At 71.4% G+C, this 56,845-nt stretch carries 52 protein-coding genes; 17 read left to right on the plus strand and 35 right to left on the minus strand.

Going from position 1 to position 56,845, the window contains the following annotated elements; all coding sequences use genetic code 11:
- Positions 1-194 precede the first annotated feature (194 nt).
- From ABZU69_RS10060 to ABZU69_RS10110, 11 genes are all read right to left on the minus strand, one after another.
- On the minus strand, positions 195-797 hold the full coding sequence (locus tag ABZU69_RS10060) for an urea carboxylase-associated family protein (protein ID WP_354964030.1): 603 nt from the start codon (positions 795-797) through the stop codon (positions 195-197).
- On the minus strand, positions 797-1,741 hold the full coding sequence (gene gntA, locus ABZU69_RS10065) for a guanitoxin biosynthesis heme-dependent pre-guanitoxin N-hydroxylase GntA (protein ID WP_354964031.1): 945 nt from the start codon (positions 1,739-1,741) through the stop codon (positions 797-799). Before gntA ends, ABZU69_RS10060 begins: the two co-directional genes overlap by 1 nt.
- 517 nt (positions 1,742-2,258) lie before the next feature.
- Positions 2,259-4,079, minus strand: a complete 1,821-nt coding sequence (locus tag ABZU69_RS10070) for an ABC transporter ATP-binding protein (protein ID WP_354964032.1) — start codon at positions 4,077-4,079, stop codon at positions 2,259-2,261.
- Positions 4,073-5,260 carry a glycosyltransferase family 4 protein gene (locus ABZU69_RS10075; RefSeq protein WP_354964033.1) on the minus strand — a complete coding sequence of 396 codons (1,188 nt, stop codon included), beginning with the start codon at positions 5,258-5,260 and terminating at the stop codon, positions 4,073-4,075. The genes ABZU69_RS10070 and ABZU69_RS10075 overlap by 7 nt, the downstream gene beginning before the upstream one ends.
- A complete protein-coding gene (locus ABZU69_RS10080) occupies positions 5,257-7,263 on the minus strand; it encodes a heparinase II/III family protein (RefSeq protein WP_354964034.1) in 2,007 nt (668 codons plus the stop codon). The genes ABZU69_RS10075 and ABZU69_RS10080 overlap by 4 nt, the downstream gene beginning before the upstream one ends.
- A 114-nt stretch (positions 7,264-7,377) precedes the next feature.
- Positions 7,378-8,640 carry a nucleotide sugar dehydrogenase gene (locus tag ABZU69_RS10085; protein ID WP_354964035.1) on the minus strand — a complete coding sequence of 421 codons (1,263 nt, stop codon included), beginning with the start codon at positions 8,638-8,640 and terminating at the stop codon, positions 7,378-7,380.
- Positions 8,641-8,798: 158 nt separating this feature from the next.
- Complete coding sequence (locus ABZU69_RS10090; protein ID WP_354964036.1) at positions 8,799-9,461, minus strand: sugar transferase; 663 nt, start codon at positions 9,459-9,461, stop codon at positions 8,799-8,801.
- Between the two features lie 178 nt (positions 9,462-9,639).
- Positions 9,640-10,764, minus strand: coding sequence for a hypothetical protein (locus ABZU69_RS10095; RefSeq protein WP_354964037.1), 1,125 nt, complete (start codon positions 10,762-10,764; stop codon positions 9,640-9,642).
- Positions 10,761-10,886 carry a hypothetical protein gene (locus ABZU69_RS10100; protein WP_354964038.1) on the minus strand — a complete coding sequence of 42 codons (126 nt, stop codon included), beginning with the start codon at positions 10,884-10,886 and terminating at the stop codon, positions 10,761-10,763. Before ABZU69_RS10100 ends, ABZU69_RS10095 begins: the two co-directional genes overlap by 4 nt.
- A gap of 354 nt (positions 10,887-11,240) precedes the next feature.
- Complete coding sequence (locus tag ABZU69_RS10105; RefSeq protein ID WP_354964039.1) at positions 11,241-12,326, minus strand: GNAT family N-acetyltransferase; 1,086 nt, start codon at positions 12,324-12,326, stop codon at positions 11,241-11,243.
- Positions 12,323-13,480 carry an aminotransferase class I/II-fold pyridoxal phosphate-dependent enzyme gene (locus ABZU69_RS10110; protein ID WP_354964040.1) on the minus strand — a complete coding sequence of 386 codons (1,158 nt, stop codon included), beginning with the start codon at positions 13,478-13,480 and terminating at the stop codon, positions 12,323-12,325. Before ABZU69_RS10110 ends, ABZU69_RS10105 begins: the two co-directional genes overlap by 4 nt.
- 301 nt (positions 13,481-13,781) lie before the next feature.
- On the opposite strand from ABZU69_RS10110, the gene ABZU69_RS10115 reads away from it, so the two are divergent.
- Complete coding sequence (locus tag ABZU69_RS10115; RefSeq protein WP_354964041.1) at positions 13,782-14,153, plus strand: hypothetical protein; 372 nt, start codon at positions 13,782-13,784, stop codon at positions 14,151-14,153.
- A 24-nt stretch (positions 14,154-14,177) separates the two neighbouring features.
- Positions 14,178-14,825, plus strand: a complete 648-nt coding sequence (locus ABZU69_RS10120; RefSeq protein ID WP_354964042.1) for a DUF389 domain-containing protein — start codon at positions 14,178-14,180, stop codon at positions 14,823-14,825.
- Here the strand turns inward: ABZU69_RS10120 and ABZU69_RS10125 are convergent.
- Complete coding sequence (locus tag ABZU69_RS10125) at positions 14,737-15,168, minus strand: hypothetical protein (RefSeq protein WP_354964043.1); 432 nt, start codon at positions 15,166-15,168, stop codon at positions 14,737-14,739. The genes ABZU69_RS10120 and ABZU69_RS10125 overlap by 89 nt on opposite strands.
- A 230-nt stretch (positions 15,169-15,398) precedes the next feature.
- On the opposite strand from ABZU69_RS10125, the gene ABZU69_RS10130 reads away from it, so the two are divergent.
- Positions 15,399-16,373 (plus strand): LCP family protein, encoded by a 975-nt coding sequence (locus ABZU69_RS10130; protein ID WP_354964044.1) that lies wholly within the window; start codon positions 15,399-15,401, stop codon positions 16,371-16,373.
- A 120-nt stretch (positions 16,374-16,493) separates the two neighbouring features.
- Here the strand turns inward: ABZU69_RS10130 and ABZU69_RS10135 are convergent, their stop codons facing one another.
- Positions 16,494-18,224 (minus strand): Tex family protein, encoded by a 1,731-nt coding sequence (locus ABZU69_RS10135; RefSeq protein ID WP_354964327.1) that lies wholly within the window; start codon positions 18,222-18,224, stop codon positions 16,494-16,496.
- Between the two features lie 36 nt (positions 18,225-18,260).
- Here ABZU69_RS10135 and ABZU69_RS10140 point away from each other — a divergent pair, with 36 nt between their 5' ends.
- Positions 18,261-18,929 carry a DUF389 domain-containing protein gene (locus tag ABZU69_RS10140; protein ID WP_354964045.1) on the plus strand — a complete coding sequence of 223 codons (669 nt, stop codon included), beginning with the start codon at positions 18,261-18,263 and terminating at the stop codon, positions 18,927-18,929.
- Here the strand turns inward: ABZU69_RS10140 and ABZU69_RS10145 are convergent.
- The 3 genes from ABZU69_RS10145 to ABZU69_RS10155 form a co-directional block, all read right to left on the minus strand.
- Positions 18,859-19,326, minus strand: coding sequence for a hypothetical protein (locus ABZU69_RS10145; RefSeq protein WP_354964046.1), 468 nt, complete (start codon positions 19,324-19,326; stop codon positions 18,859-18,861). The genes ABZU69_RS10140 and ABZU69_RS10145 overlap by 71 nt on opposite strands.
- A 34-nt stretch (positions 19,327-19,360) precedes the next feature.
- Complete coding sequence (locus ABZU69_RS10150; protein WP_354964328.1) at positions 19,361-20,245, minus strand: aminoglycoside phosphotransferase family protein; 885 nt, start codon at positions 20,243-20,245, stop codon at positions 19,361-19,363.
- Positions 20,246-20,610: 365 nt separating this feature from the next.
- Complete coding sequence (locus ABZU69_RS10155) at positions 20,611-23,127, minus strand: Tex family protein (protein WP_354964047.1); 2,517 nt, start codon at positions 23,125-23,127, stop codon at positions 20,611-20,613.
- A 171-nt stretch (positions 23,128-23,298) separates the two neighbouring features.
- On the opposite strand from ABZU69_RS10155, the gene dgt reads away from it, so the two are divergent.
- Complete coding sequence (gene dgt, locus ABZU69_RS10160; protein WP_354964048.1) at positions 23,299-24,810, plus strand: dGTP triphosphohydrolase; 1,512 nt, start codon at positions 23,299-23,301, stop codon at positions 24,808-24,810.
- Here the strand turns inward: dgt and ABZU69_RS10165 are convergent.
- The 7 genes from ABZU69_RS10165 to ABZU69_RS10195 form a co-directional block, all read right to left on the minus strand.
- The gene (locus tag ABZU69_RS10165) at positions 24,807-25,955 is read right to left on the minus strand and encodes an MBL fold metallo-hydrolase (protein ID WP_354964049.1); all 1,149 of its coding nucleotides are present in this window, start codon (positions 25,953-25,955) and stop codon (positions 24,807-24,809) included. The genes dgt and ABZU69_RS10165 overlap by 4 nt on opposite strands.
- Positions 25,956-26,068: 113 nt before the next feature.
- On the minus strand, positions 26,069-27,079 hold the full coding sequence (locus ABZU69_RS10170) for a serine hydrolase (RefSeq protein ID WP_354964050.1): 1,011 nt from the start codon (positions 27,077-27,079) through the stop codon (positions 26,069-26,071).
- Positions 27,080-27,164: 85 nt separating this feature from the next.
- On the minus strand, positions 27,165-28,094 hold the full coding sequence (locus tag ABZU69_RS10175) for an SDR family NAD(P)-dependent oxidoreductase (RefSeq protein ID WP_354964051.1): 930 nt from the start codon (positions 28,092-28,094) through the stop codon (positions 27,165-27,167).
- Positions 28,091-29,275, minus strand: a complete 1,185-nt coding sequence (locus ABZU69_RS10180; RefSeq protein ID WP_354964052.1) for a zinc-dependent alcohol dehydrogenase — start codon at positions 29,273-29,275, stop codon at positions 28,091-28,093. The genes ABZU69_RS10175 and ABZU69_RS10180 overlap by 4 nt, the downstream gene beginning before the upstream one ends.
- A 318-nt stretch (positions 29,276-29,593) precedes the next feature.
- Entirely contained in the window at positions 29,594-30,358 is a 765-nt protein-coding gene (locus tag ABZU69_RS10185) for a succinate dehydrogenase/fumarate reductase iron-sulfur subunit (protein WP_354964053.1), read from the minus strand.
- A complete protein-coding gene (locus ABZU69_RS10190) occupies positions 30,355-32,292 on the minus strand; it encodes a fumarate reductase/succinate dehydrogenase flavoprotein subunit (RefSeq protein ID WP_354964054.1) in 1,938 nt (645 codons plus the stop codon). Before ABZU69_RS10190 ends, ABZU69_RS10185 begins: the two co-directional genes overlap by 4 nt.
- 1 nt (position 32,293) lies before the next feature.
- Positions 32,294-32,983, minus strand: coding sequence for a succinate dehydrogenase cytochrome b subunit (locus ABZU69_RS10195; RefSeq protein WP_354964055.1), 690 nt, complete (start codon positions 32,981-32,983; stop codon positions 32,294-32,296).
- Between the two features lie 77 nt (positions 32,984-33,060).
- Between ABZU69_RS10195 and ABZU69_RS10200 the strand changes: the two genes are divergently transcribed.
- Positions 33,061-33,990: a LysR family transcriptional regulator gene (locus ABZU69_RS10200; protein WP_354964056.1), complete on the plus strand. Its 930-nt coding sequence runs from the start codon at positions 33,061-33,063 to the stop codon at positions 33,988-33,990.
- Positions 33,991-33,996: 6 nt separating this feature from the next.
- Here the strand turns inward: ABZU69_RS10200 and hrpA are convergent, their stop codons facing one another.
- Positions 33,997-38,073, minus strand: a complete 4,077-nt coding sequence (hrpA, locus tag ABZU69_RS10205) for an ATP-dependent RNA helicase HrpA (RefSeq protein WP_354964057.1) — start codon at positions 38,071-38,073, stop codon at positions 33,997-33,999.
- Between the two features lie 119 nt (positions 38,074-38,192).
- On the opposite strand from hrpA, the gene ABZU69_RS10210 reads away from it, so the two are divergent.
- The gene (locus ABZU69_RS10210) at positions 38,193-38,648 is read left to right on the plus strand and encodes a cytidine deaminase (RefSeq protein ID WP_354964058.1); all 456 of its coding nucleotides are present in this window, start codon (positions 38,193-38,195) and stop codon (positions 38,646-38,648) included.
- A 21-nt stretch (positions 38,649-38,669) separates the two neighbouring features.
- Here ABZU69_RS10210 and ABZU69_RS10215 read toward each other — a convergent pair whose 3' ends face one another.
- The gene (locus ABZU69_RS10215) at positions 38,670-39,029 is read right to left on the minus strand and encodes a YciI family protein (RefSeq protein ID WP_354964059.1); all 360 of its coding nucleotides are present in this window, start codon (positions 39,027-39,029) and stop codon (positions 38,670-38,672) included.
- A 140-nt stretch (positions 39,030-39,169) separates the two neighbouring features.
- On the opposite strand from ABZU69_RS10215, the gene ABZU69_RS10220 reads away from it, so the two are divergent.
- The 4 genes from ABZU69_RS10220 to ABZU69_RS10235 are packed head-to-tail and all read left to right on the plus strand — an operon-like array spanning position 39,170 to position 43,149.
- Entirely contained in the window at positions 39,170-40,216 is a 1,047-nt protein-coding gene (locus ABZU69_RS10220) for an iron ABC transporter permease (RefSeq protein ID WP_354964060.1), read from the plus strand.
- On the plus strand, positions 40,213-41,319 hold the full coding sequence (locus ABZU69_RS10225; RefSeq protein WP_354964061.1) for an iron ABC transporter permease: 1,107 nt from the start codon (positions 40,213-40,215) through the stop codon (positions 41,317-41,319). The genes ABZU69_RS10220 and ABZU69_RS10225 overlap by 4 nt, the downstream gene beginning before the upstream one ends.
- A gap of 16 nt (positions 41,320-41,335) precedes the next feature.
- On the plus strand, positions 41,336-42,202 hold the full coding sequence (locus ABZU69_RS10230) for an ABC transporter ATP-binding protein (protein WP_354964062.1): 867 nt from the start codon (positions 41,336-41,338) through the stop codon (positions 42,200-42,202).
- Positions 42,202-43,149, plus strand: coding sequence for an iron-siderophore ABC transporter substrate-binding protein (locus ABZU69_RS10235; RefSeq protein WP_354964063.1), 948 nt, complete (start codon positions 42,202-42,204; stop codon positions 43,147-43,149). Before ABZU69_RS10230 ends, ABZU69_RS10235 begins: the two co-directional genes overlap by 1 nt.
- Before the next feature lie 113 nt (positions 43,150-43,262).
- On the opposite strand, the gene ABZU69_RS10240 is transcribed toward ABZU69_RS10235, so the two are convergent.
- The 4 genes from ABZU69_RS10240 to ABZU69_RS10255 form a co-directional block, all read right to left on the minus strand.
- Positions 43,263-44,000 carry a hypothetical protein gene (locus ABZU69_RS10240; RefSeq protein ID WP_354964064.1) on the minus strand — a complete coding sequence of 246 codons (738 nt, stop codon included), beginning with the start codon at positions 43,998-44,000 and terminating at the stop codon, positions 43,263-43,265.
- Positions 43,976-44,170, minus strand: a complete 195-nt coding sequence (locus tag ABZU69_RS10245; protein WP_354964065.1) for a hypothetical protein — start codon at positions 44,168-44,170, stop codon at positions 43,976-43,978. The genes ABZU69_RS10240 and ABZU69_RS10245 overlap by 25 nt, the downstream gene beginning before the upstream one ends.
- A gap of 196 nt (positions 44,171-44,366) precedes the next feature.
- Positions 44,367-45,011, minus strand: coding sequence for a hypothetical protein (locus ABZU69_RS10250; RefSeq protein ID WP_354964066.1), 645 nt, complete (start codon positions 45,009-45,011; stop codon positions 44,367-44,369).
- 124 nt (positions 45,012-45,135) lie between these two features.
- Positions 45,136-45,714, minus strand: coding sequence for a TetR/AcrR family transcriptional regulator (locus tag ABZU69_RS10255; protein WP_354964067.1), 579 nt, complete (start codon positions 45,712-45,714; stop codon positions 45,136-45,138).
- Positions 45,715-45,829: 115 nt separating this feature from the next.
- On the opposite strand from ABZU69_RS10255, the gene ABZU69_RS10260 reads away from it, so the two are divergent.
- Complete coding sequence (locus ABZU69_RS10260) at positions 45,830-46,549, plus strand: MBL fold metallo-hydrolase (RefSeq protein WP_354964068.1); 720 nt, start codon at positions 45,830-45,832, stop codon at positions 46,547-46,549.
- A gap of 64 nt (positions 46,550-46,613) precedes the next feature.
- Here ABZU69_RS10260 and ABZU69_RS10265 read toward each other — a convergent pair whose 3' ends face one another.
- Together ABZU69_RS10265 and trmB are read right to left on the minus strand one after the other, a co-directional pair.
- Positions 46,614-49,127, minus strand: coding sequence for a DUF3516 domain-containing protein (locus tag ABZU69_RS10265; RefSeq protein WP_354964069.1), 2,514 nt, complete (start codon positions 49,125-49,127; stop codon positions 46,614-46,616).
- A 59-nt stretch (positions 49,128-49,186) separates the two neighbouring features.
- Positions 49,187-49,885, minus strand: a complete 699-nt coding sequence (gene trmB / locus ABZU69_RS10270; protein WP_354964070.1) for a tRNA (guanosine(46)-N7)-methyltransferase TrmB — start codon at positions 49,883-49,885, stop codon at positions 49,187-49,189.
- Positions 49,886-50,015: 130 nt separating this feature from the next.
- Here trmB and ABZU69_RS10275 point away from each other — a divergent pair, with 130 nt between their 5' ends.
- Both ABZU69_RS10275 and ABZU69_RS10280 read left to right on the plus strand, forming a co-directional pair.
- On the plus strand, positions 50,016-50,636 hold the full coding sequence (locus ABZU69_RS10275; RefSeq protein ID WP_354964329.1) for a hypothetical protein: 621 nt from the start codon (positions 50,016-50,018) through the stop codon (positions 50,634-50,636).
- Positions 50,637-50,643: 7 nt separating this feature from the next.
- The gene (locus tag ABZU69_RS10280) at positions 50,644-51,366 is read left to right on the plus strand and encodes a class F sortase (RefSeq protein ID WP_354964071.1); all 723 of its coding nucleotides are present in this window, start codon (positions 50,644-50,646) and stop codon (positions 51,364-51,366) included.
- Positions 51,367-51,483: 117 nt separating this feature from the next.
- Here ABZU69_RS10280 and ABZU69_RS10285 read toward each other — a convergent pair whose 3' ends face one another.
- From ABZU69_RS10285 to ABZU69_RS10295, 3 genes are read right to left on the minus strand one after another with little or no spacing between them, the layout of a single operon-like run.
- Positions 51,484-51,801 carry an antibiotic biosynthesis monooxygenase gene (locus ABZU69_RS10285; protein ID WP_354964072.1) on the minus strand — a complete coding sequence of 106 codons (318 nt, stop codon included), beginning with the start codon at positions 51,799-51,801 and terminating at the stop codon, positions 51,484-51,486.
- A gap of 19 nt (positions 51,802-51,820) precedes the next feature.
- Positions 51,821-52,618 (minus strand): exodeoxyribonuclease III, encoded by a 798-nt coding sequence (locus tag ABZU69_RS10290; RefSeq protein WP_354964073.1) that lies wholly within the window; start codon positions 52,616-52,618, stop codon positions 51,821-51,823.
- 37 nt (positions 52,619-52,655) lie between these two features.
- The gene (locus ABZU69_RS10295) at positions 52,656-53,576 is read right to left on the minus strand and encodes a PAC2 family protein (protein WP_354964074.1); all 921 of its coding nucleotides are present in this window, start codon (positions 53,574-53,576) and stop codon (positions 52,656-52,658) included.
- Positions 53,577-53,995: 419 nt separating this feature from the next.
- Here ABZU69_RS10295 and ABZU69_RS10300 point away from each other — a divergent pair, with 419 nt between their 5' ends.
- The 3 genes from ABZU69_RS10300 (at position 53,996) to ABZU69_RS10310 (ending at position 55,881) form a co-directional block, all read left to right on the plus strand.
- Positions 53,996-54,844 (plus strand): peptidase M23, encoded by an 849-nt coding sequence (locus tag ABZU69_RS10300; RefSeq protein ID WP_354964075.1) that lies wholly within the window; start codon positions 53,996-53,998, stop codon positions 54,842-54,844.
- Between the two features lie 106 nt (positions 54,845-54,950).
- Positions 54,951-55,097 (plus strand): hypothetical protein, encoded by a 147-nt coding sequence (locus ABZU69_RS10305; protein WP_354964076.1) that lies wholly within the window; start codon positions 54,951-54,953, stop codon positions 55,095-55,097.
- Between the two features lie 37 nt (positions 55,098-55,134).
- Positions 55,135-55,881 (plus strand): EcsC family protein, encoded by a 747-nt coding sequence (locus tag ABZU69_RS10310; RefSeq protein ID WP_354964077.1) that lies wholly within the window; start codon positions 55,135-55,137, stop codon positions 55,879-55,881.
- A 28-nt stretch (positions 55,882-55,909) separates the two neighbouring features.
- Here ABZU69_RS10310 and ABZU69_RS10315 read toward each other — a convergent pair whose 3' ends face one another.
- Positions 55,910-56,761 carry a GDSL-type esterase/lipase family protein gene (locus tag ABZU69_RS10315; protein WP_354964078.1) on the minus strand — a complete coding sequence of 284 codons (852 nt, stop codon included), beginning with the start codon at positions 56,759-56,761 and terminating at the stop codon, positions 55,910-55,912.
- Positions 56,762-56,845: the final 84 nt, after the last annotated feature.

The following is a 56,845-nucleotide window of genomic DNA, read 5'->3' on the forward strand; positions in this document are numbered from 1 at the left end:
CGCCACGTGCTGTACGAGTTCCCTGGGCACGTCGAGCCTGGCAGAATAGGCGATCACGTGGAGCCCTCTCGAAGACTGGATTCTGTCGCAAGAACCTGTCTATCGATGGCTCCACGTCCATATCCAACACCGTCCGGTATGGACGTTACGCCCGTGTCATCCCCACTCGGCCGCCGAACCTTGCTGAGATCACCTCAGTGCTCCAATGTGAAATCTATAGGCTTCAGGGTTCCGTTGTTGGAGTTCTCGGCCGAGCATGCCGTCAGTGCCACAATGAGATCGGACTCGGCGCGCAGAAGGATGTGATCCCCCGGTCGACTCATCGGGGGCCCGAGCAGCATCTTCCCAGTACTGCAATCGTAGACCACATTCATGAAGATGTTGAAGCTCACGCCGATGTGGTCAACGGCCACCTCGTACGGAGCCAAGGCGTCAGCGATGTTCTGTTGGCAGCTCGGGTGATAGCCCTCATGGTCGGGATAGAGGAGGTCGAAGGTCTGCTGAGAGCAGGGAGTGAGGGTGAAGTCGTGCCTGCCCACAGTGTCTTCGATGATCCGTAGCATTGGCTGGCTGCGATTGCTGTAGAGCACGTCACCGGTGGTTAGCCATAGCTTCCCGGCGTAGTCCAGGCTGCGGCCGGACGAGAGGTGCTCCGCTCGATCATAGGCCGATACGGCGTACAGGTCGCTGACCTGTTCTCCGTTCGGATCGGTGACGCGGAGATATGCCCCGGCCGGTAGCTCAAACGCTTTGCCGGTCTGGGGCGCGAGACGCTGGATGGTGGTGGTATCCGTCATCAGTCTGCTCCTTTCCGATAAGAGACGTCGCCGGTGCTCGTGGCGGGTGCAGCGAGGGGACATTGCCAGTCGGCTTCGACCTCGCGCCCCGCGTACTGTCGCGCTTCAGAGGCCTCGCCGAAATGCATGAGCATGGGATTGGGGCGGCCCTGCAGACGTCCGTCCTTGGCGCGAATAGTCCGGCTGACCCGATCCATCTGCCCCCGTTGTCGCAGGGCGTCGAACTGTGCGTGTAGGTTGAAGACCAGCGTGGGGAATGGAGCGATCCGCGCGATGCGGGATGCCTTTGGATGCATGCCGACCACAAAGAAAGCCTGACCGGAGACGCTGAAGGAAAACCGTGGGTCGTCCGGATCCATCGACACCGTCGGATCCCATGACCACTTTCGCCTGTCCCACTCGTGAACGAAACTCAAGTGACGCCACAGCAAGCGTTCGAAGTCGCCCTCATCGTCGACCGTCGGACTTTCATACATCGAGATGAACGTTACAAAAGGCTTCTGAGGCGCGCGACGGATCTCGTGGCTCTGCACGAACCACTCGAGGTCCCTGGCAAGGCAACGGGCCGATTCTTTTGCCCCCAACTCGTCATAGACGGCGAAGGCGTAGTTGTCGGCGCGCATCACTGATGCTCCCATCACGCACGGGTACGCGCTGCTCAGGACCGCGGCTCGAAACTTGTCATGAAGCAGTCGGGTGCGTGGGTGGGCGGGGCGGCCGTCGATGACCCTGCACAACCGGCGCCCTTGGACGGTGAACACGCCGTGAGCCACAGCTACCGCATCCGTAGGTGGAACCTCTGCCTCCACCCATCCGGCGCGCGGCTCCGCTATCGCCGTGCGCTGCGTCGGCGCCTCCACGCTGTGTGCACCGAGAAGGGGCTGCTCGCCCTCGAGTCGATCGAAGCGCCAGTCGCTCGCCGACTGGTAACGGGCGTCCGTCACGACCTACCGTTCCAGGTAGCCGTCGGTGTGCCGCTGACCGAGCCTGTCTCGGAAAGGTCGGTCGCCAACGCATTCTGGAGGGCGATGTCTGACCATCGATCACCGCCGCCATTGATATTCCCAACCGCTCCGAACCAGTCCATCTTGCACACAGACGCTCCCTTTGAATCTGATCATGAACGCTCATCTGATTCATAGCTATGAAAACTCGGCCAGGCCCATCCTAGAAAGCGTCGGCGGACTTCAAGGCTGACTGGCAGAAATTGCGCGGACGGATGTTGCTGCGACAGGCGAAGGCGTTGGCCGGCTGCCAGGACGATCGCCGCGCAGGCGGTTCCGGACGATTCGGCAGCCAAACCCCCGGGCGGGCGGGACGCCCAGCGCAGGGTGAGGTGATCTCAGTGAGAGGTCCGCGCCGGATCTGATCGACACGGGCATACCGGGAACTGGCGCGCCACCTCGGCCGGCACCGCAGGAAACTTGACCCAAGTGTGAAGAACCTAGCGACCAGAGATCGTTAGGCGCCCTCCTTCACAGATCGACGGGAATAGTCGATTGTGAGATCCGGCGGATCCGGTTGGCCCGCCGGTCGCGCGCTGGGGCCACGGGCGTTGGTGACGCGTCCCCGGTCGAGGACCACGCGGGTGTCGCACCGCTGGACCGTGCTCAACCGGTGCGCGATGACCAATACGGTGATCTTGCCGTACAGCTTCTCGATGGTCTCGACGATCTGCCTTTCCGTCTCGGTGTCGAGCGCGGCCGTGGCCTCATCGAGGACCAGCACGTCCGGGTGCAGGTACAAGGCGCGCGCGATCCCGATGCGTTGCCGCTGCCCGCCCGAGAGCCGGACGCCGTGCTCGCCGAGCATGCTGCCGAAGCCGTCGGGCATCGCGAGTACGGTGTCGAGCAGTTGCGCCTGCGCGATGGCGCGCTCGACGGCAACGTCGTCGATCTCGTCGTCGTCGAGCCCGAGCGCGACGTTGCGGCGTACCGTGTCATCGATGATCACCGTTTCCTGCGGGACGTACCCGATCCGGGCGCGCCAGCCGTGCACCAGCTCGGGGGTGATTCTCACGCCGTCGATGTAGATGCCGCCACAGGTGGGTTGCAGCAGTCCCAGCAGGACATCCACCAGGGTCGTCTTCCCCGATCCGGACGGGCCGACGATGCCGACGGACTCGCCGATCCCGACGGTGAGATTGATCGAGTCGAGCGCAGGGGTGGGTGCGGCCGGGTACCGGTAGGTCAGGTCGCGAAACTCGATGCACCGCTCGAAGGTGACCGGCTGCGGGTCGTGCTCCGCCGATCTCGTGATGTCGTTGCCCGCCGCGGCGAGATCCTTCTCCACCTGCTCGAGGCTTCCCACGCCCACGCGAACCAGGTTGGCCATCGCGAGGACGCGTTGCACCGACGGCAGGAGCCGCATCGACCCGGCGAGGATGACCCCGACGGACGCGAGTACGTCCGCGTCGCCCAGGATCGCCGTGCCGGCGGCCGCCGCCATGACGAGCAGCACCACGGACTCCAGGTAGTACCGCGACAGGTTGGAGATGAAGAACAGCCCGCGAAGCGCATAGGTGTGCTCGCTGCGTGCCGTCTCGAACCGCCGCACCACGGCGCCGCGCCGGCCCAGAGTGGTCAGCACCTTCACCGCCCGTAGGCCCTCCTGGATGATGCGCTGATCACGCGACATCAGCCGCTCGTCGTCGACCCCCATGCGCCGCGCCCACTTGCGGACCAGGAACAGGTACGTCCCCATCGCGCCGCCGAGCGCGCCGATCGACACGAGCGCCGTCACCGGTTCCAGGACCAGCAGCGCCATGGCCAGGCCGAGGATCAGGAACGCGTCGATGATGATCGTGGTACCGGGAAGCAGGACGCGCGATGTCAGGTAGCGGACCGACATGATGACGGTGCGCATCAGGTCGGCCGAGTGGCGTTGCAGGTGGAACTCGTAGCTGGTGCCCATGAACGTGCGGAAGAGCCTGGCCGACAGGGTCGCCTCGGCGCGGGCCAGCAGCCCGGCCTGCCACCACGCGAGCGCGCAAGCCGCGATACCGCGCGAGACGAGCAGCGTGACGGCGACGCCGCCCACCGTCGCCACGAAGTCGGTGAGTCCGTGCGGGTGCGCGGCGCGGCGGGCCAGCCCCACCAGGGTGTCCGGTCCGGCCTCGTGCAGGAGCTGCGGTGCCGCGAGCACCTGCACGACCGCGGCCAGCGCCAGGAAGCCGGCCAGTTCGAGCAGGGTCACCGCGAGCGCGACCGGAATGCCCAGGACCAGCCCGCGCCGGGTACCTGGGTCGAGCAACCTGGCGGCGCGCCAGACGATGCTCAGCACGACGCCCCCCCTGCGCGCTGGACCAGTGGGGCGAGGAGTTGCCCGAGGGCGCGGGACATCGCCGTACGCGACTGGTTTTCCCGTATCCACCGCCGGCCGGCCGCGCCCATCTTCGTCAACTCCTCGCTGCTCGCCTGGTACATCTGGCTGAGACCGTGGGCAAGGTTGCCCGGGGCGGTCAGGTACCCGGCGCCGGCCCCCATGACGAGGTCGCCGACCGTGCCCGGGCTGTTGGTGACGATCGGCAATCCGGCGGCCATGTAGTCGAACACCTTGTTGGGGCTGACCCCGACGCGGAACAGTTCGACGTCAGCGAGTACGTGCAGGCCGATGTCTGCCGCGTGGAGAATGTCGGGGATCTCGGTCTTCGGTACCGGATCGAGGAAGCGCACGTTGCGGATGCCATGTGCCGCCACCTGCAAGCGCGGCTTCTCCACACCTGACCCCACCAGCACGACGTCGAGGTCAGGTACCGCCTTGGCCGCGTCCAAGAGCAGGTCGAGCCCGTTGGCCGGACCGTGCGCTCCCGCGTAGATGGCGGTGCGGCGGGTGAATCCGTACCGCCGCCGCAGCTCGTCGCGATCGGCGCTGGGCACGAAGTCCTCCGGGTCGGCCGCGTTGGGGATGAAGGCGATCTTCTCCGGCGCGGCGCCCTTGCCCTCGACCGCCGCCCGCACGCCCGGCGCCATGACGACCACGCGGTGGGCGCGCCGATACAGGAACCGCTCCACGCGCTCCAGCGCACGGTACGTCAGCGATGTTTCCGCAAGCCTTCCCATGTCGACGAGCACGCGCGGCCACAGGTCCCGGATCTCCAGGACGAACGGCACGCGCCGGACCGCCGCCACGATCCAGCCGGACACGCCGGCCAGCAGGTGCGGCGAGGACGCGTACACGACATCGAGGCGGGGTTGCCGCAGGCCCGCCGCCGTAGCCGTTACCGCGTAGCTGGCCCAGTTGACCACCCGGCCCAGACCGTTGCCCCGGTACGGCGTCACGGCGACCGGATGGAATCCTGGCTCCGCCCGCTGCGGCAGCCCGGTCACCATGTTGCGGCGGCCCGCGATGACCACGTATGACCACCCGGGTAGCCGGCTGAACAGCTCGACATGCCGGGTACCGCCCGGATAGCCCCGGGGCACGGCGAAGTGGTTGAAGACGAGGACCCTGTGTTCCGTCATTGCGGCGCTCGCACGTGATGGACTTCTCCCGACGCGATGTGGGTGACGACGAGGCATGCGCCGGCGCGATCCCAGTTCACCTCGAACCGGAGACCGTCGAGCGCGGTCGGTTCGGCCCGGGACCCGGGTACCTTGCCGAGCCCCCAGACCCCGGTGTCGGCCCCGCTTTCGACCGTGATCCACGTCGCCGGTTCCCAGTGCCCGTAGGTGCGGCCGTACCAGCCTGCGAACGGTGCCGGCTGCCCGCGCACGGCCGTGTAGCCGTCCAGCCCGAACATGTCGACGGCGCACTCGCCCGCGACGAGCGAGTTGCCTTCTGCCGTGACGTCGGGGTGCAGGGGCACGGTCAGCGACCAGGATGCTGCGGTACCCAGCGGGTCGGCGAACTCGACCACGGCGACATAAGTGTCGGCCACAACGACGGCGCGCCCGACACGCACGGGCCGTGGGCCGCGCGCGTACGCGTCGTGCCAGCCGAAGACGACGGTGCGATCCGGCAGCAATAGCGGGGGTGCCAGGTATCCGCGCGCGGTGTTGAGCCAGCGGAACGCGCGATGCGGCACGAGTTGGTCGCGCCCGTCCGGCCGGCGTACCGGATGGGCCGCGGAGGTACGCAGCCCGTTCCGTATCTCCAGCGGACCGTTGTACGCACCGGTGCCGGGGTCGGCGATCAGCCACCTGCCGCCGTACTTGATCCATACCGAGGTCAGGTCGGCGTGCCCGTGCGAGGGCCCGCTGTCCACTTTGAACCATACGTGCCACGGCCCGCGCTCGACGCGGACGATGCCTCCGGAGGTAGTCGCCGCCGGCCGGGTGTAGGTGATCGGTGCGGCCGCCCCAGGCGCGGCCTCCTTCGGCGGCACCGGCGCGTACCACGCCAGTTCGTCGAAGTCGGCGTACCACCGCGGTGGCACCCGCTCGCCGCACAGCACCAGGCCGAGCGCGACCGACCCGGCCACGTCGAGCGGGTCGCCGGATGACGCGAGCACGCGCCCCTCGTCCCAGTCGCCGTACTGCGGCACGTCGCCGTCGAACACGCCAAGCCGAGCCAGGTGCAGGCCGGCCGCGTGAAGGTCACGTTGCACGTCGGCCGGCGCGCCGCCAAGCATCACCCGCACGATGAGCATCTCGAGGACGAAGCGGTGGTACGACAGCGAATCCTCGATCATCCGGCCGTCGGGGGCGAAGTGCCGGCGCTGCTGGGCCGCGAACATCTTCTCGCCGGTGCGCGCCCACCACGCCGCGCGCCGCTCGGTGGGAAACATGCGCGACAGCACGATCAACCCGAGCGCGTCGCCGAGCAGGTGGTTGTTGCGCATGCTGCTCAACGTGTACGGCAGCTCGACCACCAGGTGCCGGGCGCTGGCCAGCAGCAGCCGCTCCATGGCGGTCACGACGTCGCGGGGGAGCCGCTCGCCGGCCAGCGCCAGGATCTGGTTCCAGGCGATCGCGCGCAGGGCAAGTTCGAGGCTCGAGTACCAGTTCACGCCCTGCTCCGGCGGTGACTGCTCGCACCAGGACCGCAGCAGGCCGGCGAGCCCGTCCAGCCACGGTCCGCCGGGGTCGAGGCGGGCGGCGCGCGCCAGGACGACGAGGTCACGGTGGCGTGCCGCCTCCCAGACGTGCTTGACGTCCGACAGCCGCGCCTCGGAACGGATATCGATCCTCCACCACGGCTCGCGCGCCGGCCATGGTCGCCCCGTCAGCGGGTCGGTGCACCACGGCGCCGATACGCCGGTCGCCACCCGGCGCCCAAAGACGCGTAGCCCCTGTCGCAGCACACGCCGGGCGTCGTCGAGGCACCGTTGCCTCGCCTCGTCGCTGATGGGCAGCGTGTTGGTCAGCGGCACCGGCGTGGCTGGGTGGTGCCCGTGCGTCCCGCCCCGAAACAGGACGGCATGGAATCCGCCGCGCTTCGATATCTCGTACGCCGCGCGCAGCGGCGCCGACAGGCCCAGGGCGCGCGTGTCCGCGGCGATCGTGCGCAGACTGGTGTTTCCCATCGACTTTCCCCCCGGTTACCGTTATTTGTCCGTCCGGATGCGGCCTGCCGGTCAGTGGCGGCCCGAGCGTGGCTGGTTTGGCGGTCCAAGCCTCCGCGCGCCGGTGCGCCGCGGTCAGAGCCGCTCGACGTTGTCGCCTCGGCAGCGATCGCGGGCGTCGAAGACGTAGCGCGCGCAGCGCACGACCAGCTCGTAGTCGAGGCTGTCGTGGTCAGTGACCACCACCGTCGCGTCCGCGGCCCGCAGTTCGCGTTCGGTGAGGTCCACCACCGCGACGCCGTCGGGGATGTGGTGCGGTTCGGCGTACGGCTCGACGGCGCGTACCCGGGCGCCGAGCAACTGGAGCCGGCGGGTGATCTCGATGGCCGGGGAGTCGCGCATGTCGCCGGTGTTCTTCTTGTACGCCAGACCGAGCACCAGCAGCTGGGACCCGTTGACGGCCCGGCCCTGCCGGTTGAGCCCAGTCATGATCCGTTGGACGACGTGCTCGGGCATTTCGTGGTTGATGTCGTTGGCCAGTTCCACGAACCGGAACTGCCGGCCGAGGGTCCGTTTCACCTGCCAGGACAGGTAGCAGGGGTCGATCGGCAGGCAGTGCCCGCCGACGCCCGGGCCCGGCCGAAACGACATGAAGCCGAACGGCTTGGTCGCTGCGGCGTCGATCGCCTGCCACACGTCGACGCCGAGTTCGTGCGACAGCACCGCCAGCTCGTTGATCAGGGCGATGTTGACCTGCCGGAACGTGTTCTCGATCAGCTTGGTGAGTTCCGCCACCCGGGTCGAGTCGACCGGGACGGTCCGCTGGACGATCCGCTGGTAGAACGCGTCCACCTGGCGCAACGCCGCGGCGTCCATTCCGGACACCACCTTCGGGGTGTTGTCCAGCCGCCACGTCGGATTGCCCGGATCGATGCGTTCCGGGCTGTATCCCAGGTGGAAGTCGCCCGGGCTCTGCAACCCGCTGGCCGTCTCTAGCAGCGGGCGGAGCAGTTCCTCGGTGGTGCCCGGGTAGGTGGTCGACTCCAGGATCACCGTGCACCCGCGGCTGACGTGCGGGCCGAGTCTGACACCGGCCTGTTCGATGTAACTGACATCGGGGGTTCCGTCGCGCAGCGGTGTGGGGACGGTGATGACGCAGACGTCGAAGCCGGCGGCGTCCGCGTACTCGGTGGTGGGGTGGTAGCGACCCGTGTCCAAGGCCCGGCCGAGCCGGACGGCGGGGATGTCCTCGACGAACGATTCGCCCGAGGTGAGCCGCTTGACGCGACTCTCGTCGAGGTCGATGCCGACTACATCGAACCCGGCCTCCACCCCCCTCATCGCCAGCGGGAGACCGACGTACCCCTGGCCAACGACGACCAGCTTCTCAACCCCCATTTTTGCCCCTCCAACCAGCACGGTCTGCACCAATAGGGAGCTTACGCCCATTAGTGCCGACAGATCCCAATAACCGTTAGAAATAGGATATTCAGTGTGAAGGGGGTCTGGGTCTGCCGTGCGTGCGGCTGCAGAAGGTGCACTGGCGGCACTTGGCTTCACCAGCTCGCGTCACGTGAGGTGCCGCCACGGCTGGCGTCTGCCAGCGACTGTGCGGTGCCGAAGAACTCGGGGGCCGTTGCGTGGCCGTCAGCCGTGATGCCGTCGCGACGCGCGACCTTGACCACCGTCTCCATCAGGATGCGCAGATCGAGGCGGAGACACCGCCCGTCGACGTACTGCACGTCGTAGGCGAACTTCTCCTCCCAGCTCAGGGCGTTGCGACCGCGGACCTGGGCCAGGCCGGTTACGCCAGGACGCACCTCGTGGCGGCGCGCCTGCTCCGGCGTGTACCGCTCGAGGTACTGCACCAGGAGGGGACGCGGTCCCACCAGACTCATGTCCCCCCGCAGGACATTCCACAGCGTCGGCAGCTCGTCCAAGCTGGTCAGGCGCAGCCACCTGCCGAGACGGGTCAGTCGCTCGCCGTCACTAACCCGACCTCGACCTGGCGGGCGCATCGTCCGGAACTTCCGCAGCTCGAACAATGCGCCGTAGCGTCCTGGCCTGCTCTGCCGGAAGAGCACGGGGCGGCCCATCACCAGCGCAACCGCGACGCTCACGGCCAGCAGGACCGGTGACAGGACCAGCAGCGCGAGACTGGCGACGAAGATGTCGAGTACCCGCCTGAGGCGGTCGTACGGATGGCGTTCAGTGGCCACGGTGGTGCTCCCCACAAATCAGTCGTCGCGTCAGCAATGTGGTCTGTTGGTGTCCGGGCATGGCGACGAGGAAGCCGCTCGTCCGGTTTCCGGCGGCGATATTTGCCCTCTTCATCGGGCCTCGCGCTGCACCGGCGAAACATCGTCCGCATCGGACGGAGTCCGCCCGGTCGGCCACTCAGCGTCGCGTCGTCTTTCCTGGTGACACGGGCGTCGGCTGGTCATCTGGCGGCATTGTGACGGGGTTGGGGACGGCGACCGCGGATCCGACGTATGGCTTTGACGGATATCGATGGCACAGCTCGCGCAGGATGGCCGCCACCTGCCGCATGTCGCTGCTGCTCCACCGTAGGTCGGTGTGCAGGTGGAGCATCCGGCGGGAGAAGTCCAACTGGTGCGGTGGGGTGTCTTCTGGGGTGAGACTCCAGAGCACCGCCGGGTAGACGCTCCTGGCGATCAGCCCGTGCCGGATGGCTTCGCGCCGCTCGGGCGAGTCGAACTCCAGCACCACGCCGAAGGTGCGGGTGTGGGCCATTACGCCGGGAAGATCCCGCAGGCCCGACGTGAGCTCTGCGGCGTTGACCATCCGGTGGCGGCGCAACTCCTGCGCAGGAAGGACGCGCAGCGCCTCGCGGGAGAAGTCGGAGATCCCGCTGACCGTGGTCGAGCGCAACGCCGCGTCGCCGGCCGCGTAGAGCGGGAGGTACTGCTCCTTGTGCAGCGGTGAGCCTTCCAGGTAGGCCGCCTTCAGGCACATCGCGGACAGGATCCGGCTGACCGTCGCGAGGTGGCCCTCGGTCGGCGGCACGGCGGGCGGCAGCGCGCGCCCGTTGCCCGACCAGAGCACCCCTCCGTCGGGCAGCGGCAGGGTCTTGTGCAGCGAGGCAACGACGTAGTCAGCCCGGGTCTGGTCGAGCCAGGGCGCGACCGGGTCGTGAGTCACGTCGATGATCAAGGTTGCCGGAGTCGACGGCAGTATGGGGGGCTCGCCGAAGTACGAAACGGTGATCACCGCATCCGCGGGCCCGGCCTCGGGCCGCGGGTGGGGACCCATCGGTCCGGCGTCGTATCGGCGCACGGGGAGCAGATCGACAATACATTGCACCACTGAGGGGCTGTAGTAGGCCGGGACGTGTACCGCCTGCCACCCGTACTCCCGCCGGCCGAACTCGATGAGGGCCCTCAGTGCCTGCCGCCCCGATCCGAAGTACCGGACCTGCTCGGGCGGTTCGTCCCGACCGAGGCCACGCGGCAGCATCAGCGGGAACGCGGACCCCACCTCCCAGCGGTCGCCCCCTCTCATGTGGCCGGCCCGGAGGTTGCCAGGACGTCCTGCGTGCTGGTGGCGATGGCCGGGCTGAGCAGCAGCAGCGCGGATGCCAGCACCACATTCCTCGGTCTCTGTTCCTGGGCGGCCGGAACCACACCACTCTCCTTTCGCGGTAGCTGGGCGGAGCTCGACGCCCGGAATGCCGTCCGCGATGCGCCGGCGACCACGTAGTCACCGTGAGGCGCCAAGCCGACGGGGAACTCGTCCGCAAGCTGCAATGCATTGCATCGGTGGTCAGCCCCAGATCGGACCGGTAGTTATGGCTGACGGGGTTAATGCCATCCTATCGCCCCATCCAGGGCAAATGTTCCTAATACTCTCAAATCGAACTAACCCGGCGACCGCCCGGGAGGGTTTGCCGAGGCACCTCGACATCGGCCTGTTCGGACCGACGGGGGCGCGCCGTGGCGGCCCATTCGCAGCCGCGGCCGGGCCTCGGGGAGCGTGGGTCAGGCCGGTACGGACGGCAGGCCCTGGCGGTACCCGGGGAAGAAACCGGGATCCGGTTGCCAACCAGCGAGCCGGCGCCGCCCCTGCGTCTGGTGCGCGTCGACCAGTTGGGCGTACGTCTGCTCGTCGAACACTCTGGTGCCGACCGAGTAAGGCACCAGGCCGTCGGGGGCGAAGGCTCGCTTGTAGCGGAAGATGCCGTCGTCGGGCGCATAGCCGCCGCCGAGTACCAAGTGCCTCTTCCCGTGCTCCTGTCCCCACCGGAAGACCTCGACCTTCAGCAAGTCGTTCGGGCGCAGGTCGAATGCGGACCGCTCGGTGCCACCCAGATAGGAGTACAGCGTGTGGGTTGACGACAGGACGAGTTCAGTGGAGACGACGCGCCCGTCGTGCAGGGCATGAAAGAAGGCGAAGTGTCCGGGTAGTTCGTGGACAATGGTCCTGAAGAACTCTTGAGGGAAGTAGAAGTTTGCCCTGGCGTGCCGGCGGTCCATCGTGGACTTGTAGATCTGCAGGAAGTCGTCGAGGCGTGCCCCGGTCTCGTCGACCTCGATCCGGACGCCCAGCCGCCTAGCCTTGTTCACATTCTTGCGGACCTTGGGGTCGAATTCCCGCCACATCTGGTTCTGAGATGTCTGCAGGTCGCGCACCACATTGACGAGCTTCTGCTCGGTCCGGCCCGGGTACGGTAGGCGCCGGTCCTCGAACAGGCAGAGGCGGGTGAACTCCGACACCACGTTGCGGGTCCGGCAGAAGTCGTCGAACGCCGACCAGAACTCCTTGGCGTCCACCTCCCCAGCGCCGGTGTGGAACGCTCCGCCGTAGCCGTACGGGCTGGTGATGTCGAAAACCGGTCGGCCGGGGCTGACCAGATGCGGCGCGGTGACCGGCCGGAGCACGAACGGGTACAGGATGAACCCGGACGGCGTCTCGGCGTACGCCGCGAGGGGCTCGTCCTGCTCGCCGGCGAAGAGGCGTACGTAGGAAGGGTGGGCGAACACCTCCCGGGCGGCCCACGCCTGGTGAACAGCCAGCCATCGGGCCGCGTCCGCGGTCCTTCGGGCGTTCCAGATCTCGAAGTTCATCTCACTGTCTCATCCCCCCGGGGGCATCGGCCCTCGAGGAACTGTTCGATCGAATTGAGGACCCGGACAACCTGGCTCTCGGTCATCGCGGTGCCGCTGGGCAGGGTGAGGCCGTTCTCGAAGAGCCGCTGCGCGGCGCCGGTGAGCAGCGCGCGCGCACCGGCGAAAACAGGCTGAAGATGCATCGGCTTCCAGACTGGCCGGGTCTCGATGTCATACGCGCCGAGGTGGGCGGCGAGGTCCGCCGCCCGCCAGCCGGCGGCTGCCGGATCGACGGCGATAGTGGTGAGCCAGCAGTTGGCACCCACGTCATCGTCGGCGAGCAGGCGCACGCCAGGGACCGCGGCGAAGAGTTTCGCGTAACGCTCCCGCAGCCGGCGCCGTCGCGCCACGACCTCGTCCAACCGGCGCAGCTGTGCCCGACCGAGTGCGGCGAGCACGTTGCTCAGCCGGTAGTTGTAGCCCACCTCGATGTGTTCGTAGTGGGAAGCCGGCTGGCGGGCCTGGGTCGACAGGTAGCGGCTGCGGGCGATCAGGTCGGCGTCGTCCGAGAGGAGCATCCCGCCGCCGGACGTTGTGATGATCTTGTTGCCGTTGAACGAGAGCACCCCGGCTCGGCCGAACGACCCGGCGGCTCGGCCGTGCCGGGTGGCCCCGAACGCCTCCGCGGCATCCTCCACGACCGGTACCTCGGCCTCGGCGCAGAGCGGCAGGATCCGGGAGTAGTCGGCGCAGGCTCCGAACATGTCCACCGGCATCACGGCGGCGATCCTTCGGCCCCGGGCGCGTAGGTTGCGGAGCAGTTCATCCAGCAACGCCGGATCAAGGTTGCCGGTGGCGGGCTCGCAGTCGACGAAGACCGGTTCCGCTCCCGTGTAGACCACGGCGTTGGCCGTCGCGACGAACGTCAGGGTGGGGACCACGACGACGTCCCCGGGCCTTACGTCGAGGGCGAGCAGGGCCAGGTGCAGGCCGGCGGTGCCCGAGGCCAGCGCCAGCGCGTGCGCGCAGCCGACCCGCTCGGCGACCTCGCGCTCGAACGCCTCGAGGTGCGGCCCCGCCGGTGCGACCCATCCGGACCGGAGCGCGTCAAGGACGTACGACTCCTCGAGCGGGCCGACATCGGGAGGCGACAGGAGGACCGGATCGGTCACGGGACAAACTCCTTGGTGGATGCGAACACCGGTCACCTGCGCGCAATGCGGGGGTACAGGCATCGAGGGCATCCGGTGCTCAGTGTGCGGTTCGGGCATGCGCGTCCGACCCGCTGGAATGTTCTTTTGAGGCTAACGAGGAGAATGTCGACCAGTGGCGGTATCGCCATATTTGGGGGGATAAGTGATGCACCCTCGACGCGGCGATCATCCACGGTGGGCGCAGGCTGGAGGGCGGCCGAGTCGGTGTTCGATGCCCGGGAAACTGCCCCGTAGAGTGGGCCGACCACGATGTCGCCGAATGGCGGATGGGGGAGGCATGCTGCACCTGAGGATCATCGCTCCCGCCGACCAGTCGGCGGCGGTGGCCGACCTGCTGGCCGCGGATCCCGGGGTCACCCACCTGGCTGTGCTCAACGGAGCCGGCCGCCAGCCCGCGGGCGACCTGATCCTCTGTGACGTCGTGCGGGAGAGTGCGGACGGCGTGCTGCACGGACTCCGGCAGTTGGGGGTCGAGGCCCGCGGTGGGATCGCCGCCGTGGATGTGGAGTTGACCCTGTCGACCGCCGCCGATCGGGCCGCCCGGGACGCTCCGGGCAGCGGCGCCGACGCGCTGGTCTGGGACGAGATCGCCGCCAAGACCGGTGAGCAGACGGAACTGTCCGGGACCTAGCTGGTCCTGATCGTCGTCGCCACCATGATCGCCGGAATCGGCGTGCTCCTCGATCAGCCCATCCTCATCGTCGGTGCGATGGTGGTCGGCCCCGAGTTCGGTCCGCTCGCCGCACTCTGCGTCGCGCTGCTGCGGCGCAGGGCGAAGATCATCGTGCGGTCGGTGCAAGCCCTCGTGGTCGGGTTCCTGGTCGCCATGGTCGCCACGGTGCTGAGCACCTGGGCGCTCACCGCCGCCGGTCTCGTCAGCCGGGAGATGCTGCTCACCGAGCGGCCCCTGACCGATTTCATCTGGCGGCCCGACGCGCTCTCCTGGGTGGTCGGCCTGCTGGCCGGGGTCGCCGGGATGCTCTCGCTCACCTCGAAGAAGTCTGGGTCACTCGTCGGGGTGCTGATCTCGGTCACTACCGTGCCCGCGGCCGCGAACGTCGCCGTCGCCGCCGCGTACGGGGTCTGGCACGAGGCGGCCGGGTCGGCGCTTCAGTTGGTCATCAACCTCTGCGCCATCGTCCTCGCCGGCCTCGTGACCCTGGCCCTGCAACAGCTGTGGTGGTGGAATGTGGCTCGCCGCACCACCGGGCCGATCACTCCCAGGCGTCCCCGCCCTCCAGCCGACGATGGAGCAGCGTCCGCAGGGGGACGGATTCGCCATCCCGACCGCCCGCTCCGATGACCAGCGGCGGCGGTTGCGGGCGCGGGTCGGCGCCGAGCAGCCGGGCCCGCAGGCTGGCCGGGACGGTCAGCAGGTAGAACCGTCCGTCGGCGTCGACCGCCCGGGACCGGGCCCGGTCGATGTACCACCCGGTGAGCCGGGTCCGGTAACGACCGGGGCCGTCGTGAGGCTGGGCGGCCAGCGGCACGGTGCGCAGATCGCGCCGGGTCGCTTCGGCCGCGAACCGGGCGACGAGTTCCGCGGCCTCGGCCTGTTCGGCCGCGCGGCGCCGCTCCTCGGCCGCCGCGCGGGCCCGCACTGCCCGCTGCCGCTGCTCGTGCCATGTCGGGCCGTTGTCCTCCACGTCTGGACGGTACGCGATGCGCTGTCGCTCGCCCCTCCCGCAAGCCCGTACTGGCCATACACCGGTTCAACTGCCTGCATCGCCTTTAGCGGGTAATGTCCGGATTCATGGTGGAGCAGGTTCATCCTGGCGAGATAGGGCGGTCGTCCCGACCGCCGTGGAATCCGCGGGGCGACGACACCGGTCGACGGCGACGTCGACGGTGGTTGCCCAGGAGCCGGTGGGCCCGGGTGATCATCCTCGTCGCCGCCCTCGTGCTGCTGCTGGTGGTCGGCGGCGGTGGGGTCGGCGGGTGGCTCTACGTGCGGTCACTGGAGAAGCAGGTCGAGAAGGTGGACGCCTTCAACGGGCTGCAGGAGGAGCAGCGACCGGTCCGGGCCGCGGATTCCGCGCTCAATTTCCTCATCGTCGGCAAGGATCAGTCCGCGCCGGGGGACACGGTCTCGCGTACCGACGCCATCATGCTGGTCCACGTGCCGCACAGCCGGGACCGGGCGCAGGTCATCTCGATCCCGCGGGACACCTGGACCACCATCCCGGCGTCCCTCCCCGTGGACGGCGGCGGTCCGAGGAAGGACAAGATCAATGCCGCGTACGCCTGGGGCGGGACGCCCCTGCTGGTCCGGACGATCGAGGGCTTCACCGGAGTACGCATCGACCACGTCGTCGTGGTGGACTTCGCCGGCTTCGGAAAGGTCATCGACGCGCTTGGCGGTGTGGATGTCAACGTCGACGTTCCCTTTACCTCCGAGGTGTCAAACGGACGGGTCTACCAGCCGGGAGTCCATCACATGGACAGCACCGTCGCCTTGGACTACGCACGGCAGCGCAAGCAGTTCGCCGACGGCGACTACAGCCGGATGCGCCACCAGCAGGCCATCATCAGCGCGGTGATGCAGAAGGCCAGCCGCACGGGCATCCTCACGAACCCCGCGCAGCTCAACGACTTCCTCCGGGCGACCGCCAGCGCCGTGCAGGTCGACCAAGAGCTGTCGGTCTTCGACACCATCTGGAACCTGCGTGGCGTCAGCGCCGGGGACGTCACCATGTTGACCAGCCCCACAACTGGCGTGGGGATGGTCGGCGACCAGAGCGTGCTCTTCCCCGACATGGCGGCCTCGGCGAAGCTCTTCGCGGCGATCAAGAACGACACCATGGACGAATGGCTGGCTGAGAACCCGGACGCTCGTAACTCCCCGAACTGACCGAGCCCCGTGGGGAGGTGCCGGACCCACTTCGACGGTGGGCCCGGCAGCACTCCAGCAGATCGCCCCGGGTCCGGCCGGCGTGGCCCGCTCAGAGGGGCCCGACGCGACGGTGATCCGTCAGGCCAGACCGGCCCGGCGAAGGGCGTTGGCCATCGCGTCGTTGGTCGGCGGCGGGGCGGAGCCGCCGCGGCCCTGCTGCTGCTGCGGTCCGCCCCGACCGCCGCCGCGATCGCCCCTCGCGACACCCCGGTCGCCGCGCGAGCCGCTCTGTCCGCCGCGGGTCCCGGCCTGGTCGCCACGCGCACCGCCGCGCTCGCGGCGTCCGCCCTCCGGCTGCGGCCGGCCGTCGCCGGAGGACGCCTCGTCCTCCAGCCGCAGGGTCAGCGAGATCCGCTTGCGCGGCACGTCGACGTCGAGCACCTTGACCCGGACCACGTCGCCGGACTTCACCACGTCGCGCGGGTCCTTGACGAAGGTGTGCGACATCGCCGAAACGTGCACCAGACCGTCCTGGTGCACTCCGACGTCGACGAACGCGCCGAACGCCGCCACGTTCGTGACCACGCCCTCCAACAGCATGCCGGGGACCAGGTCGCCGATCTTCTCCACGCCCTCGGCGAAGGTGGCCGTCTTGAAGGCCGGCCGCGGGTCGCGCCCCGGCTTCTCCAGTTCGGCCAGGATGTCGGTGACGGTGGGCAGGCCGAAGGTGTCGTCGACGAAGTCGGTGGCCTTCAGCCCGCGCAGGATCGCCGACTTCCCGATCAGGGAACGCAGGTCCTGCCCGGTGGTGGCGAGGATCCGGCGCACCACCGGGTACGACTCCGGGTGGACGCTGGAGGAGTCCAGCGGATCGTCGTCGCCGGGGATGCGCAGGAAGCCGGCGCACTGCTCGAACGCCTTCGGGCCGAGCCGGGCCACCTTCTTCAGCTCGGATCGGGAACGGAACGGGCCGTTGGCGTCCCGGTGGAGCACGATGTTCTCCGCCAGCCCGTTGCCGATGCCGGAGACCCGGGTCAGCAGGGGAGCCGAGGCGGTGTTGACGTCGACGCCGACCGCGTTGACGCAGTCCTCGACCACCGTGTCCAGTGAGCGCGACAGCTTCACCTCGGACAGGTCGTGCTGGTACTGCCCGAGGCCGATCGAACGCGGGTCGATCTTGACCAGCTCGGCGAGCGGGTCCTGCAGGCGGCGGGCGATGGAGACCGCGCCGCGCAGCGACACGTCCATCCCGGGCAGCTCCTGCGAGGCGTACGCAGAGGCGGAGTAGACCGACGCGCCGGCTTCGGAGACCACCACCTTGGTGAGGTTGAGCTGCGGGTACCGCTTGATCAGCTCGCCGGCGAGCTTGTCGGTCTCCCGACTGGCGGTGCCGTTGCCGATGGCGACCAGCTCGACGCCGTGCGCCCCGGCCAGCCGGGCGAGGGTCTCGATCGAGGCGTCCCACTGCCGGCGCGGCTCGTGCGGGTAGATCGTGTCGGTGGCGACCACCTTGCCGGTGGCGTCCACGACGGCGACCTTCACCCCGGTACGCAGGCCCGGGTCCAGCCCCATCGTGGGTCGGGTGCCGGCCGGCGCGGCGAGCAGGAGATCGCGCAGGTTGGTGGCGAAGACCCGTACCGCTTCCTCCTCGGCCGCCTGCCACAGCCGCAGCCGCAGGTCCGCGCCGAGGTGGATGAGGACCCGGGTGCGCCAGGCCCAGCGGACCGTGTCGGCCAACCAGCGGTCGGCCGGGCGGCCGGCGTCGGACACGCCGAACCGGCCGGCGATGGCCGCCTCGTACCGGCTCGGGCCGGTCGGCGCGGCGTCCGCCTCGCCGGCCTCCTCCGGTTCCATGGTCAGGTCGAGCATGCCCTCCTTCTCGCCCCGGAACATGGCCAGGATCCGGTGCGAGGGCAGCTTCGGGTACGGCTCGGAGAAGCGGCGAAGACCGGTGAGCAGACCGAGCTGTCCGGCACCTACCTGGTGCTGCTCATCGTCGCCACCATGATCGCCGGTATCGGCGTGCTACTGGACCAGCCGATCCTCATCGTCGGTGCGATGGTGGTGGGTCCGGAGTTCGGCCCCCTCGCCGCGCTCTGCGTGGCGCTGCTGCGCCGCCGGCTCGGGGTGATCGGCCGCTCGGTGCAGGCCCTCTCGGTTGGCTTCCTGACCGCCATGGTGGCGACCGTGTTGAGCACCTGGGCGCTGACCGCCGTCGGCCTGGTCAACCGGGAGATGCTGCTCGCCGACCGCCCGCTCACCGACTTCATCTGGCGACCGGACGCGCTGTCCTGGGTGGTCGGCCTGCTCGCCGGGGTGGCCGGCATGCTCTCGTTGACCTCGAAGAAGTCGGGCAGCCTGGTCGGGGTGCTGATCTCGGTGACCACGGTGCCGGCTGCGGCGAACGTGGCGGTGGCCGCCGCCTACGGGGTCTGGCACGAGGCGGCCGGGTCGGCCCTCCAACTGGTGATCAACCTGTGCGCCATCGTCCTGGCCGGGCTGCTCACCCTCGTGGTGCAGCAGGTCTCGTGGTGGAACGTGGCCCGTCGGTCCCGTCGCCCAGCAGCCGGGTGAGCAGGGTCCGCAACGGGATCGACTCGCCGTCTCGGCCGCCCGCCCCGATGACCAGCGGCGCCGGGCTGGGCTGCGGGTCGACGCCGAACAGCCGGGCTCGCAGACCGCCCTGCACGGTCAGCAGGTGGAACCGTCCGGCCACGTCCACCGCCCGGGTTCCGGCCCGGTCGACGTACCAGCCGGTCAGCCGGGTCCGGTAGCGCCCGCGCCCGTCGTAGCCCCGGGCGATCAGCCGGGTGGTGGGCAGCCCCCGCCGGGTCGCCTCGGCCACGAACCAGGCCACCAACTCCGCCGCCTCGGCCTGCTCGGCGGCCCGCCGCCGCGCGTCCGCGTCGGCGTGCGCCCGCACCGCCTGCCGCTGGCGCTCCCGCCACTCCCGGCCGTCCCGCTCACTCACGACGCCGACGGTACGCCCGCGCGTGTGGCCCGGCTCAGTCGAGTACGGCGAGCAGGGTGCGCCGGGCGATGGCGGCCATCACCGGGTTGGTCTCGACGTAGTACGGCAGCGCGTTGATCGCCTGTACCAGCGCCCAGCCGCGCCCGCGTTCCCAGGTCGCATCGTCCACGCCGAGCGCCCGCCGGTACCTCTCCCGCGACCCGGCGTCGAACAGGTTCCACGCCGACATCAGGTCCACCGCCGGATCGCCCATGTTGACCGTTTCGAAGTCGATGACCGCGGCCAGTCGCCCGTCACGGACCAGCAGGTTGCCCGGCATCAGGTCGGCGTGGATCCACACGTCACCGGCGTCGTGCCGGGGAGCGTCCCGGCAGCGGTCCCACACCTCGGCGAGCCGGGCGGTGTCGGTGAGCTGGCCACTGCTGGCGAGGGCTGACCGCACCCCGACATCCTGGGCGGCCAGCGGTCCGCCCCGGCCGAACCCCGGCCAGGCCCGACCGCCGGTGTCGATGCCATGCAGGGCGATGACAACGCCGGCCAGGTCACGGGCGAAGGCGCCCAGGTCGTCGACCCGGCTTGGCTGGGTCGGCTCGCCGGGGATCCAGCGGTACGCCGTCCACGGCCCGAGATACCCCTCGCCCGGCTCGCCGAGGCCGAGCGGTTCGGGCACCGCGATCGGCAGGTGCGGGCCGAGCAGCCGGGCGTGCTCCTGCTCCCGCCGCAGCTCGGCGCGCAGCTCGGTGTCGGCCGTTGGTTGCAGGGGGAACCGCAGGACGATCCCCGCACCGAGCCGGAAGAGGGCATTCACCGTGCCGGTCGTGGGGAGCGGACGGACGGGGAGCGCCCGCCACTCGGGAAACTGCTCGGCCACCAGCGCGGCGACGACATCCGCGGTGACGTCGACCTGGTCGGCATGCATCTTCACCGCGAGATCATCACTCACCACTCCGGGGCCGGGCGACCCCATTTCTTTCTCGAGGCCCGCCCCTTCCCCAATGGGGCCCACCCTTTCCCCTCCGACGCCTTGAGTCTCCTGTCGAGCTGCCCCCGATCTGGACCACCACATGGCTCTGCCCCAGATCTGGACCACCACGTGGCCTCCGCCCCAGATCTGGGCCACCACACGGCCTCTGCCCCAGAAATGGGGCAGCTCGACAGGTTGCCGCGGGGGACTGGACCGGCCGGCCACTGAGGTGAGCAGAGCGCCGGGGGCGCCCGGGATGTCGCCCGTGCGGGGCGACATCCCGAGCCGGGTCTGGCGAGGCGTGCGGCCCCGCTGGTCGGTCAGGCCAGGCCGGCGCGGCGCAGGGCGTCCGCCATCGCGTCGTTGGCCGGCGCCGCCGAGCGATCAGCCTGCCCGCCACGGCCACCCTGCCCGCCACGGCCACCCTGCCCGCCACGGCCACCCTGACCACCCTGACCGCCACGGCCGCCTTGACCGCCCCGCTGCTGCCCGCCGCTTCCGCCTTGCCCGCCGCGACCACCTTGACCGCCGCGCTGGTCGGGCCCGCCGCGTCCGCTCTGCGACCCGCGCTGCGCCGGTCCGCCGCGCCCGTCCTGGCCGGTCCGGTCGCCGCGGGCGCCCTGTCCGTCCCGCGTACCGGCGGGTGCCCCCGGCTCGTCCTCCAAGCGCAGGGTCAGCGAGATCCGCTTGCGGGGTACGTCGACGTCCAGCACCCTGACCCGGACGACGTCACCGGACTTCACCACCTCGCGGGGGTCCTTGACGAAGGTCCGGGACATCGCCGAGACGTGCACCAGACCGTCCTGGTGCACCCCGACGTCCACGAACGCGCCGAACGCGGCCACGTTGGTGACCACGCCCTCCAGCACCATGCCGGGAGTCAGGTCACCGATCTTCTCCACACCCTCGACGAAGGTGGCGGTGCGGAACTCGGGCCGCGGGTCGCGGCCCGGCTTCTCCAGCTCGGCCAGGATGTCGGTGACGGTCGGCAGGCCGAACCGGTCGTCGACGAAGTCGGTCGCCCGCAGCCCGCGCAGGATGCTGCTCCTACCGATCACGGAGCGTAGGTCCTGGCCGGTGCTGGCGAGGATCCGGCGCACCACCGGGTACGCCTCGGGGTGCACGCTGGAGGAATCCAGCGGGTCGTCGCCGCCGGGGATGCGCAGGAAGCCGGCGCACTGCTCGAACGCCTTGGGCCCGAGCCGGGCCACCTTCTTCAGCTCGGTACGCGACCGGAACGGCCCGTTGGCGTCCCGGTGCAGCACGATGTTCTCGGCCAGCCCGGCGCCGATCCCGGAGACCCTGGTCAGCAGCGGCGCCGAGGCGGTGTTGACGTCCACCCCGACGGCGTTGACGCAGTCCTCCACCACCGCGTCCAGAGACCGGGACAGCTTCACCTCGGACAGGTCGTGCTGGTACTGGCCGACCCCGATCGACCGTGGGTCGATCTTGACCAGCTCGGCGAGCGGGTCCTGGAGCCGACGGGCGATGGAGACCGCGCCGCGCAGCGACACGTCCATCCCCGGCAGCTCCTGAGAGGCGTACGCGGAGGCCGAGTAGACCGACGCGCCGGCCTCGGAGACCACCACCTTGGTCAGGTTGAGCTGCGGGAACCGCTTGATCAGGTCGCCGGCCAGCTTGTCGGTCTCCCGGGAGGCGGTGCCGTTGCCGATCGCCACCAGCTCCACCCCGTGCGCGCCGGCCAGCCGGGCGAGGGTCTCGATCGAGGCGTCCCACTGCCGGCGCGGCTCGTGTGGATAGATGGTGTCGGTGGCGACGACCTTGCCGGTGGCGTCCACCACGGCCACCTTGACTCCGGTCCGCAGGCCCGGGTCCAGCCCCATCGTGGACCGGGAGCCGGCCGGCGCGGCGAGCAGCAGGTCACGCAGGTTCATGGCGAAGACCCGTACCGCCTCCTCCTCGGCCGCCTGCCACAGCCGCATCCGCAGGTCCGCGCCGAGGTGGATGAGGATCCGGGTACGCCAGGCCCAGCGGACCGTGTCGGCCAGCCAGCGGTCGGCCGGGCGGGCGGCGTCGGACACGCCGAACCGGCCGGCGATGGCTGCCTCGTACCGGCTCGGGCCGGTCGGCGCGGCGTCCGCCTCGCCCGCCTCCTCCGGTTCCATCGTCAGGTCGAGCACGCCCTCCTTCTCGCCCCGGAACATGGCCAGGATCCGGTGTGAGGGCAGCTTCGGGTACGGCTCCGAGAAGTCGAAGTAGTCGGCGAACTTGGCGCCAGCGGTCTCCTGGCCCTCGCGTACCCGGGAGACCAGCCGGCCCCGCGACCACATCTGCTCGCGCAGCGTGCCGATCAGGTCGGCGTCCTCGGCGAAGGTCTCGATCAGGATCGCCCGGGCGCCCTCCAGCGCGGCGGCGGCGTCGGCGACGCCCTTCTCCGGGTCGACGAACCCGGCGGCGGTGGCCCGCGGGTCCTGGGTGGGGTCGGCCAGCAGCGTCGCGGCCAGCGGCGCCAGCCCGGCCTCGCGGGCGATCTGCGCCCGGGTCCGCCGCTTCGGCTTGTACGGCAGGTAGATGTCCTCCAGCCGGGACTTCGAGTCGGCGGCCATGATCTGCGCTTCCAGGGCCTCGTCCAGCTTGCCCTGGCCGCGGATCGACTCCAGGACGGCGGCCCGCCGCTCGTCCAGCTCGCGCAGGTAGCGCAGCCGCTCCTCCAGGGTGCGCAGCTGGGTGTCGTCGAGCAGGCCGGTGGCCTCCTTGCGGTAGCGGGCGATGAACGGCACGGTGGCGCCGCCGTCGAGCAGCTCCACGGCCGCCCGCACCTGACGCTCGGCCACGCCGAGCTCGTCGGCGATCCGCTGATGAACAGACTGGGTCACGATCTCGATCCGCCTTCGGAAGTGGGTACCGCCTGCATTGTGCCGGGCGGTGTCGGGCGTTGTCGCCGCGCCCGGCCAGGCTGATCCGTCTCGCCCGGCGGGGTTGAACCGCCGCGCCCGGCCGGGGCGACCCGGCGGCGACCCCGCCGCGCCTGCGCTAGCGTTGCGATCATGGAATCAGCTGCGGAGCCGCGTGCCCGGCGGCTCTTCGGCGGCAGCGCCCGGGCCCTCGGCGACCTCACGCCCAACCCGTTCCGCGCCGACCGGGACCGGATCGTCGGCTCGCCGTTCTTCGCCCGCCTCGGGGGCGTCACCCAGGTGATCAGCCCGGTCGGTTCCGGCCTGCTGGTGCACAACCGGCTCACCCACAGCCTGAAGGTCGCCCAGGTGGCCCGGGCGATCGCCGAGCGGCTGACCGGCGACGAGCGGTGGCGTGACCTGCTGGACAAGCTCGGCGGCTGCGATCCGGACGTGGTGGAGGCCGCGGCGCTCGCCCACGACCTGGGCCACCCGCCGTTCGGGCACCTGGGGGAGCGGGTGCTGGACCGGTTGGCCCGGCAACGCCTCGGCCTCAGCGACGGGTTCGAGGGCAACGCCCAGTCGTACCGGATCGTCACCAGCACCGAGATCCGCGGCGCGGCCACCACCGGGCTGGACCTGACCGCCGCGGTCCGCGCGGCGATGCTGAAGTACCCGTGGACCCGCCTCGACCACCCCGACCCGCACCCCCGGCTGCTGGACCCGCCGCCGCGGGGGGCCACCCCACCGCCGGACGACCCGGAGAGCGGCTCGTCGAAGTTCGGCGCCTACCGGACCGAGCTCGACGACCTGCGCCAGGCCCGGGAGCCGTTCGCCGGCCGCATCCCGGAGTGGCAGCAGACCGTGGAGGCGTCGGTGATGGACACCGCCGACGACATCGCGTACGCCATCCACGACGTGGAGGACTTCTACCGGGTCGGGGTGCTCCAGCAGGGCGCGGTCTCCGCCGAGCTGATGGCCTGGCAGCGGGAGAGCGGGCACTTCCGGGCGATCACCGACGCGGCGCTGGCCACCGCGGCCCGTCGGCCCGGCGCGGCGATCGAGCGGCTGCGCCGGCAGCTGCACCGCAAGGACGCCTGGATCGCCGACGACGACGCCTTCGCCGCCGCCGTCGAGCACGTCCGGGAGGAGCTGGTCGAGGGGCTGCTGGCGATGCCGTTCGACGGTTCGATCGAGGCCGAGCAGTACGTGGCCCGGTTCTCCGCCCGCTGGTCCACCCGCTTCGTCGAGGCGATCACGGTGACCGATCAGCCGTCGGTGCGCTCCGGGTACGTGCTGCTCGGCTGCGCCCAGTGGCACGAGGTGCAGGTGCTCAAGTTCGTCCACCACCGGTTCGTGCTGGCCCGCCCCGACCTTGCCCTGCACCAGCGCGGCCAGGCCCGGCTGCTGGGCACCCTGGTCGAGGCGCTCTGGGAGTGGCTGCTCGACCCGGAGGAGGAGTCCCGGTTGCCCCGGCGACTGCACGACTTGGTCGAGCTGGCCGAGGCGGAGCTGCATCCGCGTACGTCGGACCGGATCGGCCGGGCCCGGGGGCGGGCCATCGTGGACTTCGTCGCGCAACTCACCGACGGCCAGGCGGTGGCCATGCTGGACGCGCTCTCCGGCCGCTCCGGTGCGCTCTGGACCGACGCCTTCGTGCTTTAGGCGACGGCCTGCCACCAGCCGTCCACCGCGGGTGGTTCGTCGACCACCACGCGCTCGCCTGGGCGGGGGACGGCAAGCCTCACGTCGCGGGCCTTCGCCTCGGCCCACAGCCGGTTCACCGGTTCGGACCAGTCGTGCAGGGCCAGGTTGAACGTCGCCCAGTGCACCGGGATGAACAGCCCGCCGCGCAGGTCGAGGTGGGCGTCGACAGCCTCCTCGGGGAACATGTGGATGCTCGGCCAGGCCCGGTCGTACGCGCCGATCTGCATCAGCGTCACGTCGAACGGCCCGTGCTCCGCGCCGATCGCCGCGTACCCGTCGAAGTAGCCGGAGTCGCCGGTGTAGAAGACCTTGCGGGACCTGCCCGCGATGACCCAGGAACTCCAGAGCGTGCCGTCACGGCGCAGCCCCCGGCCGGAGAAGTGCTGGGCCGGCGTGGCGGTGACCTTCAGCCCGTCGATCCGGTGGCTGTCCGACCAGTCCAGCTCGATGGTCCGGTCGGCCGGTACGCCCCACCGGTCCAGGTGTGCCCCCACCCCCAGCGGCACCAGGAACGGCGCGGACTGCCGGGCGACCAGCTCCCGGACGGTGGCCATGTCGAGGTGGTCGTAGTGGTCGTGGGAGATGAGGATCGCGTCGAGTCGGGGCAGCTCGTCGAGGCGTACCGGCGGTTCGTGCAACCGGCGGGGACCGACCAGGGCCGAGGGTGAGCAGCGCTCGCTCCACACCGGGTCGATGAGCACCCGGTACCCCTCGATCTCCACCAGTGCCGAGGCGTGGCCGTACCAGATGATGCCGAGTTCCCGGTCGGTGCCGGTGGTGGCCGGCTCGTCGGCCGGACGCAGCAGCGGCACCGAGGTGCTCGGGCGGCGCTTCTGCTTGCCGAAGATCAGTTCGCGGAGCAGGTTGCGGCCCGGCTCGGCGGCGACCATGGTGCGGGTGCCGGCCTGGTTGTGGAAGGTGCCGTCGCGAAACTGGGGCGAGCGGGCCGCCCGGTCGGCCCGGGCGCCGGCGAGTCGGCCGCCCAGTGCCGCCGGCACGTCCCGGGCCACCCAGGCCAGGCCGGCCAGCGCGGCCAGCCCTGCCGCGCCGCCCATCCGTCGCCCGAGCGACCGCTCGACGTCCGTGCGTTCCGCTGGTGCCATCGCCGTCCCTCCGCTGTGTCCCGCACTACACGGTAGTCACCCGGGCCGGCTCGTGCCCCGGCGGCCGCCGCACCGGGCCGGACGCCGCCACGACGGCCGGCCCGGGTGCGTGCTCAGCCGCCGTTGCTGGGCCGCCGGGCCGCGATCCGGTACGCCGTGCCGGCGCCGGCGAGCCGGTCCACCGCGGCGAGGAACCGGGGGCCCATGGCGGCCCGGGCCTGCACCGCCGGGTGGGTGGCGCCGAAGTCGTCCGGGTCGGCCTGCCCGTCGGCGAACAGCGCGTAGGTGAGCACCGCGGCGCCGGACCGGTCGAAGATGATTCCGGCCTCGTGCCGGGCGTCGGCGAACCAGCCCGCCTTGGTGGCGATCCGGGCCCGCTCGTCGGAGGACATGGTGCGCCGGATGCCGTCGGTGAACGCCACCGGGGCGCGCAGCAGCCCGAGCAGGAACGCCGTCGAGGCGGGGGAGAGCAGGGTGCCGGCGACCAGGGCGCGCAGCAGGTCGTGCGTCTCCCGGGGGGTGCTGGTGCCGAGGAAGAACCGGTTCGGGTTGGCCACCGGCTCGACCTGGGTGTTCGGGAAGCCCTTGCCGACCAGGATGGCGTTGAGCTCGGCGGCCGGGCAGACCGACCCGCACAGCCGCACCGCCGTGTCGTCGGAGACGGTCAGCAGGGTGGCCAGCACGTGCCCGAGGGTCACGCTGCTCGGGTACGCGCCGTCCAGGCTGAAGATGCCGTCGCCGCCCGGAACGACGATCGCCGCCGTCACCTCGACCCGCTGGTCCAGGGTGAGCAGCCCCCGGTCGACCTTGTCGAGCACCGCCGTGGCGACCGCGATCTTGTTGACGCTGTACGCCTCGATCCGCCGGTCCGCCTCGGCCGCCACCGCGACCACGGGCGCTCCGGCCGGGTCGGCCACGCTGACGTACGCCTGCCAGTTGCCGCCGGCCGCGGTGCTGAACCGGGTGTAGGCGGCGGCGACGCGGCGGGCGGCCTGGGCCGGGGTGGTTGGGCTGGGTTCGGTCGTAGCGGCGGCGCTCGCCGGGCCGGCGGCGCCGAGCACCGTACCGGCGGTGGCCACCGTGCCCAGCCCGAGTGCGGTCCTGCGGTTCAGTCGGATGGTCAATCGTCTCCCCCATCGTGGTGCGCCGGAGCGCTTGCCGGACCACCACCCTAGGCGAGTTGATCGATGCAAGGCGCCCCCCGACCGCTCAGCCGAGCCGCCGACGCAGCACGGCGCCCACCGACCCGGGCACGCTGCGAGCGAGCTGCCGCAGGTCAGGCAGGTGACCGCCGCGCACCGCCTCGCCGGCCGGGTTCGGGGCGAAGACCGTGCCGTCGTGCGCGTCGACCGGCCGCCCGCTCAGGCCGGCCAACCGCATCAACGGTCCGACCAGGACGTCGTACACGCCGGGCAGCACGGTGAAGCCGGCGCGCAGCACCACGTTCAGCCGGCCCACGGAGACCTCCCGGCGGGGCCGGTCCACGCAGTCCACGATGGCCCGGGCCACCCGCTGGGAGCTGGTGACCGGCGGTGGAGGCCGGCCGACCCGGCCCAGGTAGTTGGCCGCCTGCTGGTACACCGGGGTGTCCACGCTGCCCGGGTTGACCAGGCACAGCCGGATCCGCGGGCTGTCGCGCAGCTCCTGCTGCAGCGTCCGGACCAGCCCCTGCAACCCCCACTTGCTGGTCACGTAGGCGCTCATGTACGGCGCGGTGATGTGCCCGAGCACCGAGCTGGTGAGGATCAGGGTGCCGGTCCCGGTGGCCCGGACGTGCCGCAACGCCACCCGCGCCGAGTCGGCCGCGGCCAGCAGATCGGTGCGCACCACCTGGTCGAAGACCCGCTCCGGCAGCTCGTCGAAGCGTCCGTAGGCCATGACGGCGGCCGTGGGCACCCAGACGTCGATGCGGCCGAACCGGTCGGCCGCGGCGCCCGCGAGCGCCTCCAGCGCGCCCGGCTCGGTGACGTCGGTGGGCACGGTCAGCACGTCGACGTCGGCGCACTCCGCGCGTACGTCGGCCAGGGTCTGTGTGGCGCGGGCGGCGAGGACGAGGCGGTCGCCGCGCTCGGCGAACGCCCGGGCCGTCGCCCGGCCGATCCCGCTGGTCGCGCCGGCGATCACCACGACCCGGCTCACGGAGCGAGCACAACCTTGATGCAGCCGTCCTCCTTCTTCTTGAACATCTCGTACGCCTGCGGCGCCCTGGCCAGCGGTACCCGATGGGTGTGCAGATCCTCGACGCCCAGCGGGTCGTCATCACCGGCGAGCAGTGGCAGGATCTCGTCGGTCCACCGGCGCACGTGGCACTGCCCCATCCGCAGCTGGATGCCCCGGTCGAACATCTCCATCAGCGGCATCGCGTCCGCCTCGCCGCCGTAGACGCTGGACAGCGAGACGGTGCCGCCGCGACGGACCGCCTTGATCGCGGCGTGCAGGACGGAGAGCCGGTCCGTGCCGACCCGGTCGGTCATCGTCTGGGCCAGCCTGTCCGGCAGCAGTCCGACGGCGGCGTGGGCCAGCTTGCCGACCGGCGCGCCGTGCGCTTCCATGCCGACGGCGTCGATCACCGCGTCCGGGCCGCGCCCGTCGACCAGGTCGATCAGCGCGCCCGGTACGTCGTCGAGTTCGCGGACGTCGAGCACCTCGATGCCGTGCCGGCGGGCCAGCTCCAGCCGCTCGGGCACCAGGTCCAGGCCGATCACCCGGCCGGCGCCGAGGTGGCGGCCGATCCGGGCGCAGAACTGCCCGACCGGGCCCAGCCCGAACACCGCCAGGGTGCCCCCGGGCGGGGTGTCCGCGTACTTCACCGCCTGCCAAGCGGTGGGCAGGATGTCGGAGAGGTAGAGGTAGCGCTCGTCGGCGCCGGTCTGCGGGATGGTGATCGGCCCGAATTGAGCCTGCGGAACGCGCAGGTACTCGGCCTGCCCGCCGGGGACCGAGCCGTAGAGCGACGTGTAGCCGAACAGCGCCGCGCCCTTGCCCTCGCTGCTGACCTGGGTGGTCTCGCACTGGGCGTAGAGCTGGCGCTGGCACATCCAGCAACTGCCACAGGAGATGTTGAACGGCACGACCACCCGGTCGCCGGGCTTGAGTCGGGTCACCTCCGGCCCGACCTCCTCGACGATGCCCATCGGCTCGTGGCCGAGGATGTCGCCGGGCTTCAGGTACGGCCCCAGCACCTCGTGCAGGTGCAGGTCGGAGCCGCAGATCGCCGTCGAGGTGATCTTCACGATCGCGTCGGTCGGCTCCTCGATCCGGGGGTCCGGGACCTCCTCGACCCGTACGTGCCGCTTGCCTTGCCAGGTCAGTGCCTTCATGCCGTTCGTCCCCTCTCCGGTGCGCCTACCGGACTGCTACCCGCGCTCCGGCACTTGAACCGGTCCGGGGTGGTTGGCGGGTCGCCGATGATCAACTCGGTTTGCATGGTGTCGGGGTGTCACCGGCGTGGGGATACGCCGACTTCCAGGAACCCGAGTTGCTCTCCCGTGCGCCACCCACAGCGCCGAGCGCAGCCGGAAAGAGCCGCTGGCCGGCACCCACCAGGGGTGCCGGCCAGCGGCGTGATCACGTACCTGAGAAAACCGGGACCGGCGCGCGGACGGTCGCCCCCAGCCCGACCACGAAGAACACCAGGCTCAGGAGCCCGGAGTGTTGTCGCCCCGCTTCGAGGTGGCCATGAGGTAGTCGCGGTTGAGCCGGCCGATGGTGTTCAGCGGAATGCCCTTCGGGCAGGCCGGGGTGCACTCACCGGCGTTGGTGCAGCCGCCGAAGCCGGCCTCGTCGTGCGCGTCGACCATGCCGATCACCCGGGTGTACCGCTCGGGCTGGCCCTGCGGCATCAGGGAGAGCTGGGTGAGCTTGGCGGCGGTGAAGAGCATGCCGGAGCCGTTCGGGCAGGCGGCGACACACGCGCCGCAGCCGATGCAGGCGGCCGACTCGAAGGCGGCGTCCGCGTTGGCCTTGGCCACCGGGGTGGAGTGCGCCTCGGGCGCGCTGCCGGTCGGCGCGGTGATGTAGCCACCGGCGGCGATGATCTTGTCGAAGGCGCCCCGGTTGACCACCAGGTCCTTGATCACCGGGAAGGCGCTGGCCCGCCACGGCTCGATGTCGATCGTCTCGCCGTCGGTGAACTGCCGCATGTGCAGCTGGCACGCGGTGGTGCCGCGCTGCGGCCCGTGCGCGTCACCGTTGATCATCAGGCCGCACATGCCGCAGATGCCCTCGCGGCAGTCGTGGTCGAACGCCACCGCGTCCTCACCGGCGAGGATCAGCCGCTCGTTGAGCACGTCGAGCATCTCGAGGAACGACATGTCCGGGGACACGTCGTCGACCTTGTAGGTCACCATCCGACCCTTGTCCTCAGGGCCCTTCTGGCGCCAGATGCGCAGGGTCAGGTTCACTTGTAGCTCCGCTGCGTGGGGTGGACGTATTCGAACATCAGGTCTTCCTTGTGCAGCACCGACGGCTCACCGGTGGCGGTGAACTCCCAGGCCGCCACGTACGCGAACCGGTCGTCGTCGCGCTGCGCCTCGCCGTCCGGGGTCTGGTGCTCGGCCCGGAAGTGGCCGCCGCAGGACTCCTCGCGGTGCAGGGCGTCGACGCACATCAGCTCGGCCAGCTCGAAGAAGTCGGCCACCCGGCCGGCCTTCTCCAGCGACTGGTTGAGCTCCTCGCCGCTGCCGGACACCCGGACCCGCTGCCAGAACTGGTCGCGCAGGGCACGGATCTCGCCGATCGCCTTGCGCAGCCCGGCCTCGCTGCGCTCCATGCCGCAGTGCTCCCACATGATCTGGCCCAGCTCCCGGTGGAACGAGTCCACCGTCCGGTCGCCGTTGACCGCCAGCAGCCGCTGGATCCGGTCCTCGACATCGGCGCGCGCCTCGACCGCCGCCGGGTGGCTGGCGTCGACCTTCTCCAGCGGGCCCGAGGCCAGGTAGTTGGCGATCGTGGTCGGCAGCACGAAGTAGCCGTCGGCCAGGCCCTGCATCAGCGCTGAGGCGCCGAGCCGGTTCGCGCCGTGGTCGGAGAAGTTCGCCTCGCCGATCACGAACAGGCCGGGGATGCTCGACTGGAGGTCGTAGTCGACCCAGAGACCACCCATCGTGTAGTGCACGGCGGGGTAGATCCGCATCGGCACCTCGTACGGGTCCTCGCCGGTGATCCGCTCGTACATCTCGAAGAGGTTGCCGTACTTGGCCTCGATGGCCTTGCGGCCCAGCCGGCCGATCGCGTCGGCGAAGTCGAGGTAGACACCGAGTTTGGTCGGCCCGACGCCGCGTCCCTCGTCGCAGACGTTCTTCGCGGCGCGGGAGGCGATGTCGCGGGGGACCAGGTTGCCGAAGGAGGGGTAGATCCGCTCCAGGTAGTAGTCCCGCTCGTCCTCCGGGATGTCCTGGGGGTTGCGGTCGTCGCCCTTGGTCTTCGGCACCCAGACCCGGCCGTCGTTGCGCAGCGACTCGCTCATCAGGGTCAGCTTCGACTGGTGGTCGCCGGAGACTGGGATGCAGGTCGGGTGGATCTGCGTGTAACAGGGGTTGGCGAAGTACGCGCCCTTGCGGTGCGCCCGCCAGGTGGCGGTGACGTTGCAGCCCTTGGCGTTGGTGGAGAGGTAGAAGACGTTGCCGTAGCCGCCGGACGCGAGCACGACGGCGTCGGCCATCTCGGTGCTGATCTCGCCGGTGACCAGGTCGCGGACCACGATGCCGCGGGCCTTGCCGTCCACGATGACGAGCTCCAGCATCTCGTGCCGGGCGTTCATCTCCACGTTGCCGAGGCCGATCTGCCGCTCCAGCGCCTGGTACGCGCCGAGCAGCAGTTGCTGGCCCGTCTGCCCCCGGGCGTAGAAGGTGCGCTGCACCTGGGCGCCGCCGAAGGAGCGGGTGTCCAGCAGACCGCCGTACTCGCGGGCGAACGGCACGCCCTGGGCGACGCACTGGTCGATGATGTTGACCGACACCTCGGCCAGCCGGTGCACGTTCGACTCCCGGGAGCGGAAGTCGCCGCCCTTGACGGTGTCGTAGAACAGTCGGTGCACCGAGTCGCCGTCGTTGCGGTAGTTCTTCGCGGCGTTGATGCCGCCCTGCGCCGCGATCGAGTGCGCCCGGCGGGGGCTGTCCTGGTAGCAGTAGGACCTGACGTGGTAGCCCTGCTCGGCCAGGGTGGCCGCGGCCGAGCCGCCGGCCAGGCCGGTGCCGACCACGATCACCGTCATCTTGCGGCGGTTCGCGGGGTTGACCAGCTTGGCCTCGAAGCGTCGGGTGTCCCAGCGCTTCTCGATCGGGCCGGTGGGAGCCTTGGTGTCGGCGATCGGGTCGCCCTCGGTGAAGAGTTCCATGTCAGGACACCAATCCGGTGAGAACGGCGAACGGGACCACCAGGTATCCGGCGCAGAGCAGCACGGCGAAGACCAGCGCGGCGGTGCGCGCCCGGCGCTCGCCCCGCGGCGTCTGCTGGCCGAGGCTGCGGAACGCGCTGAAGGCGCCGTGCCGCAGGTGGAAGCCCACCGCGACGATGGCGAGGGTGTAGAAGAGCGTGACGTACCAGCGCTCCGGCGCGAAGTCGGCGACGACGTTGCCGTAGGGCTTGCTCTCGTCACCGACCGGGTTCAGCGTGCCGGTGGTCAGGTCCAAGAGGTGGTAGATGACGAAGAGCAGGATGATCACCCCGCCCCAGCGCATGGTGCGGGCCGCGTAGCTGCCGTTGACCTTCTTGCGGTGGGCGTATTTCACCGGGCGGGCCGCGTGGGCCCGGCGGGCCAGCACCGTCGCGGCCACGATGTGGGCGACGACCGCCACCACCAGCCCGAAGCGCAGGATCCACAGGAACCACACGCCGGGCAGTAGCGGCTTGCCGATGTCGCGCAGCCAGCGCGCGTAGTGGTCGAACGAGGTCTCCCCCGTGAACACCTTCAGGTTGCCGAGCATGTGTGCGATCAGGAACAGCGCCAGCATGATGCCCGTCACCGCCATGACGGCCTTGAGACCGACGTTGGAGCGGATGGGCGACCGAGTTTTCGTGACTACCACACGATCGACGCTAGGAGCACATGGATCAGTCGTCCAATGCATCAAACTCGCAGTGTTGATAGCCGTAAGCTATGTAGATGCAACTCCATCAGCTCCGGTACTTCGTTGCGGTGGCCGAAGTACGACATTTCACCCAAGCCGCCGACATCGTCGGCATCACTCAGCCTTCTCTCAGTAAGCAAATTCACGCCCTGGAGACCGACCTCGGGGCCCCACTGTTCGAGCGGGTACGGGGCAACATCGCCCTCACCGCGGCCGGCGAGGTGCTGCTGCCGTTGGCCACCCGCATCCTCGCCGACGTGGAGACCGCGACCCGGGAGGTCCAGGAGTTGGTCGGGCTGCGCCGGGGCCGGGTCCGGCTCGGCGCCACCCCCAGCCTCGCCACGTCGCTCGCCCCGCCGGTGCTGCGGCGGTTCCGCGACGCGCACCCCACCGTCGACCTGAAGGTCGAGGAGGGCGGGTCCCAGGACCTGGTGCGCGACCTGCTCCGCGGCGACCTCGACCTGGCGCTGATCATCATGCCGGCCCAGGGCGCCGACCCGGGGCTGCGCGTCGATCCGATCCTGCAGGAGAGCCTGGTGGTGGCCTCGGTGGGGGAGGTGCCGACCGCCTCGGCGAACGGGGAACTGCGCATCACCGACCTGCGCGACCAGCCGATGGTGATGTTCCGGGAGGGCTACGACCTGCGCGACGCCACCATCGAGGCGTGCCGCGCGGCCGGCTTCGAGCCGACCTTCGCGGTCGACGGCGGAGAGATGGACGCGGTGCTCAGCTTCGTCGAGGCGGGGCTCGGCGTCGCGCTGGTGCCCGGCATCGTGCTGGCCCGCCGTCCGGGAGTGCGGATCACCCGGCTGGCGCCGCCCGGGGTCCGGCGGACCATCGCGGTGGCCCGCCGGCGGGACGTCGTGCCGACCCACGCCGGCCGGGAACTGCGCCGCATCCTGCTCGACTACGTACAGTCCGCGATCGACGGCGACGACCTCCCGCCGGGTGTGGACCCCCGCTGATCGCCGTCAGCGGCCTTCGGCGTCGTCCATCGCGCGGTAGATCCGCTGCTCCGAGACGGGGTACGGGGTGCCCAGCGCCTGAGCGAAGACGTTCACCCGCAACTCCTCGATCATCCAGCGGATCTGCCGGACGGCGGTCTCCTGCCGGCGTGCCGGCGGCAGCGCGGCGAGCAGGTCGTCGTACTCCTTCTGCACCGTCGCGATCCGGTCCTGCTGCTGCCGGTCGCGTTGCGGGTTGCCGCCCAGCCGGTCCAGGCGGCGCTCGATGGCGGTGAGGTAGCGCAGCAGATCGGGCAGGCGCGCGTACCCGGCCTCGGTGATGAACCCGGCGTGCACCAGACCGGCGAGCTGTTTGCGGATGTCGGCCAGTGCGGCCACGACGGCGAGGTTGCGGGTGGCGCCGAGCCGCTGTTCGACGGTGTACGCGGCGGCGAGCACCTTGCGTACCCGGTCCATCACCTCGACCACGGTGTCGACCAGGTCGGCGCGGACCTTCTCGCGGAGCGCCGCGAACCCGTCGGCGTCCCAGGCCGGCCCGCCGGCGGCACCGATCAACCGGTCGATGGCCGCGCCCGCGGCGTCCTCGATCAGCTCCTGCACGCCGCCGTGCGGGTTGCGGCTCAGCGCCAGCTTCGCCTCGTTGTTCAGCCGGCCCTGTAGGAACCGGGCCGGGGACGGCACGGTGAGCCGCAGGAGCCGGCGGGTGCCGGCCCAGTGCGCCGCCTCCGCCTCGGCCGGGGAGTCGAAGACCTTCACCCCGACGGTGGCGCCCTCGTCGACCAGTGCCGGGTACGCGGTCACCGCGTACCCGGCGCGGACCTGCTCGATGGTGCGCGGCAGCGTGCCGATGCTCCACTCGCGCAGCCCGGTGCGGGCCACCTCCGGCGCGGCGGCCGCCACCACCTGGCGTACCTCCTGGCGGAGTTGGCGTTGCAGGGTTGGCAGGTCCTTGCCCTCGGCGACCGGCTTCTCGTCGTCGCCGAGCACCCGGAAGGTGACCCGCAGGTGTGCCGGGAGCTTGCCGGGCTCCCAGGCGTCGCGCGGCACGGTGACCCCGGTCATCCGGCGCAGTTCCCGGGTGAGCGCGTCCAGCAGCGACTCCTCGCCGGGGGTGATCGCCGCCAGGGCGGCCCGGGCGTAGTCCGGCACCGGGACGAAGTTGCGGCGGATCGCCTTGGGCAGCGAGCGGATCAGCGCGATCACCGTCTCCTCGCGCAGCCCGGGTACCTGCCAGCCGAAGCTCTCCGCCGGCACCTGGTTGAGCAGCGGCAGCGGGATGTCCACGGTGACGCCGTCGGCCGGCGTGCCCGGCTCGAACCGGTAGGTCAGTGGCAGGGTCACCCCCTGGGTCTGCCACTCGTCCGGGTAGTCGCCCTCGTCCACCCCCGGCCGGCCGTCGTTGACGAGCAGGTCGCGGGTGAAGGTGAGCAGGTCGGGCAGGTCCCGGCGGGTCTTCTTCCACCAGGTGTCGAAGTGCCGGCCGGACACGACGTCGGCCGGGATCCGCTGGTCGTAGAAGCCGAAGATGGTCTCGTCGTCGACCAGGATGTCCCGGCGGCGGGCCCGGCTTTCCAACTCCTCGATCTCGGCGAGCAGCCGCTTGTTGTCACTCCAGAACTGGTGGTGGGTCTGCCAGTCGCCCTCGACGAGGGCATGCCGGATGAACAGCTCCCGGCTCAGCGGCGGGTCGATCCGCCCGAAGTTCACCTTGCGGGAGGTGACGAGCGGGACGCCGTACAGGGTGACCTTCTCGTAGGCCATCACCGCGGCCTGCTTCTTCTCCCAGTGCGGCTCGCTGTAACTGCGCTTGACCAGGTGTTGCGCGAGCGGCTCGACCCACTCCGGCTCGACCCGACCGGCGATGCGGCCCCAGAGTCGGGAGGTCTCCACCAGCTCGGCGGCCATCACCCAGCGCGGCGGCTTCTTGAACAGCGCCGAGCCGGGGAAGAGCGCGAACTTCGCGCCCCGCGCGCCCAGGTACTCGTGTTTCTGCGCGTCCTTCAGGCCGATGTGCGACAGCAGACCGGGCAGCAGTGACTGGTGCACCTTCGGGGTGTCGATCTCCTCCGGCAGATCGGCGCCGCCCCGGCGGCTCTCACCCCGGCCGGCGTCCGCGCCGTCCGAGGTGTCCCGCGCCGGCCGTCCGCCGCGCCGGTCGCCCTCCTGCGGGGTACGCAGCACCTGGCGCAGCTGCCCGACGATGTCCTGCCACTCGCGGACCCGCAGGTAGTTCAGGTACTCCGCCTTGCACATCCGGCGGAACGCGCTGGAGGACAGCTCCCGCTGCTGTTCCCGCAGGTAGCGCCACAGGTTGAGGAACGCGACGAAGTCCGATTCCTTGTCGGCGAACCGGGCGTGCGCCTGGTCTGCCTGGGCCTGCTTCTCCGCGGGCCGCTCCCGTGGGTCCTGGATGGAGAGCGCGGCGGCGATCACCAGCACCTCGGTCGCGCAACCGTTGCGTTCGCCCTCGACGACCATGCGGGCCAGCCGCGGGTCGACCGGCAGTTGGGCCAGCCGCCGGCCCAGCGCGGTGAGCCGCTTCGCCGGGTCGGCCTCGGCCGGGTCGAGCGCGCCCAGCTCGTGCAGCAGGTTGACGCCGTCGGTGATGTTGCGCCGGTCCGGCGGGTCGATGAACGGGAACGCGGCGAGGTCGCCGAGCCCGATCGCGGTCATCTGGAGGATGACCGACGCCAGGTTGGTGCGCAGGATCTCCGGGTCGGTGAATTCCGGCCGGGAGAGGAAGTCCTGCTCGTCGTAGAGGCGTATGCAGATGCCGTCCGAGGTACGCCCGCAGCGACCCTTGCGCTGGTTGGCCGACGCCTGGGAGATCGGTTCGATCGGCAGCCGCTGCACCTTGAGCCGGCTGGAGTAGCGGGAGATCCGGGCGGTGCCCGGGTCCACCACGTACTTGATTCCGGGCACGGTCAGTGAGGTCTCCGCGACGTTGGTGGCGAGCACCACCCGACGCGCGGTGTGCGCCGCGAACACCCGGTGCTGCTCGGCGGAGGAGAGCCGGGCGTACAGCGGCAGGATCTCGGTGCCGAGCAGCGAGCGCTTCTTCTGCACCAGCTTGCTTAGCGCGTCGGCGGTGTCCCGGATCTCCCGTTCACCGCTGAGGAAGACCAGGATGTCGCCGGGGCCCTCGGCGGCCAGCTCTTCGACGGCGTCGCCGATCGCCTGGATCTGGTCGCGGACGGTCTCCTCGTCGCCGTCGCCGTCGCCGTCCTCCTCGCCCTCGGCGACCTCGACCAGTGGCCGGTAGCGCACCTCCACCGGGTAGGTGCGGCCCGAGACCTCGACCACCGGCGCCGGTACGCCCTGCGGCTCGTCGGCGGTGGGCGGCCCCGCGAAGTGTCGGGCGAAGCGGTCGGTCTCGATGGTCGCCGAGGTGATGATCACCTTGAGGTCGGGTCGTCGGGGGAGCAGCTCCCGCAGGTACCCGAGGATGAAGTCGATATTGAGGCTGCGCTCGTGCGCCTCGTCGATGATCAACGTGTCGTACTGGCGCAGCATCCGGTCGGTCTGCAACTCGGCCAGCAGGATGCCGTCGGTCATCAGCTTGACCAGGCTGCGGTCGCTGACCTGGTCGGTGAAGCGCACCTTGTAGCCGACCACGTCACCCAGCTCGGTGCCCAGCTCGTCGGCGATCCGGTCCGCGACCGTCCGGGCCGCCAGCCGCCGGGGCTGGGTGTGCCCGATCAGCCCGTGCACCCCGCGCCCCAGCTCCAGGCAGATCTTGGGTATCTGGGTGGTCTTGCCGGAGCCGGTCTCGCCGGCCACGATCACCACCTGGTGGTCGCGGATGGCGGCGGCGATGTCGTCCTTGCGCTCGCTGACCGGCAACCCCGCCGGGTACGTGATCACGGGTACGGCCGCGCGCCGGGCGGCGATCCGCTGCTCGGCCCGCGCCAGGTCGGTGGTGATCTCGGCCAACGCCGCCTCCCGGCGCTGCGGGTCGCGCAGCTTGCGGGCGCCGTCCAGCCGTCGCTGGAGCCGGCGCTGGTCGCGGAACATCAGGGGGGAGAGGCGGCGGTGCAGCTCGCGGACGGGATCGGTCGCGGCGGAGGAGGCTGGATTCTGCATGTCGTGCCCAAGGATAGGCAGCCCGGCCGCGTACCGCCCCTGGGTTACCGCGCCGCCGCTCTCCGGGCACAGCGCGGCGGTCTAGAGTTGGCGGCCGACGTCGAGCGCTGGGGGACGGAATGGAGCTGCGGGACACCGACCGCGCGCTGGTGCAGGCCGCCACGGCGGTCGCCAAGCTGCGCTGCCGCAGCGAGAACCACACCGTCGCGGCCGCCGCTCGGACCGCCGACGGGCGGGTCTTCACCGGGGTGAACGTCCACCACGTCACCGGCGCGACGTGCGCCGAGCTGATCGTCGTCGGCACCGCCGCGACGCAGGGCGTCACCGGGCTGGAGACGATCGTGACGGTGGCGGATCGCGGGCGCGAGATCGTCGCGCCGTGCGGCCGGTGCCGCCAGGTGCTGGGGGACCACTTCCCTGCGCTGCGGGTGATCGTCGGCTCGGTGGAGGCCCTGCGGGTGGTGCCGATCGGCGAGCTGCCGCCGGAGCGCCACGTCGAGGATGAGCAGCGGAACGCGCCGCCGCCGGCCAGCTCGCCGGTCCCTCCGGCGGCCCGCAGCGCCGCGGCCGGCTGACCGGCGCCAGCTCCTGGCGCGTCAGTCGCCGGCCGCCGCCTCCAGCATCGAGCGGGGGATCGGCACGCTCTCGAACCGCACGTTGCCCTCCGGCACCAGCCAGCTCATCACCTGTACGGCCAGCTGCCCGGCTCGCACCGCCGGATCGTTGTGATACAGCTCGCGGGCCTCGTCCGGGGCGATGGAGAGCACGACGAAGCCCCGCAGCCGGTCGTCGTCGCCGTGCAGGAACGGCCCGGCCGCGAGCACGAGTCCCTGCTCCACGAGCCCCGCCTGGTGGGCCAGGTGCGTGTTCTGCAACCGGTCGATCGCGTCCTGCGGCAGCTCCGGGGCGTCCGCCGGCCGGACCAGAAGCACGACCGTGTGCTGGTCGAATCGCATGCTCCCACCCTAGGCGGGCCGCCCCCTCGCCGCGGGCGTCCGACCTGGTCACCCGCCCTGGATCGACGAGCGCCAGTTAGGCCACCCTCAGGACGTCGGCTAAGGTAAGGCGAACCTAAGCGCGAACGTGCAGGAGACTCGTGACCACCCTCGCCACCCGGCCGGCCCCGGCCCGCAACCGGTCCGGCACGCGTACCGGCCGCCGGGTGGCCGTCACCGTCGGCGCCGCGCTGGTGCTGCTGCTCACCGTGCTGGCCAGCTTCGCGCTCGGCAGCAGGCAACTCGGCGTCGACCAGGTCTGGCACGCCCTCGTCGCGCCGGACGGCAGTGACGCCAGCACCATCGTCCGCGAGCTGCGGGTGCCGCGCACCGCGCTCGGCCTCGCCGTCGGGCTCGCGCTCGCCGTGGCCGGCGTGCTGTTCCAGGCCCTCACCCGCAACCCGCTCGCCGAGCCGCGCATCCTCGGCATCAGCGCCGGCGCGTCGTTCGGCGTGGTGCTGGCCATCTCCGTCTTCGGTGTCGGCACGCTCGCCGGGTACGTCTGGTTCGGCATCGCCGGTGCGCTGATCGCCGGGCTGCTGGTCTTCGCCATCGCCACCCGGGCCCGCGAGGGCGCCAGCCCGGTCACCCTCGCGCTGGTCGGCGCGGCGCTCGACGCCAGCCTGGCCTCCGGGGTGTACGCGCTGCTCAGCATCGACGCCCGCACCTTCGAGGAGTACCGATTCTGGGTGGTCGGCGGGCTGGCAGGACGGGACCTGTCGGTCACCGCCCAGGTGCTGCCCTTCGTCCTCGCCGGCCTGGTGCTTGCCGCCCTGGTGGCCCGGGGTCTGGACGCGTTGGCCCTCGGCGACGACGTGGCCCGCGGCCTCGGCAACCGGGTCGGCCTGGTCCGCCTCGGCGGTGGCCTCGCCGCCGTGCTGCTGACCGGGGCCGCGGTGGCGGCGGCCGGGCCGGTCGCCTTCGTCGGGTTGGCCGTGCCGCACCTGGCACGCGCCCTGGTCGGCGCGGACCACCGCTGGACCCTCGCCGTCTCCGCCCTGCTCGGGCCGGCCCTGCTGCTCGGCGCCGACGTCGTCGGCCGGCTCGTCGCCCCGCCCGGCGAGATACCGGCCGGGATCGTCACCGCCCTGATCGGCGCGCCGCTGCTGGCCGTGCTGGTGCGCCGCGCCCGGGTGGTGACCGCGTGACCACCGTCGACCGCATCCCCGACTCCCCGACCACGGCGCCGGACGTCGACGCGACGCCCGGTGGCGCCGACGCCCGGCTGCCCGGGCGGTCGCTGCTGCGGATCGGCCCAGTCAGCCTGCAGGTCCGCCGCCGCGCGGTGCTGGTGGCCGCCACGCTGACCGTGCTGCTCCTGCTGGCCGTGGTGCTCAGCCTCTCCCTGGGCACCCCGTACGTCGCCCCGGCCGACGTTCTGCGCGCGCTCTCCGGGGCGGGTACCCCGTACGATTTGGTCGTCTTTGACCTTCGGCTGCCGCGGATCGTGTTGGCCGCGGTGGCCGGCGCGGCCTTCGGCGTGGCCGGCACGCTGATCCAGAGCGTGGCCCGCAACCCGCTGGCCAGTCCGGACGTCATCGGCATCACCCAGGGCGCCGGGCTCGCCGCGACCGTGGCGTTGACCAGCGGGGCGGCCGCGGTGCTGGTGGCGCCCACCGCGCTGGTGGGCGGGCTGCTCGCCGCGGTGCTGCTGTTCGCCCTCGGTGCCCGGCACGGGCTGGCCGCGCAGCGGTTCGTGCTCGCCGGAGTCGCGGTCGCCTTCGCCTTCCGGGCGCTGACCGAGGTGGTCATGCTCACCGCCGACCCGATCGACGGGCTGCGGGCGCAGATCTGGCTGATCGGCACCCTGGCCGGCAAGGGCTGGACCGAGGCCGCCTGGATCGCCGGCACGCTGCTGGTGCTGCTGCCGGTGCTGGCCTGGGCCGGATGGGCGCTGAACAGCACCGCCCTGGACGACGACACCGCACGCGGGGTCGGGCTACGCCCGGTGGCCCGCCGCATCGGGCTCGCCGGCACCGGCGTACTCGTCGCCGCGATGGTCACCGCCCAGGTCGGCGCCGTCGACTTCGTGGCCCTGGTCGCGCCCCAGGTGGCCCGGCGGCTGGTACGGGCCGAACGGCCGCCGCTGGTCTGCGCGGCGCTGCTCGGCGCGCTGCTGCTGGTGCTGGCCGATCTGGCCGGCCGACGCCTGTTCGCACCCACCCAACTGCCGGCCGGCGTGCTGACCGCCGCGATCGGCGGGCCGTACCTGATCTTCCTGCTGCTGCGCGGACGGCGGCGGTCCTCGTGACTCAAGGAGTCGTGTGATGCTCTCCACCCGCGACCTGGTCGCCGGCTACGACGAGCGGACCGTGCTCGACGGGCTCGACCTGGACCTGCCGACCGACGCGTTCACCGTGATCGTCGGACCGAACGCGTGCGGCAAGTCCACCCTGCTGCGAACCATGGCCCGGCTGCTCACCCCCCGCCGTGGCACCGTGCTGCTGGACGGCAGCGCCATCCGCGACCTGCCGACCCGGGAGGTGGCCCGCCGGCTCGGCGTGCTGCCGCAGAGCCCGCTGGTGCCCGAGGGCGTCACCGTGGCCGACCTGGTCGGGCGCGGCCGGCAGCCGTACCAGCGGTGGTGGCGGCAGTGGTCACCGGAGGACGGCGCGGCGGTGGACCGGGCGATGGCCCTGGCCGACGTGGCCGGCCTGGCCGACCGGCCGGTCGACAGCCTCTCCGGCGGCCAGCGGCAGCGGGTGTGGATCGCCATGACCCTCGCCCAGGACACCGACGCGCTGCTGCTGGACGAGCCGACCACCTTCCTCGACCTGGCCCACCAGGTGGAGGTGCTGGACCTGCTGCACCGGCTGCGCGTCGAGCGGGGACGCACCGTGGTCGCCGTGCTGCACGACCTGAACCAGGCCGCCCGCTACGCCGACCACCTGGTCGCGATGCGCGCCGGCACGGTGGTGGCCGCCGGGCCGCCCCGGGAGATCCTCACCGCGGACCTGGTCCGTGACGTATTCGGGCTGGCCTGCGTGGTCGTGCCCTGCCCGGTGACCGGGGCACCCCTGGTGGTGCCCGCGCACACCGGCGGCGCCACCACCCGCCCGGTCACCCCCTCCGCCCAACCCGCCGACGACGGGAACATCCCGCTCGCCGGCTCATACCCTTCGAAAGGACTCTGATGCGTCGTCTCGTCGCCGCCCTCGCCGCGGCCGTCGCCCTCGGCGTCGGCCTCACCGCCTGCGGTGAGAGCGACCCGGTCGCCGGCTCCGCCACCGGGGAGACCCGGGAGATCACCCATGCCATGGGCACCACCAAGGTCCCGGCGGAGCCCAAGCGCGTCGTCGTGCTCGACACCGACAAGATCGACACGGCGCTCTCGCTGGGCGTCACGCCGGTCGGCGCCGCCACCGCCGGTGAGGCCAAGAGCTGGCCGACGTACTTCGGCGCGGACAAGCTCGCCAGCATCAAGGAGGTCGGGGTGCTCACCGAGCCCGACCTGGAGGCGATCAACGCGCTGAAGCCGGACCTCATCCTGGGCAGCAAGTTCCGCCAGGAGAAGTTCTACGACGAGCTGTCCGCCATCGCGCCGACGGTGTTCACCGACAAGGTCGGCATCACCTGGAAGGAGAACTTCCTCCTCGACGGCAAGGCGCTCGGCCACGAGCAGCAGGCCAAGGATCTGCTCGCCGCGTACGAGAAGCGGGCCAAGGACTTCGGCACGACGCTCGGCGACGCCGCCGCCCGCAAGGTGTCGATCGTGCGGTTCCTCCCCGGCAACATCCGGGTGTACGGCCCGGACTCGTTCTCCGGCATCGTCATCGGCGACACCGGCCTGGGCCGGCCCGAGCGGCAGCAGCTCGCCAACAAGGAGGACAAGCGCTTCGACCTGGTCAGCCCCGAGCGGATCAACGAGGTCGACGGTGACGTCATCTTCGTGACCGCCTACGGCGACAAGGCCGCCGCCGAGCAGGCCAAGATGACCGCCGGTACCCTCTGGAAGGGCCTCGGCGCGGTCAAGGCCGGCAAGGCCTACCCGGTCGCCGACGAGGTTTGGATGACCGGCATCGGTGTCGGCGCCGCCAACAAGATCCTCGACGACCTGGCAAAGTACCTCCCCGCCGCCTGACCAACCCCGCGTGCCGCACGCGCTGCGCGCCGCACGCGGCCGTGATCACGCTCGATCCAGGAAGTAGTGGTCTCTCTTGACGGGGAGGCCACTACTTCCGTATTCGAGCACGATCATGGTGCCCAGGGGGAGCGGGACCGCGCCCGCAGCGCGGCCCTGACCTCGGCAAGGAAGCCGTCGAAGTCGTCCCGGAGGCGCTTGGCGGTCACGTGCACGACGATCCAGTCGTCGCCGAGCAGCCGGTTGAGTCGCCGGCGGTCCCGGTGGAACTGTTCGGGGTCGTCGTGCCAGAGCCCGTCGTACTCCACCGCGATCTTGAACTGCGGCCAGGCCAGGTCCAGTCTGGCCACGAACCGGCCCTGATCGGCGACGATCCACTGCGTCTGCGGCCTGGGCAGCCCGGCGAGCACGAGCCGCACCCGGGTGCGGGACTCCTGGGGTGACTCCGCACCCGCGTCGGCCAGGTCAACCGCGCGCAGCAGGGACCGCCAGCCCCGCCGACCGGCCCGGCTCAGCGCGTACTCGCGCAACGTCGGCACGTCGATGAGCCGGTTGGCGAGCAGGGCGTCGATGACGACCACCGCCTCGACCACATCGAGCCAACGGGCGAGGTCCCAGCAGGTTCGCGGCGGGCTGGTCACCCTGACCCCCGCCCGGTCCACCGCGTCGCCACAGTCGATCTCCCCATGATGGATCCGAAGACCGGTGGTTGGCCCGATCCGGGTGTCCCTGGGCACCAACACGTCGACCGGCTCCGTCAGAGTCGGTGTAGCGCAGCCGTACAGGGCCGCTGCGGCGTTGCCGGCGATGGCCGCGCCGGGCGGGATCAGCCAGCGTCCGACTGGGCGCACCTGGTCAGGTGTGTGAATTTGACCTGGGCGTCGGCGTGGACGTCCCGGAAGAGTGGCCGCCACGCGGAGCTGCGTAGGTCGTTGCGGGTCAGCAGGCCCTGCGAGACGGCGACCGAGCCACGGAAGACCCGACCGCGCAACTGGGGCGGCCGGCGAGGAGCTTTCGGCATGGTGTCCAGGCTGACCGATCCCGGTGCCCTACACCGCCCCTGTGGATAACCACGGATCGCGCCTCGGCACCTCCGCTGCCCACTCACCCATGATCTCGCCCGAACAGGGATGTAGTGGCCTCCCGAGGAGAGGAGGCCACTACATCCGGGATCGAGCGTGATCTCGCAGGGCAGCCGCCCCGGCCGGCGAGATGGGTCAGGCGGCGGTGGACCAGATGGCGCGGAAGGCGGCGGCTTCGCCGGCCAGCCAGCGTTCGATCTGGTCGGGCTTGGCGTCGGCGGGCATGTGGTGGGCCTGGCCGCGTCGGACGTCGACCAGGACCGGCTCGGCGTGCGGCAGCACCGCGTCCATGTGCCGGGCCATCAGGTGCAGGGTGGCGAGCACGGACTCCGGACTCGGCGGGGTTTCGTCGAAGTGCAGCCGGACCGCCTCGGCCCGGCCGTCGGCGTGCCGTACGCCGAAGTGGGGGTTGATCTTGACTGGCAGATCGCCGAGCATGGCGAGGGCGTCGCGGGTCTGGGCCAGGTCGACGGCGGGCGGCTCGCCCAGGGAGTGCAGCCAGGCCGTGGCGCCGGGAACCAGCGCCTGGTAGAGCGGGCGCCAGCGTGGCTTGACCACGTCGACCACGCCGGTGAGGTGGGTGCCACCGGTGTGGAAGGCGATGTCGGCCTTGAGGGCCTTGACGAACTGGCCGTGCGGGTTGAAGCCGGAGCGGCTGGCCCGCTGCTTGCGCAGGCCGCCCACGAAGGTTGCCTTGGTGGGGCCGTTGCGGTCGACGTAGCGGGTGAAGCCGAGCAGTGTGGCGTAGGGGGTGAGGGGCGTGGAGGCGGGCGCGGTCACGGGCGTCCTCCCAGGTCAGGATCTCGATTAGTACACACATTCTAATCGACGGGTCTGACATTGCCCAGCGGGAGAACTGGCGAAGCGGGTGGGCCGATTGGTGCCGGTTCGCGGCCACCGGCGGTCAGTCGGCCCGGGACGGTTTCGGGGGCGCGAAGGCGGCGGTCAGGCGGCTGACGCCGAACTCGAAGGCCTCGTCGAGGTCGCCGCCGAGGTTGAAGGCGCCCGCGTACTCCATGCTGACGAAGCCGTTGGCCCAGGCGGTGAACATGCGGGCGGCCTCCAGGGCGTGCTCGGGCCCGGCGAGGGCGGCGGCGACGCGCAGGGCGGGGGCGCTGGCCTGGGTGAGGGCATCGAGGCTGGGCCGGGTCTCCCGGCGGCTGTTGGCGAAGATCAGCTGATAGCCGGCCGGGTGTGCGTGGGCGAACGCGCGGAAGGCGCGGGCCAGCTCGCCGAGGTCCCTGCCCGGGTCGCCGCTGCTGGCAACGGCGCTGAGCTGCTCGCCCATGTCGCGGACGACGGCCTCGGCGACGAGCTGGATCAGGGCGTCGCGGTTGCGGACCCGCTTGTAGAGCGACGGGGCGCGCACACCGACCCGCTCGGCGACCGCCTGCATGGTCAGGCGCGGGAGTCCCTCCGACTCCAGGATGCCGCGTGCGGCTTCGATGATGTCGGCGAGCGACGTCCGGTCGGGGGTCGGCATGCGGGTGCTCCTTCCGGGGCTGGGCGACGGCCGTCACCATGATAGCTATAGCGTTTAGCCATGATAGCTATGTACCGTAGCCATACGAGACGTGACGTCACTTCGGGAGGCACCCATGAAGCTCGGGCCACACCTGCACCGCATCGGCAACGACATCGTCGCCGTCTACCTGATCGAGACCGAGGAGGGTGTGACCGTCGTCGACGCCGGGCTCTCCGGTCACTGGCGGGAGCTGGTGGCGGAGCTGTCCGGCATGGGCCGCTCGCTCGCCGACGTTCGGGGGCTGATCCTCACCCACGGCGACACCGACCACATCGGGTTCGCCGAGCGGCTCCGACGCGATCACGGCGTGCCGGTCTACGTGCACGGTGCGGACGCCGCCCGCGCCCGCGGCGAGGTCAAGCCCAAGGCGTCCTTCGGGAAGGTCAAGGTGGGTGCGACTGCGCGCTTCATCTGGTACGCGAGCCGCAAGGGCGGGATGCGCACGACCCACCTCACCGAGGTGACCGCCGTGGAGGACGGTCAGGTGCTCGACCTGCCCGGTGCCCCTCGCGTGATCGGGATGCCCGGCCATTCGCCGGGCAGCATCGCCGTGCACGTGCCGGTCGCCGACGCGGTGTTCGTCGGGGACGCGCTCACCACCCGGCACGTGCTGACCGGCCTCCAGGGCCCGCAGCCGGCGCCGTTCACCGACGACCCGGCGCTGGCGCTCGCCTCACTCGCCCGCATCGAGGACCTGCCGGCGACGTGGATCCTCCCCGGTCACGGCACCCCGTGGAACGGAGGCGTCCGCGAGGCGGTGCGCCGGATCAGGGCGGTGGCCGAGGCCCGGTGAGCGGAGTCGGGCCGAGGCCGACGCCGGTGGTGTGCCGGAGGCGGGTTCCGCCTCCGGCATCGAGTCAGAGCTGGCCGACGTCGGTGATCCGGATTACGGCGGCGCCGATCTCGTCCGAGGCGGCCAGGTCGACCTCGGCACTGATGCCCCAGTCGTGGTCGCCGTCCGGGTCGTCGAAGATCTGCCGGACGGTCCACCGCTCCCGGCCCTGCTCGATCATGAGCAGCGCCGGTCCGCGTGCGTCCGGCCCGATCCCGATCGAGTCGTACGCCTCGAAGTACGGACCCAGCGCGTCGGCCCACGCGTCGTAGTCCCAGCCGTCGCCGGCGTCCAGTTCGGCGAGCAGGTCCCAGCGGCGCAGCGCGGCCAGCTCGACCCGGCGGAACAGCGTGTTGCGCACCAGCACCCGGAACGCACGCGCGTTGCGGGTCACCGCCGGCGGCCGGTCGGTCAGGGCTGCGTGCGCCTGGGCCACCTCCGCCACGTCGGACGGGTTGCGCAGCCGCTCCCACTCGTCGATGAGGCTTGAGTCGACCTGGCGGACGAGCTCGCCCAGCCACTCGATGAGGTCGATCAGCTCCTCGGTCTTGGCGTCCTCGGGCACCGTCTGCCGCAGCGTCTTGTACGCGTCGGCCAGGTAGCGCAGGACGAGGCCCTCCGAGCGGGTCAGCCCGTAGAACTGCACGTACTCGGTGAAGGTCATCGCCCGCTCGTACATGTCGCGGACCACGGCCTTGGGGGATAGCTGGTGATCGGCGACCCAGGGGTGCCCCTGCCGGTACATCTCGTACGCGGCCTCCAGCAGCTCCGCGAGCGGCTTCGGGTGGGTCACCTCGTCGAGCAGTTCGAGGCGGGCCTCGTACTCGATGCCCTCGGCCTTCATCGCGGCGACCGCCTCGCCGCGCGCCTTGAACTGCTGCGCGGAGAGGATCTGCCGGGGGTCGTCGAGGATCGACTCGACGACCGAGAGGACGTCCAGGGCGTACGACGGTGACTCGGCGTCGAGCAGTTCGATGGTGGCCAGGGCGAGGGGGGAGAGCGGCTGGTTGAGGGCGAAGTCGAGCTGGAGGTCGACGGTGAGGCGGATCCGTCTGCCGGTCTCGTCCGGCTCGGGCAGTTCCTCGACGACCCCGCCGGCGCGTAGCGCCCGGTAGATGGCGATGGCGCGGCGGATGTGCCGGCGCTGCGCGGCGGCGTCCTCGTGGTTGTCGGTGAGCAGGTGCCGCATCGCGGTGAACGCGTCCCCGGGCCGGCCGATGACGTTCAGCAGCATCGAGTGGCTGACCTGGAAGCTGGAGGTCAGCGGCTCCGGCTCGGCGTCGACCAGCCGGTCGAAGGTGGGCTGACCCCAGCCGATCGAGCCCTCCGGCGGCTTCTTGCGGACCACCTTGCGCCGCTTCTTCGGGTCGTCACCGGCCTTGGCGAGGGCCTTCTCGTTGTCGATCACGTGCTCGGGGGCCTGCACCACGACCCGGCCGATGGTGTCGAAGCCGGCGCGGCCGGCCCGCCCGGCGATCTGGTGGAACTCGCGGTTCTTGAGCAGACGGGTACGGACCCCGTCGTACTTGGACAGGCCGGTGAACAGCACGGTGCGGATCGGCACGTTGATGCCGACGCCGAGGGTGTCGGTGCCGCAGATGACCTTGAGCAGGCCGGCCTGCGCGAGGGTCTCGACCAGCCGGCGGTACTTGGGCAGCATGCCGGCGTGGTGGACGCCGATGCCGTGCCGGACCAGCCGGGACAGGGTCTTGCCGAAGCCGGACGTGAACCGGAACCCGCCGATCGCCTCGGCGATCATGTCCTTCTCGGCGCGGGTGCAGACGTTGACGCTCATCAGCGCCTGGGCGCGTTCCAGCGCGGCGGCCTGGGTGAAGTGCACCACGTACACCGGGGCCTGCTTGGTCTCCAGCAGCTCCTCGAGCGTCTCGTGCAGCGGCGTCATGGCGTACGAGAAGATCAGCGGGACGGGCCGCTCGGCCGAGCGGACGACGGCGGTCGGCCGCCCGGTGCGCCGGGTCAGGTCGTCGACGAACCGGGTGGTGTCCCCCAGGGTGGCGGACATCAGGATGAACTGGGCCTGCGGCAGCTCGATGATCGGCACCTGCCAGGCCCAGCCCCGGTCGGGCTCAGCGTAGAAGTGGAACTCATCCATGATCACCTGGCCGACGTCGGCCTTCGAGCCCTCGCGCAGCGCCAGATTGGCCAGGATCTCCGCCGTGCAGCAGATGATCGGGGCGTCGGCGTTGACGCTGGCGTCGCCGGTCAGCATGCCGACGTTCTCGGCGCCGAACACCTCGCAGAGGGCGAAGAACTTCTCCGACACCAGCGCCTTGATCGGCGCGGTGTAGAAGGTGGTCCGGCTGTCCGCGAGGGCCGCGAAGTGCGCGGCGACCGCCACCAGGCTCTTACCCGAGCCGGTGGGCGTATTCATGATCAGGTTGGCGCCGGAGACGATCTCGATGACCGCCTCCTCCTGATGGGGGTAGAGGTCGAGGCCGAGATCCTTCGCCCAACCGGCGAACGCGTCGAAGAGGGTGTCGGGGTCGGCGCTTGTCGGCAGCGCGGCGGTGAGCGTCATATCCCGTCCATGGTGCCTGGATCATGCCCCCCGGTGCCAACCGGGTCGCCGCGACACCCTTACCGGCGGCGGTAGATCAGGTCGGCGACCGGCCGGCCGGCGGTGTGCGCCCGTCGCTCGAACTTCGTCACCGGGCGGTGCGCCGGACGCGGCGCGAACCCGCCGTACGCGTCCACCAGCCCCGGATCCGCGTCCAGGGTCTGCCGCATCGCCTCGGCGTACTCGGCCCAGTCGGTCGCGCAGTGCAGCGGGCCGCCCGGGGTCAGGCGGGAGCGCAGCAGCGCCACGTGTGCCGGCTGGATGATCCGCCGCTTGTGGTGGCGGGCCTTCGGCCACGGGTCCGGGAAGAAGACGTGCACGGCGTCCAGGACGCCCTCGGGCAGGCCACGGACCAGGTCCAACGCGTCGCCCCGAGCCACCCGCACGTTGCCCAGGCCGGCGCTGTCCACCAGGTCGAGCAGGTTCGCGATTCCCGGCGTGTGCACCTCCACCGCCAGATAATCTCGGTCCGGGTCAGCGGCGGCCATCGCGGCGGTGCTGTCGCCCATGCCGGAGCCGATCTCCAGCACCACCGGCGCCCGGCGGCCGAACAGGCCGACGAGGTCGACGGGCTCGTCCGACACGTCCAGGCCGTAGCGGGGCCACAGCCGGTCCAGCGCATCGGTCTGCCGGCCGCTCATCCGGCCCCGTCGGGGGTGGAAGGTGCGGATCGCCCGGCTCGTGGGCGGGGCGGCGGGGTCATGGTCGGTGGCGGTCACAGCGACCCGAGCGTACGCGACCCGGTCGGCGGATCGGATGTGATGTGCGACCGGGAATGAGAGGATCCAACTGGTACGGCAGGCCGGCTGGTCCGCTTCCCGGCACGGCCGCACGGCGTCGAGAGGGGGCATCGTGACAGTGACCCGCGGCGGCGTGACCCTGTCGGTGGTGACCATGCTCGCCGGCCTCCTGCTGGCCACCGCTCCCGCACACGCCGCCGCCCGCGCACCCGACACCACGCCCGTTCGCGTGCCCACGGCCGCTCTCGTGCTCGCCGCGCCCGCGCTCGGCGCGCCGCAGCCCGGCCCGCCCGGTGGCGCACCCCAGCCCAGCCCGGTGGTGGATGTCTTCGTCGAGGTGAGCCCGAGCACGGTGCAGCCCGGCTACCTGGTCGGCATCCGGGCCAGTTGCCGGGACAACTCGGTGGGGGCCACGGTGGTCTCCGATGCCTTCGGCGCGGTCGGTGTGCAGCCGCAGCGCGGGGTGCTCACCGCCGCGCCGATGGTGCGCGAGCGCACCCGCCCCGGCAACTACCGGGTCAAGCTGGAGTGCCGCGACGGCGAGACCGCCTCGACGATGCTCCAGGTGGTCAAGAAGATCCAGCCCAGTCGGGGTCCGGCCACCGGCTTCGGCGGCGCCGCCGGTGGCATGACCGGCAATCTGCTGCTGCCCGGTGGCGCGGCGTTGACCATCGCCGGGTTGATCCTCGCCGTGGTGGCCCTGCGCCGGCCGCGCGTCTCCCGCCGCTGAGGCCGCCATGGAGATCTTCCGCCCCTCGCAGCCGCCCGCCGACCGTCCGTCGGTGGCCGGCCGCCCGCCGACCGCCGTCGCGCCCCGGCGCAGCCGTCCGCCCGGCCGTCCGCCCGGCCGCAGCCCCTGGACGGTGCCGGTGGCCGTGGTGCTGGTGCTGGCCGGCGTCTTCGCCACAGGGGCGGGGCTGGGCCGCTCGGTCGGCCCGCTCGACTGGGCGCCGGCCGGCGGTGACCGGCCGGCCCGCAGCGAGACGGTCGGACTGTCGGCCAGCCGCCCGGTGCGCCTCTCGGTGCCGGCGATCAAGGTCGCCGCGCCGGTGGCGCCGGTCGGGCAGGCGCGGGACGGCTCGATCGCCGTACCCCCGCTGGAGCGGCACAACGAGACCGGCTGGTACGACCGGGGACCCACGCCCGGCGAGCCCGGCCCGGCGGTGATCGTGGGACACGTGGACACCAAGAGCGGGCCGTCGGTCTTCTACGACCTGGGCAAGCTGCATCCCGGCGACCTCATCGAGGTGGCCCGGGCGGACAGGTCGGTGGTGGTGTTCAAGATCGACACGGTCGAGCATTTTCCGAAGGACCAACTGCCCGCCGAGCGGATCTACGGCCACGACGGCCCACCGGGGCTGCGGCTGATCACCTGCGGTGGCCAGTTCATCGGCGGCCGCACCGGCTACGCCGACAATGTCATCGCCTTCGCCACCCTCCAGTCCTCCCGCAAGCCCTGACATCGCCTGCCTCCGGCCTTGATCGACACGGTCTCAGTGATGTGGGGGTGTTCCGCTGGCCCGGACACCCCTGCATCGCCGATCCCGAGTGGATCAAACGATCTCCGGAATGACCGACTAGGGCTGGGGGACGTGCAGGGCCACCTCGAACTCCAGCAGGCTGGCGCCGGTGGAGACCGGTGGGCGGGGCTTGTCGCCCGGCGCGGCGGCGTGGGCGGCGCGGGACGGACCCGCGGCCCATGCCTGGTACGCCTCTTCGCTCTCCCACTTCGTGTAGACGAAGTAGCGGGTCTCGCCGGCCACCGGCCGGAGCAGCTCGAAGCCGAGGAAGCCGGGGGAGTTCTCCACCGCGCCGGCTCGCGCGGCGAACCGCTTCTCCAACTCCGCGCCGGCACCCGGTGGGACGTCGATCGCGTTGATCTTCACAACTGCCATCCACTCACCCTAACCAGGCTCAGAACGTCTCGACGACGGGTACCAGATCGGCGTCGACCACGATCGGGGCGTGATCGGAGGGGCCCTTGCCCTTGCGGGCCTCCCGGTCCACGTACGCCGAGCGGACCGCCCGCGTGAACGGCGCGGAGGCGTACACCAGGTCGATCCGCATGCCCTTGTTCTGGTGGAACATCCCGGCGCGGTAGTCCCAGTAGGTGAACGGGTGTGGCCCCTTCATGGGGGTCGGCACCACGTCGCTCAGCCCCAGATCGCGCAGCGCGGCGAGAGCCGCCCGCTCGGCCGGCGTGACGTGCGTGGAGTGGGTGAAGACGGCCGGGTCCCAGACGTCGGCGTCGGTCGGGGCGACGTTGAAGTCGCCGCAGACGGCCAGAGGCAGCCCGCCGGCCAGTTCCGCGTCCAGCGCGTCACGCAGCGCCGCGAACCAGGCCAGCTTGTACGCGTAGTGCGGGTCGTCCGGCGTACGGCCGTTGGGCACGTACACCGACCAGACCCGCACCCCGTCGCAGGTGGCGGAGATGGCCCGGGCCTCCGGCTCGGGGAAGCCGGGCTCGCCGGCGAACCCGACCCGGACGTCGTCCAGCCCCACCCGGGACAGGATGGCGACCCCGTTCCAACGGCCGTCGCTGTGGCTGGCCACGGTGTAGCCCAACTCGCCCACCTCGGCCACCGGAAAGGCGCCGTCCGGGCACTTGGTCTCCTGCAGGCAGACCACGTCCGGCCCGGTGCCGGCCAGCCACTCCAGCAGCCGGGGCAGCCGGGCCTTCACCGAGTTCACGTTCCAGGTTGCCAGGCGCATGTCTCCAGCCTGCCGCATCCGCCCCCGCGACGCCGGGTCAGCTGCCCGGGGTGTCGCCGGGACGGGTCTGTTCGGCCAGGAACCGTTCCAGCTCCGCGCCGAGTTCGTCGGCGGTGGGCAGCGGGCCGGCGTCCGGCGCGAGCAGGCTCTTCTCACCGCGGCCCCGGGCGAACGCGTCGTACTGCTCCTCCAGGGCCTGGACCAGGGCGGCGGCGTCCTCGGTCTGAGCGACCTGCCGGTCGATCTCCACCCGGACCACCTCGGCGGCCGAGCGCAGCCCGTCGCCGGGCAGCAGCAGCCCGGTGCTGCGGGACACCGAGGTGAGCAGCACCTCGGCGGCGGCCGGGTACTCGGTCTGCGCCACGTAGTGCGGCACGTGGGCGGCGAAGCCGAGCGCGTCACGGCCCTGCTCGCCGAGGCGGAACTCCAGCAGGTGACCGACGCTGCCGGGCACCTGGACCCGTTGCAGCCAGGGCTCGTACCCGGCGATCAGCTCGGGCCGGGTGGCGTGCGCGGTCACCCCGGTCGGCCGGGTGTGCGGCACCGCCATCGGGATCGAGTTGAGCCCGACGGTGAGTCGGACGTCCAGGCGGGCGGTGAGCCCGGCGACCGCGGCCACGAACCGCTCCCACTGCAGGTCCGGCTCCGGGCCGGTGAGCAGCAGGAACGGGGTCTCGTCGTCGTCGTGCAGCAGGTGCAGCTCGAGCTCGGGCGCGTCGACGCTCTCCCAGTGGTCCTCGACGAAGGTCATCACGGGGCGCCGCGAGCGGTAGTCGAAGAGCTGGTCCACGTCGAAGGTGGCGATCGGCCGGCTCTCCAGCGAGGTGAGCAGCTGCTCGCGGGCCAGCCGGCTGGCGTTGCCGGCGTCCACGAACCCGGTGAGGGCCTGGATCATGACCGGTTGCCCGAGGTCGGGCAGATCGTCGGTGAGCTGGTAGAGCTCGTGTGGGTCGAGCACCGGTGCGGACCTCCCTGGAATGTGCCTACGGGATGCCGACGCGACGGACGGCACCCGGTTCGGGCAACGTACCCGCCATCCTGGTGCATTCCTGCTCGGGGCGATCCGTCGCCCGGTGGATGGGCGCGACCGGACTAATCACCCGATTACGCCGCCAGGTCGGCCCTGCCGCCCGATCGGCCGAGGGTGGTTCAGCCCAAAGGCCGAGTTTGTCGATCATGTCGGTGCCCGGGGTCGGATGTCCGTCCGTGTCGCGTGCCGTCCCGGCTGCGTGCGACGCCGGCTTCATCCGGTACGCGAGGTCCATTCCCCGGGCGGGTCGACGCGCCCCGGTCGTCCACCGGGAGGGCCCGGATCTGTGGCGAGCGCCACGTGATCACCGTGCGTGATCGGGGTTTCCGCCTGCCTAGCCTCGGTTGATGCGTGACGACGGCACCCTCGACGACCCGTACGCCCCGAGCAGGCCCACTGCCGATATGGAGGATGGCACCTCAGCCGAACGGACAACCGCCGCGAGCCGGATCCGGGCGTACGCCCGGGACCTGACGGATCGACGCCGGGCACAGGTGGCGCTCGCCACCGGCGTGGTCTGCTGCCTCGGCCTGGCCGCCGTCGCGCAGGTCCGCGACGAGAGCGCTGGCGCGGTGCGCTCCGATTCGCTCGCCGGAAGCTCGGAGCTGGTGCAGCGTGCCGAGCAGCAGCATGCCTCCCGTGGTCTCGACCGGGCCGCCGTCCCGGCCACGCCCACCGCCACCCCGTCCGCCGCCGACCCGGACACCACCCGGTCGGCGCGCAAGGCCGCCCCGGCGCGGCCGACCGACCCGGCCCCCGTCGCCGGGCTGGATGAGGACCAGATGGAGAACGCCGAGGCGATCGTCCGCACCGGCCGCAAGATGGGCGTGCCCCGCCGCGGCCTGGTGATCGCGGTGGCCACGGCCATGCAGGAGAGCAACCTGTACAACGTGGCCAGCGGCGTGCTGCCCGAGTCGCAGGACTATCCGCACCAGGGCGTCGGTTGGGACCACGATTCCGTCGGACTGTTCCAGCAGCGCTCCAGCAGCGGCTGGGGCCCGGTGAGCCGGCTGATGGACCCCGAGTTCGCCACCAGCCAGTTCCTCAGCGCGCTGGAGCAGGTGCCCGGCTGGCAGCAGATGCGGCTCACCGATGCCGCCCAGGCGGTGCAGGTCTCCGCGTATCCCGAGCACTACCAGCAGCACGAGTGGCGGGCCAACCGGGTCGTCGACGCGATCGTGCCGGCCGGGCGGTAACCTACCGGCCACTATGGACGGTTGGGGTTGAGCCTGTCGGGTCCCGGGTACATCCGTTGCGGGTTCGGGGTACACATGACAGCGGGATCACCGACAGGAGGACGTCATGTCACTGATGCAGCGGATCAGCATGTTCCTGAGATCACCCAAGGGGCAGCAGTTGGTCGACCGGGGTCGGCGCGAGCTGGCCAAGCCCAGCAACCAGCAGAAGCTCAAGGGGTTGGCGGCCCGGCTGTCCAACCGCCGCCGCTGACCGTTCCACCGGCCGTACCGACCCCTGGGGAGACCCGGTGACAGACACCCCACCCGTCGGCGGCCAGCCCGCCGCGCCCACCCCCCAACCGTCCGCCAACCTGCCGATGGACGCCCCCGAGGGGCCGCCTGCCCGGCTCTGGGACCGGATGCGCGCGGATCCGCAGTACGCCCCGGAGCACCTCGCCCTGGAGGCGGTGCGCCGGCTCGGGCCGGAGGCCGTCCAGTGGGCAGCCCGGGCCCGGGCTGATCAGGCTGGCGTCTCCGCCGACGTCCTTGCGGACCAGGCGGCCCGCAAGTTCCTCAATCTGGCCCGCCTCTCCGGGGCCGTCTCCGGCGCGGCCGGGCTGCCCGGCGCCGTGCTCGACGTGGGTGTGCTGGCCTGGACCCAGGCGCGGATGGTGCTGCACATCGCCGCCGCGTACGACGTCGACCCGTTGCACACCGACCGGGCCACAGACCTGCTGGTGCTCCAGCGGGTGCACAAGGTCGCCGAGAGTGCCCGACTGGCGCTCGGGGTGGCCGCCGGCCGGGAACGCGCCGACGCGCTCTTCGGCCTGGGCGGCCAGCGTCCACTCGGCCACGTCATGCTGCGACTCGGCGTGCGGCTGGCCCAGATGGCCGGCGTCCGGGCGGCCAAGCGGATGGTGGCCAAGATCGTGCCCGGCGCGGCGATCGTGCTCGGCACCTGGGCCAACTCGTCGGCCACCAGGGATCTCGCGGAGCGATCCCGTGCGCTCTACCGCCCGCGCGGTGCGAGCTTGCCGGAGCCCCGCCGCCCCTGACCCACCGCTCGCGGGCGCGTCCGGCCAGTCAGTCGGCCAGGCCCGAGGCGCGCCAGGTGACCTCGGCGAGCCGTCCCTGCCCGCCGGCGTTGGGGTGGAACCAGTCCAGCGGGTTCAGCAGGTCCAGGGTGAACCGGACCTTGTGCACCGCGCCGCCGTCGTGCCGGCAGCGCGACCCGTACGCCCGGCAGGCGGCCACCAGTTGGGCGTTGTAGGCGTCGATCCGCTCGCGGACGGCGGCCCGGCGGGCGCGGTCCGCGGGTGCCGTCGAGGTCGCGTCGGCCAGCAGAGCGGGGCAGACACCCCGCCGCCAGGCGCGCACCGCGCGCGGGTCGCCGTGCCCGACCTCCCAGAGCCGGTACAGGTCGGGAATGCTCACCACCAGCACCCGGGCCTTCGGTCGGCCGGTCCGCAGCACCCGCAGGCCCCGGTCGACGTCGGCCCGGAACTGCGCCACCGGTGTCATCGCGTCGATCCCACCCCGGCAGACGTCGTTGGTCCCGATCAACACGGCGACGTAGTCGGCGCGGTCGCGTACCGCAGCCTTCGCCTGGCCCTCCAGCGCGTCGGCGCGGGCCCCCGGCCGGGCGTGGTTGTACGTCCGGTCGCGGATCGCGGAGTCCTGGTCGAGCAGCCGCCGGTAGAGGCTGCGTACCCGCAGGCCGTCCCCGGTCGACCAGGAGTTGCGCTCGCAGGAGGTGAGCACCAGGCAGGAGGCGAAGCCGGTGCTGATCGAGTCGCCGAGCGCGGCGATGCCACCGGGGCCACCGGGCTTCGGGGTGTCGTTGGTGGGGCGGGGGCTCGCCGAGGTGCCGCCCTCGCACGCCAGCGCGACCAGCGCCGCGAGACAGGCCAGCGCGGTGACCCAGCGTCGAGGCATGACATCCCCCGTCTTCACAGCACAGAGCGACAGAGCGGTAACTCTATGCGTAGGAAGCGGTTCATCGGGAAGTTGCTGTCGGGT

It is taken from the genome of Micromonospora sp. NPDC005206, from assembly GCF_040608175.1.
Lineage (GTDB): Bacteria > Actinomycetota > Actinomycetes > Mycobacteriales > Micromonosporaceae > Micromonospora.

Coding starts and splice junctions, on each gene's coding strand:
- ABZU69_RS10190 (WP_354964054.1), bottom strand. CDS start 32,292: ATGGAACTCTTCACCGAGGGCGACCCGATCGCCGACACCAAGGCTCCC.
- ABZU69_RS10060 (WP_354964030.1), bottom strand. CDS start 797: ATGACGGATACCACCACCATCCAGCGTCTCGCGCCCCAGACCGGCAAA.
- ABZU69_RS10245 (WP_354964065.1), bottom strand. CDS start 44,170: ATGCCGAAAGCTCCTCGCCGGCCGCCCCAGTTGCGCGGTCGGGTCTTC.
- ABZU69_RS10235 (WP_354964063.1), top strand. CDS start 42,202: ATGCGTCGTCTCGTCGCCGCCCTCGCCGCGGCCGTCGCCCTCGGCGTC.
- ABZU69_RS10115 (WP_354964041.1), top strand. CDS start 13,782: ATGGCGGATGGGGGAGGCATGCTGCACCTGAGGATCATCGCTCCCGCC.
- ABZU69_RS10230 (WP_354964062.1), top strand. CDS start 41,336: ATGCTCTCCACCCGCGACCTGGTCGCCGGCTACGACGAGCGGACCGTG.
- ABZU69_RS10135 (WP_354964327.1), bottom strand. CDS start 18,224: ATGCTCGACCTGACCATGGAACCGGAGGAGGCCGGCGAGGCGGACGCC.
- ABZU69_RS10165 (WP_354964049.1), bottom strand. CDS start 25,955: ATGGCACCAGCGGAACGCACGGACGTCGAGCGGTCGCTCGGGCGACGG.
- ABZU69_RS10300 (WP_354964075.1), top strand. CDS start 53,996: ATGCGTGACGACGGCACCCTCGACGACCCGTACGCCCCGAGCAGGCCC.
- ABZU69_RS10260 (WP_354964068.1), top strand. CDS start 45,830: ATGAAGCTCGGGCCACACCTGCACCGCATCGGCAACGACATCGTCGCC.
- ABZU69_RS10290 (WP_354964073.1), bottom strand. CDS start 52,618: ATGCGCCTGGCAACCTGGAACGTGAACTCGGTGAAGGCCCGGCTGCCC.
- ABZU69_RS10085 (WP_354964035.1), bottom strand. CDS start 8,640: ATGGGGGTTGAGAAGCTGGTCGTCGTTGGCCAGGGGTACGTCGGTCTC.
- ABZU69_RS10105 (WP_354964039.1), bottom strand. CDS start 12,326: ATGAACTTCGAGATCTGGAACGCCCGAAGGACCGCGGACGCGGCCCGA.
- ABZU69_RS10265 (WP_354964069.1), bottom strand. CDS start 49,127: ATGACGCTCACCGCCGCGCTGCCGACAAGCGCCGACCCCGACACCCTC.
- ABZU69_RS10305 (WP_354964076.1), top strand. CDS start 54,951: ATGTCACTGATGCAGCGGATCAGCATGTTCCTGAGATCACCCAAGGGG.
- ABZU69_RS10280 (WP_354964071.1), top strand. CDS start 50,644: ATGGAGATCTTCCGCCCCTCGCAGCCGCCCGCCGACCGTCCGTCGGTG.
- ABZU69_RS10285 (WP_354964072.1), bottom strand. CDS start 51,801: ATGGCAGTTGTGAAGATCAACGCGATCGACGTCCCACCGGGTGCCGGC.
- ABZU69_RS10315 (WP_354964078.1), bottom strand. CDS start 56,761: ATGCCTCGACGCTGGGTCACCGCGCTGGCCTGTCTCGCGGCGCTGGTC.
- dgt (WP_354964048.1), top strand. CDS start 23,299: ATGGAATCAGCTGCGGAGCCGCGTGCCCGGCGGCTCTTCGGCGGCAGC.
- ABZU69_RS10180 (WP_354964052.1), bottom strand. CDS start 29,275: ATGAAGGCACTGACCTGGCAAGGCAAGCGGCACGTACGGGTCGAGGAG.
- ABZU69_RS10255 (WP_354964067.1), bottom strand. CDS start 45,714: ATGCCGACCCCCGACCGGACGTCGCTCGCCGACATCATCGAAGCCGCA.
- ABZU69_RS10200 (WP_354964056.1), top strand. CDS start 33,061: ATGCAACTCCATCAGCTCCGGTACTTCGTTGCGGTGGCCGAAGTACGA.
- ABZU69_RS10150 (WP_354964328.1), bottom strand. CDS start 20,245: ATGCATGCCGACCAGGTCGACGTCACCGCGGATGTCGTCGCCGCGCTG.
- ABZU69_RS10095 (WP_354964037.1), bottom strand. CDS start 10,764: ATGAGAGGGGGCGACCGCTGGGAGGTGGGGTCCGCGTTCCCGCTGATG.
- ABZU69_RS10215 (WP_354964059.1), bottom strand. CDS start 39,029: ATGCGATTCGACCAGCACACGGTCGTGCTTCTGGTCCGGCCGGCGGAC.
- ABZU69_RS10210 (WP_354964058.1), top strand. CDS start 38,193: ATGGAGCTGCGGGACACCGACCGCGCGCTGGTGCAGGCCGCCACGGCG.
- hrpA (WP_354964057.1), bottom strand. CDS start 38,073: ATGCAGAATCCAGCCTCCTCCGCCGCGACCGATCCCGTCCGCGAGCTG.
- ABZU69_RS10075 (WP_354964033.1), bottom strand. CDS start 5,260: ATGACGGAACACAGGGTCCTCGTCTTCAACCACTTCGCCGTGCCCCGG.
- ABZU69_RS10080 (WP_354964034.1), bottom strand. CDS start 7,263: ATGGGAAACACCAGTCTGCGCACGATCGCCGCGGACACGCGCGCCCTG.
- ABZU69_RS10120 (WP_354964042.1), top strand. CDS start 14,178: ATGATCGCCGGAATCGGCGTGCTCCTCGATCAGCCCATCCTCATCGTC.